The following is a 57,671-nucleotide window of genomic DNA, read 5'->3' on the forward strand; positions in this document are numbered from 1 at the left end:
CACAGCATTCAATGCCGGATTTGAAAATATGACCAACCGGTATGTGGGTTCGCTAAAATTCCTTGTGAAGAAAAAATGGATTGCAGCCCTTCTGATTATTGCTACCGTTGGGATTGCAGGATATCTGATGACGAGCACATCCAAAAGCTTCGTGCCGATGGAAGATGACAACTTCGTTGTTTATAGCTTAGAAATGCCTCCGGGAACAGGCTTGGACCGGACAACGAAAGCAGTCGAAAAAATAGAAAAGCTCCTGGCTGGCATCCCCTCTATTGAAAGCCATACGAGCATCACTGGATTCAATATGATTGGTAACAACTCCAGTGCCGCCTATGCGACAGGATTCATCCGCCTGAAGGATAAAAAGAAACGTGGCGACATGCATGATATCGACCAGATTCACCAGCTGATTTCACAGAAGCTGGCCACAGTCAAGGAAGGTACAGCAATGGCTTTCCGTTCTCCCCCAGTGGATGGTTACGGTATGATGAACGGTGCCGAACTTGTGCTGCAGGACCGTGCGGGAAAATCACCGGTGGAACTGAAGGCCATGTCCGACTCGGTGATCGCAAAGATCATGCAGCAGCCCGGTGTACAGTTTGCCTACACGATGTTTAGAGCTGATTATCCGCAAATGGAACTGGAAGTGGACGAAGACAAAGCTGCGCAATTGGGCGTTGATGTCAGTGAGATGCTGTCCTCAGTACAGACCTACTTTGCCGGGGACCAATCTCTCAATTTCAACCGCTTTGGTAAGTTCTATCGCATTGCTGTAAAAGCGGACGGAATTTATCGGACAGACAAAGAAGCGTTCAACGAGATTTTTGTCAAAAACAACCGCGGAGAAATGCTACCCGTAAATACGCTGGTCACACTACGCAAAGTTTATGGACCGGAGTCTGTAACGCGGTATAACTTGTATAATTCACTGACCATTAATGTGGTCAGTAATCCCGGTATCAGTAATGGGGCCATCATGGAAACCTTGGAAAAAAATGTGCTGAACAAATTACCGGGCGACTACAGCTACGAGTGGACTGGATTGAGTCTGGAAGAGAAATCGTCAGGCAATCAGACTATGCTCATTTTGACGCTGAGTCTGTTGTTTGTCTACTTTCTACTATCCGCGCAATACGAAAGTTATCTGCTGCCGTTGGCGGTACTGCTATCGATTCCGACTGGAATAATCGGTTCATTCCTGGGCACACGCGCCATTGGGCTCGATAACAATATCTATGTCCAAGTTGGATTGATCATGTTGATCGGTCTTCTGGCTAAAAACGCGATCCTGATCGTCGAGTTTGCCCTGCAGCGCAGGCGCGCAGGGTCATCGCTTATTGATTCGGCTCTGGAAGGTGCACGCGCGCGACTCCGCCCGATTTTGATGACCTCCCTGGCCTTTATCGCAGGCATGGTGCCGCTGATGTTTGCCACCGGTGGTACAGCTACTGGTAACCACTCCATCAGTACCGGAGCGGCAATGGGCATGCTAAGCGGAGTCGTCCTTGGGGTTATCATTATCCCCATATTGTATTTAGTATTTCAATATTTACAAGAAAAAGTCTCGCGCAAAAAAAACGCAGACCACACACATGAGTAAAATGAAAAGATTTCATCCTTATATTATTATAGCAAGTACCACCATCCTGCTGGCGTCCTGCAGTCTGGGCAAAAAATATGCACGTCAGGAGCTCGAATTGCCCAGTGAATTTCGAAACAACGAGGTACTCCTAACGGCTGATACATTGGCCCTATCGTGGCACTCGTTTGTGAAAGATCCAGATCTAACCGCCCTTATCGAGAGAGCGCTGCTCAAAAACGCTGATGTCAGTGTGGCGCTGCTTAACATGAAGCAGCTGGAGCTCGCCTACAAGCAATCAAAAAAAGGACTGCTGCCCACGCTTGACTTTAATTTGGGAGCCAACAGGACGTGGTTATCGACCAATTCACTAAATGGTTCCTTAAGTGACCAGTTTATCGGAACTTCTTACATGGACGATTACAGCGCTACACTCAGACTGTCATGGGAAGCGGACATCTGGGGTAAGGCCAGCATGCAGAAAGAGGAAGCCCTGGCAAATTTCTTTGGCCAGAAAGAAAACTTTTCTGCACTGAAGACCCGCATTATTGTCCAGGTCATACAATCCTACTACAATTTGATTGCACTGGACGAACAGCTAAAAATCGCTCAGAAAAATGTGCAGCTCAGCGATAGTACCCTAAGCATGATCCGGCTGCAGTACAATTCAGCACTTGTCAGTTCCCTGGCGGTGGAGCAGGCCGAAGCCCAGAAGAAAACGGCTGAATTACTAATTCCTCTGGCAGCACAGAATATTGCCATTGAGGAAAATGCCTTGAGCATATTATGCGGCGATTTTCCGGACAAGATCCAGCGATCAGCAGTCCTCGATGCGGCAGTTATCCACCAGACCTTTGCAGCAGGGGTACCAGCAGAGCTACTTAGCCGTCGCCCCGATGTGAAAGCCGCCGAATACGCAGTAGTGGCAGCAAACAGCAGAATAGGTCTGGCAAAAGCAGCAATGTATCCCTCAATCAGTCTGACACCGTCGATAGGTACCAACTCATTTCAATTCAAAAGCTGGTTTGATCTCCCCGGCTCTATCGTAAAGACCCTGGCCGGAAATATCACACAGCCTATCTTTCAGAAAGGCGCTTTGAAAACCAACTACGATGTTTCAGTCATAGAGCGGGATAAGTTGGCCACTCAGTTTAAGCAGACTGTCCTGCTCGCCGTGTCTGAAGTGTCGGATGCGCTGGCTAAAATAAAGCATACCGAAGAGCGGTTGCAGCTTCTTGAAGCAAAGTCTTCATCGTTGGCGAAGGCAACAGCGGATGCCGGTCTGCTTTACAAAAATGGAATGGCAAACTATCTGGAAGTCATCACAGCGCAAAATAATGCGCTACAGAATGACCTCGAACATATAACGGTGAAACGGGATAAAATCAATGCCCTGACTGAGCTATATCGTGCATTGGGGGGCGGCAACGATAGCGAATAACCTGTTCAGGTTTATATCCTATGGCGATTTGGCGGAAAGGGGACATCTTAATAGGTTGTCCCTTTTCTTCTGTCGTTCCTACTTCACGTCCGCCATCAGCCGTTGACACTCCCCTCATACCGCTGTCAGATTGCACTTTCAAAGCAATTTACTTGCACAATACACCGCGTTTTGTTATATTCGTGTAAGTATCGAATGTCATGAATAGAACAAGTTGTCTTCCTCCACCAAGAGCGTAATATCTACAGGTACGAATGAAGCATGGAGCCGGTAATATCGGCTATTTTCGCTTGCTTCAAACCATCAGTTACATCTTATTTTTTCATACAGCTGTCTTTAGAGACGCGCTGGAAGACAATTTTTTTATGAAACATTCATATTTCATCCTGCATATTGCTGTGCTATGTCTGGGCCTATCGGGTGTACTGGGCAAAGTTATTCAGCTCAATGAGGCAATGCTCACGTGGTTTCGCGTATTCTTCGCTGCAATAGCGCTTTTTTTAATTTTAAAATGGGCTAAAGTCCCCCATACGGTCAGCCGCTGTGAGAAATGGGCTATTGCCAAAAACGGGTTATACATCACCGCCTCCTGGTTGCTGTTTTATGCAAGCATCAAATATGCCAATATATCCATTGCTGTTGTCTGCTATTGCATGGCAAGCTTCTTTACCGCTATCTTTGCCCCCCTTATCAACAGGACAGCTTTCCGGAAATCGGAATTCTTACTGAGCACGCTGACACTATTGGGGATCGCGCTGATCTTCCATTTTGAGCATACGCGCCAGCTTGGAATTGCCTTTGGTGTCATCTCCCCTGCATTTGCCTCCTTATATGCCATTCACAACGAAAAACTGGTCCGGAAATACCATAGCGTTCTGATCAATTATTATCAAATGATCGGCGGCACCCTAGGCCTCGGGCTTGCACTCCCCTGCTTCCTTTATTTTTATCCAGCTTCCACCTTTGTACCGCGCATACAGGATATCTTTTACCTGATCGTGCTCGCTCTGGGCTGCACAGTAGCCGTATATCTTGCCTTTACAGAGATCCTAAAAAAAATCTCTGCTTTCACACTTAACCTGAGTTTAAACCTCGAACCAGTATACGCGATTGTTTTGGCATTTCTGTTTTTCGGTGAATCCAGACAGGTCAATCTTGCATTTTATGCGGGGCTGGCACTGGTTATACTTTCGGTTGTGCTGCAGCATATGCTCAATAAGAAAAGAGAATAAGCCTCCGAGCTGCTATCATACTTGGCAACAGCAACAAAAACGGGCTAAGTGAAGGATTATGCCCGTTTTTGTTGCTGTTCAGTGTTGCTGTTTTTCTTCTTCTTGTTATTACTAAAACGTCGCCGCTTTGATGTACCATTGCCCTTATGTACTCTCTTTTTCGGATTATATTCCGGGCCGGACTCGAATCCGTTGGGCAGTGCAACCTGCTCAATAGGATAGCCGATCAGGTTTTCGATCTGCGAAAAACGGTACTGATCCTTTTCATTGACAAAGGTAATCGCCGTTCCTGTCGTCGCTGCCCTGGCGGTACGCCCGATGCGATGAACATAGTCTTCTGGATCTGGTGGCACATCATAATTTACCACCAGGCTGATTCCAACGATATCGATGCCACGCGAGATGACGTCTGTCCCTACAAGTACACGTACCTGACGCGACCTAAATCTGCTCATGATATCTTCACGCTTGGACTGGTCGAGGTCAGAATGGAATCCTTCGGCATCAATACCCAGCTTCTGTAGTTCCTGCGCAAGCACTTTAACGGTACTTTTTTGTGAAGCAAAGATAATGACGGAAGCATAATCGGGATTCTGCAGAATGATTTTCAGTAGATTCATCTTCTGCTGATCATACACTAAATACACCTGCTGGTCGATTCCCTCCGATGGCTTCGAAATCGCTATATTGACTTCAACCGGCTGATTTAAGATCTTTCTCGCAAAGGTGCGGATTTTGATCGGCATTGTCGCCGAAAACAGAAGCATCTGCTTCTTCTTGGGCAGATAGCTGACGATACGCAGTATGTCATCCTGAAACCCCATGTCCAGCATGTTGTCCGCTTCATCGAGCACAAAATGCGTTAACTGCGTCAAGTCGACTTTCATGGAGCTGAGGTGGCTGATCAGCCGACCGGGTGTAGCTACGATAATATTGACACCTTCCCGAATCGCACGTTTCTGCTGTTCGTAGCCTATGCCATCGCCGCCACCATAGATGGCGATAGAAGTGGCTCCGGTGTAATAGGCCATTCCCATGATCTGTTGATCGATCTGTAGAGCCAGCTCACGGGTCGGCACCAGAATAATCGCACGGATGGCCTCTTTGGGGTCTTTCGCGACCGCGTCTAGGATTGGCAGCATATAAGCTGCTGTTTTGCCTGTGCCGGTCTGGGCACAGGCGATCATGTCTGCCCCCCCTTTGATAATGGGTATAGTCTGTTCTTGAATAGGCGTAGCCTCTTCAAACATCATACTTTCTAACCCCTCTTCCAATGTGGGAACAAAACCAAATTCAGTAAATTTCAAATTTTTAATGTTATTAAATATGTCCCAAGTTACGAAAACTTCTCTATATATAAAGACCGTAGCCCTTTATCCCAAACGATAGCGTCCACAGCTTGCGCCAGTATTATCGGATAATACCCGCATTCGCCGCATGGTCGCTCTCCGTTGAAAGCCTGAGCAGCGTGTACCCCAATATTCCGGCACAGAGCGAGGCCACAAGCACCGCAAACTTGGCTTCTTCAACCAAAAGCGCATCGTCAAAGGATAAAATCGATATAAAGATGGACATGGTAAACCCTATACCACCCAATAATCCCACACCAAAAAGCTGCTTCCAATTCGCTCCTTCAGGTAACTGCGCTATTTTCAGCTGTTTTGCAACAAAACAGATTAAAAATATGCCGATGGATTTTCCTGCGATCAGACCCACAATGATACCAATACCTAGTGTTGAGGTCAGACCACCCAGCATTTCCGCATGGATGGGAATCAGCGTATTAGCAAAAGCGAACAAAGGGATAATCAAAAAGTTCACCGGCTTGGTTAGCATGTGCTCAAGTTTCTCCAGTGGCGACTCCTGATCATCGGGGGTGGTCGGCAGTGTCATCGCTACCAGTACTCCGGCGATTGTCGCGTGAATACCCGAATGGTGTATAAAATACCAAATGAACAATCCCGGTACAAGATAAGCCCACAATGCTTTTACCCCTAGCTTATTCAGCAGAATCAAAAATATAAAGATACCCAACGCAATAAAGAGATATGTCGCATGCACGCCATTACTATAGAATAAGGCGATCACCAGTATGGCAAGCAGGTCATCCACGATGGCGAGCGCAGCAAGAAATATCTTTAGGCTTGCAGGCACCCTATTCCCTAGTAGCGTGATTACAGCCAACGCAAAAGCAATGTCCGTGGCCATCGGTATTCCCCAGCCATGCGCAGTAGCCTCCTGATCTTTATTCAACAGAAAATAGATCAGCGCAGGCAAAAGCGCTCCCCCTACCGCGGCTAAGATAGGCAAAATAGCTTTACTGGGTGAAGACAACTCTCCCTCCACAATCTCTCTTTTGATTTCAAGTCCCACCAACAGAAAAAATATGGCCATAAGACCGTCGTTGAGCCAAAGGAGCCATGAATACTTTAAGTGAATATGATCTGTTTCAACACCTACCTCCCGCATGAGAAAATCCATCACCGGCGTGTACAATGAGGTATTCGCTACAATTAACGCCAGAATCACGCAGGAAAAAAGAATGATTCCGCCCGCAAAGCTCGATTTTAAAAATTCTCTAAAGACAGTTAAATTAATAAGTTTTGACATGACAATACAATCTTAAATTGCTTAAAAGGTTCACAAGATACAATTTTCTTACCACTATTCCAGCTTAAATCGCAGGTTTTCCACGCCCCGAAGCAGACCGAAGACCACTGCTCAGAGAAACTATTGTCCGCAGGCAATTAAACATTGTCATTTTTAAGATTTAATTTGCCTTTGTTCAAAAAATTACTTAGCTTGCTACTATAGTTAATAAACCGTTTATTATGTGCAAGAAGTGGATTTTCATGGTGCTTCTTTTCGTAGCAAATTTTACATATGCGCAAACGACAGAGGATACAACCCAACAACAACAATCAGGTTCCCATTACATCATTTTAGCGATTATCGCTATTATTGTCATCGTCTATATATTATACAGGAGGCAAAAAAGGAAATTTAATGAATAAGGGAGATCAAATGATCTCCCTTTTCTTTTTAAGCACTTGTTTAATTCTAAAGCACCCCGTTAATTTTGGATAGGTTCATTTGTCTGCGCCAGACGCTGTGAACCCGTATTGGCCGGACAGGCAATATCGTCTGTTGCATCATAAATAAGCTTCTTATCCTTTAATTTGCTGATCAACTGTTCGGGTACATAAACTTGCACTTTTGTCACCGAATAACCGCTCGGAAAATAGCGTACATAGTAACCGTCGGGATGCAACGTCCATATACCGCTTGGAACATCGCTCCGCGGTTCGGCCATTCCCGCCAGAATAGCATATTTTTCAAATTCAGCATACGAATAATTGCCTGAGGAAACAAGCTGCCGGATATTATTTTCCGCTTCAAATATAGCCTGTACCGCCGGAGGCATCTGGTCCTTTGCCTTTTGTACCACATCAAACGGCAATATGCCAAGTGCCCCGCCCTCAAGCTGTAATAACTGTTCCGGTGTCAGTAACTTTAAGGCTGTTTCTTTTACAGGCCCCGCGTAGTCGATAAACTTTGTTCGCGCGATGATGGTCCAGAGGAGCATCTGTACAGAGGACTGCTCAACTTCAGGATGTTTCTCTGCACTTCTCAGTATCGCAATCACGACATCCCGCTTTTTGCCAAGGGTGGGCGCGTACATATAGCCATCACCTTTCGAAGGCGCATACGTACCCGCCTTTAGACAGTAGCTTTTATTAGTCATCTCAAAATGTCCGGCTTCCAGTAGGTAGCCATTGTCACCGTTCTTAGGGAGGTCCTGCAAAGGTTTATAGGTTGCAGCGTCTTCAAAATCAGGCATCTCCTCCCCTTTCCTGTTTACATCTTCGAAATTCGTACTGATAGCCTCCGGTTCCTTCATCAGCTTATCCAGGCCCAGCATTTTGCTTCCCTTCGAGGCCACAGCCTTGCTGGCTTTATCGAGCAGGCCGCCAAATTGTGCCGACGCTCCCTGAAGGTTCAACGTCATGAGCGCACACAGTACAATACCATAGGTCACTTGTCTTCTTTTCATAATAAAAATTGATTTCAGCTTTTCTAACAAAAAAGAAGCCAATGTGCCCGCAGCATGGTAGTTTTACAATTTATTAATATCACTTTTATGGAACACGTTTTCTATCCCTCTGCCCATCCTACCGGCCGCTATCCACCATATCAACTTGGACTTAAACGACACTCAAACAGGTGATTCTCTCTTGCCAACCTGTTACGTACAGTGCCATTGCCGCCTTGTGAATTAATTATACGCGGACGATCTTCGGAAATACTTAGAAATACAAGATTAAAACGTATCTTTGCAGCATGATTAATGTATCGAATCTATCCCTTCGCTATGGTAAACGTGTACTATTCGAAGATGTCAATCTAAAATTCACACCAGGCAACTGTTATGGTATTATCGGTGCCAATGGAGCGGGTAAATCCACTTTTTTAAAAATTATCTCCGGCGAAGTTGATCCGACCACAGGTTCTGTTTCATTCACACCAGGCGAACGTATGTCTGTATTGAGCCAGGACCACTATGCTTTCGACGAGTATTCGGTGCTGGAAACCGTCATGATGGGCAATCAGGAACTTTACAAGATCATGAAAGAAAAAGATGCCATCTACATGAAGGAAGATTTTTCGGATGCTGACGGTGAGCGCGCGGGAGAACTCGAGAGTCTCTTTGCTGAGATGGATGGCTGGAATGCTGAATCCAACGCGGCAACCTTGCTGAGCAATCTAGGCATCAAAGAAGACCTGCATTACAAGCTGGTTTCCGAAATTGACGGTAACCAAAAGGTTCGGGTGCTCTTGGCGCAAGCCTTATTCGGTAACCCTGATATTCTGATCCTCGATGAGCCGACCAACGACTTGGATATCAACACCATTGCTTGGTTAGAAGACTTTCTGGCGAGCTATGAGGCTATCGTACTGGTTGTATCCCATGACCGCCACTTCCTTGATGCTGTGTGTACACATACGGTGGATATTGATTTTGGCAAGATGACCATTTACACTGGTAACTACTCGTTCTGGTACGAATCTTCACAGCTGGCATTGAAGCAGCGCGCCGATCAGAACAAGAAGATGGAAGATAAAATCAAGGAGCTTCAGGAGTTTATCCGCCGGTTTTCCGCCAACGCTTCCAAATCCAAGCAGGCGACTTCCCGTAAAAAAGCACTGGATAAAATCAATATTGACGAGATCAAACCTTCCAACCGTAAGTATCCGGCGATCATGTTCAATACGATGAACCGCGAACCGGGAGATCAGACATTGCAGGTAGAAGGATTGAGCAAAACCGTGAATGGCGAAGTATATTTCAAAGACATCACATTCATGATCAATAAAGGCGATAAAATTGCTGTCCTAGGACCGAATTCACTGGTAACAACGGCCTTCTACGACATTATCACCGGTCGTGATACCGATTTTGGCGGCGAGTTTAAATGGGGGGTCACCATCACTCCTGCCGATATGCCAATCGATAACGCAGCCTTTTTCGAAGGAAAAAATGAGAATTTAGTTGACTGGCTGAGAGACTACACGACCAATCCAGAGGCAGACGAACAGTTCCTCCGTGGATTCCTCGGTAAAATGCTATTCTCCGGTGAAGAAGTCTTGAAAAAAGTCTCCGTGCTGTCCGGGGGGGAAAAAATGCGCTGCATGTTCTCCAGAATGATGCTTCAGGGAGCCAATTTCCTGATCTTCGACGAACCGACAAATCACCTGGATCTCGAATCCATCACAGCGTTGAATAATGGAATGTTGGATTTCAAAGGCTCCATGCTTTTTACTTCCCGTGACCACGAGCTTACTGAAACCGTAGCAAACAGGATCATCGAATTGACTCCGAAAGGTATTATCGACAAGTTAATGACCTACGATGAGTACATTAATAGCGATGTGGTAAAAGCTCAGCGCGAAGAAATGTACAAATAAGATCATTTATCCCAATTTTATAAAGGCTCCATAAATTTTTATGGGGCTTTTTTTTGCACAAAAAAGCACTGAAGGGGCTCAGTGCTAATCGCGATTGATATGAAAGAATTGAGAAAGTCTTAATTGCTGGTACCGGCCAGTATCCAGTCCAGTTGCAGGGACACCGCACAGTGGTCGGACAGATCCTGCCCCGCGCTATTTCGAAATAACTCCTTGTGTACTTTATAATCGTTGGCTTTAAAAATAACCTGGCTGCTGTTACGGTAGTAGATTTTATCGATGCCCTCACAGGTATCCGTCAGTTCCAAAGCTGCTTGGGCAACAAAATTGGCCTGATTCTCCGGTACTCTGCCTTGGTTTTTCAGCGCTACCCATGCATCGGTCAGACCGAGTTCCTGCCTAAACGATGTGACATTGTCCAGAGCAAAGGAATAATGTGCATTGAAATCGCCCATCAGCAACAGGGGCCTACCTGCCGAATGTTCACGGATATACGCCTTCAGCTGATCCAAGTTTTTCCGGCGAGCTACGGTGGCTTCAAAATCGTCCTGCGCCGTTGCATGTACATTATAAACATCGACAAACACGGACTTCGCCAGCTGAATACGGGCAAAGGTAAATCCCTTGGGCGTCAGACAGTCTGTTCCATGACAAGCGCTCCAGCTCACCCGTTCAAAGTCCACGATCGGATATTTGGAAAGGGTGCTCAGGCCGTCCCCAAATGGGACGCCTCCCATATTCTCGGTTCGGTACGCATGTGTATTTTTACTGTACAAAAACTTGTTGTAGTTGAAATCTTCCTGCACATTGACAATATCAAAAGGATTGATACGCTCGCCGATTACAGCAATGCTCGATGATCGTTCAGTGACGGCACTCGACAGCAGTTCTGGAAGCCCCGCGATATTATAAGTCAGCAGGCGCAGACTCCCCTGACTCTTCTCAGGCATTTCGGCGTCCACCATGTTCATCAGTTTCAGCTGTTTTCGGGGTTTGAGCTTAAAGCCCAGCGTCAGACCGCCAAATGCGCAGACCGCCAGAATCACGATCTTCCGGGCACCGCCGGACCTGAATCTCTTTTCGAACAATAGATCTAATAGCATGGAATTTAACATTTTGTCCATTTCAAAAATACCAGACCAACATGAGCCGATCCTGAACTAAAAATTAATTGTTTTTATATAAATCATTCATAAATCATTAAATGCTCATAATTAATACATATTGGCATGACAGAAAGATAACATCTAGGTAGCATGGGGGTTACAGTTTTAGAATATTTTTACGAAACCCCTAATAAGAATAACATGAGAAAGGTAGCCTTCTTTACAGAAATACTCGTTGAGGATTTCGACGGAGCATCGCGGACAATGTTTCAGCTGATCAATCGCATCGACCCCGCGCAATTCAATTATTTCTTTATTTATGGCGGCGGTCCGGCCCAGTTCAGAAATTTTCGTTCTTATAAAGTACCGAGCTTCAGCATTCCGGTCAATGACGATTACTGCCTGGCTATACCACAGCTTATCAAAAAGAAACTGGAACTGTCACTGGACGAGTTTGCTCCGGACGTCATTCATATTGCAACACCCTCCCTGCTCGGATTCTTTGCGCTCAATTATGCCAGACGCCGAAATATTCCTGTACTCACCATTTATCATACCCATTTCATATCCTATATCGCCTATTATTTCAAAAACATCCTGCCGTTGGTCAAGCCGACCGAACAGTGGATGAAAAGAGCAATGAATAATTTCTACAATAAATGTGACATTGTTTACGTACCCACCGGCTCGATCCTGGCCGAACTTCGGGAAATAGGTTTACGTCAACATGGACTGGCCTTATGGCAACGTGGCATAGACACGCAGCTTTTTAATCCCCAGAAAAAAGACCGCTCGTTTATGCGGAAAATCACTGGCAATGATAAACCGACCATCCTCTTTGTCAGCAGGTTGGTCTGGGAAAAGAATATCCGCACACTGATTGAGATCTATCAGGAAATCCTGCGCCAAGGGCTCGGATACAATTTCGTAGTTGTAGGCGAAGGTACGGCCAAAGGGACAGCAATGCAGGAAATGCCAGATGCAATATTTCTAGGAAAAAAGACACATCAGGAACTCGCCGTCCTCTATGCTTCTGCGGATGCTTTTGTCTTCCCTTCCGTATCGGAAACTTATGGGAATGTTGTTATCGAAGCCATGGCCTCCGGCCTGCCTGCCGTGATTGCCGACGGAGGCGGCTCAGCTTCACTGATCCAGCATGGCTCAAACGGCTTCAAGTGTCAGCCTGACAACGCCTCAGGCTACGTTTACTACCTCCACAAGATCCTTTCCGATAGCAGATTAAAACAGCACCTGATCACCGCAGGATTGGCTTATGCCGGACAGCTCGACTGGACCGGCCTCGCCCTACAGTACTTCAAAGATATTGACATGCTTGCCGAAAAGACACAAGATACAGCATTGGCATGGGCAAATTAGTGCAGTCACGGCAGCTGGTCAAAATTGTTTTTTCTCTTTTGATCTTCAGTTCCATAGCCGTTTTTCTGGTACAAAGTGATTTATCGGCGATCGGGAGCCAGCTCCGAAAGATTGGTTTTCGTTTTATATACGTTTTGCTTTCCACTGTGCTGGCCTATCTGTTTGGCACGCTCGCTTGGTGGATCTGTCTAGGGAAAATGAAACATAAAATCAGTATTCCTGCGCTTTTTGCGATACGGCAGATCGGCGAAACTGTCGGCCTTTTTAACCCCGCCAGCGTTATCGGCGGGGACTGGGTAAAGGCAGATCTGGTGAGCCGGTATGGCATACCGGGACAGAAAGCTGTCGACGCTGTGGCTATCGCCCGCATTACAGCGGTATTATCCCAGCTAACATTATTTCTGGCAGCTGTGTTCTGGCTAATGTTCTCGCCTTTAAAAAAGGAGGTGATGCGCTATACTGGCAATTCCATATATGGGGTCTGCATTGTTTTGTTCGTATTGGTCATCGTCATATTCTGCTGGCTGATTTCCACAAAGGCCCCGCCCAAACCTGCTGACATACCGCTGGATTTCTGGAACAGAACAAAAGTCAGTATAGAGACGCTGTTGTGGCGTATCCGGGAGTTCTACCAGCAGCAGAATCGTGTGTTCTGGTATGCATATCTCTTGTCTGCCATCCATTGGCTTGCCGGCAGTGTTGAATTCTACCTTTTACTGACGTTTATGGGTGTCGACGTCAGCCTCATGCATGGTCTGCTGCTCGACATGAGCGTTATTATCCTGAAAAGTACCGGAGCTTTTATTCCCGGGCAGCTTGGTATTGAAGAGCTATCCAACAAGCTGCTGCTGACGATGATCGGAGTCGGCGGCGGCAGCCTCTGGTTGAGCATATCGATCCTGCGACGTGCACGCCAGGTATTTTGGATAGCGCTAAGTGCTGTATTTTATCTGTGTATTAAACGAAAAAAACGATATGCAACCGTCTGAAATCGAAATTCTATTTGTCAGCCACAAATATCCACCAGCTGTAGGTGGAATGGAAAAACAGAGTTTTGAGCTGATCAATGGTGTTGCCCATTATCTCAAAGTCCACACACTGCTGTATACCGGCGGAGAAAACATATTGCGTTTCTTCTTCTTGTTGAACCGTCGCATTATGGAAAAAATTAAAGCACATCCACGCATCCGTGTCATCCATTTTAATGACGGCCTTATCGCCTCCATGGCTACCTTTCACACCGGATATGCTCATTTGAAGAAGGTAGTTACGATCCATGGGTTGGATATTGTTTTTCCTCTTCCTTATTTTAAACGGCACATTGTCCCGCGATTTAATACTTTTGACAGGGTTATTGCCGTTAGCGAAGCAACTGCCGACGCTGCCCGGTCGGCTGGTATCGATCCATCCAGGGTCAGCGTCATTCCCAACGGCGTGGACCCTGTAAGCCACCAAAACGAAAGGCCAACGACCAGCTTACCCGATGTTCCTTACTTTATTACGCTGGGCCGGCCCGTGAAGCGTAAAGGTTTCTCCTGGCTCATGAAAGAAGTTGTCCCTTTTGTAAAAGGCGATTTCAAACTGCTGATGCTGGGGCCATTTGACTCTAAGCCCCGCTGGAAAGAACGACTGCTCAGTTTCCTCCCCTCCAGCCTCTTTCAGCTGATAACACTATTTTTGGGATACCCCACCGACCAGCAGGCCATCCGGAAATTATTACAGGCTCATCCCGACAAAGTCCAGCACCTGGGCAAGGTGCCAACTGAGGAGCTGATGCGGCTTCTTGCACAGGCGGAGGCTTTTTTAATGCCCAATATTAAGGTAGCGGGTGACATGGAGGGTTTTGGTCTGGTTTGCCTGGAAGCGTCCACCGCAGGCGCACTGGTAGTGGCGGCCGAACTGGAAGGCATCACAAGCGCCATTTGCAAAGACAAAAATGGGATTCTGCTGCCTAGCCAGGATGCAGCAGCCTGGATCTGCCAGCTACAGGCAATTCTAGATTCTCCAGACAGGCATCGGCAGCTCGGCGCAGCATTTCGGGAGTACACCCTGAAGCATTATAGCTGGGATATCATGGCGCGATCCTATAGCCAGCAGTTCATTGATCTCTGCGCTGAGACGGACAGCCACCGCCCCCTCTCAGCTGCGCTGCAGGTGCAATAGGCTGGTATAACGGGACTGGAGTATCCGGTATGCGCAAAGCTGCAACAATCCTACGGCCAGGATGGCGCCCATGAACATCGCAGATGGAAAGCTGACAGCCACAAAGAGCAATAAAAGAAATAACCGCGTCATTTCGAGTGGAAACACCCAGCGTTCATGTTCCAGAAGACCACCAATACAGATCACGCTCGATAGAATAAATACACCGCCTACAGTGAGCTGACCGATGTGTAGGTAGTTGCCAAAGAGCAGAAAGAAGAAAAGGAGCAGCATGGTCAGAATAGACTGGAAAAGGATGTAGCGGCTGAGAACTTTGGGATGTACCTGCTGTTTGGTTCCCGAAAACAGCCTCTCCTCCAGCTCCGCTCTGATTTCAGGCTGGATATCGTCAGGCCGTCCAAAGATTGTCCGCATCTTATTCTTAAATCCCCGAGCGCGCTGAAACGACACGCCAATCTCAAACAGGTAATGAAAATGCTGCCATAAAAACGTATAGCGCTGAATCGGCTTGGTGAGCCCATACACACAGGGTTCCTCCTTTTTTTCTTCGATAAAGGTACCAAATAGTTTGTCCCAGATAATCAGGATGTCACCGTAGTTTTTGTCCAGATAGATCTCATTGCTGCTGTGATGCACCCGATGATGGGAGGGCGTTACCAGTATCTTTTCGAGAATTCCAAGATGGCCAATAGTCTGTGTATGGGAAAAAAATGGATACACACCGTGGACCAATAGAATAACAGTCATCATGAACGGCGGGAAGCCCAACAGCGGAATAAAGGCCCAGAACAGGGAACGGAATACCGCCTGGAAAATCGTTATTCGTGCAGCTACGGTGAAATTATAGTCTTCACTTTGATGATGCACGACATGCGCAGCCCAGAGTAAATTGACCTCGTGGCTATAACGATGGTACCAATACCACAAAAAATCGGTGAATAAAAACAGCAGGAGCCACGTCCAGATATTGGCTTCAATCTGAAACAGCGCAAAATTCTGGTAGATCCAGACAAAGAAAAAATAGAACAGGCTGACAGAAAACATATCGCACATCCGCTCGACAATGCCCACATTCAGATTGGAAATCGATTCATCAAATGTATAATATCGTTTTTGTTTTTTCAGGCTATACCCGTACTCCATTACCATCAACAACAAAAACAAAGGAATAATAAAAGCTAAAAAATTAAGTTTCTCTGTTTGCATGAAGTCCAAATTTGAAATCAAAAGGTGCTCAATTCATTTCGATCTGGGTGGTAAAGAGCATATACCCGCTACCTACAGTCCAATTCTTATTATTTAACAATCAATTTTAAATCGGGTTTTTCTTTTGGTCTTTCTATTCACAAATTATTCGCTGCTGGTACTTCCTGACAGAAATAGACAGCAGCTAGTTTGTGGATTACTGCATAGCCAAATTATGCCCCGAACGGCAGGCACGTTCGGGGCACGACAGAAAATAGCTGTGCGCTATTCAAAAACTCCTTAATGTACACTGGACATATCCACCTGCGATTTCCCCTGTTTGATCATCAATACAAAGGGTACACAGACGAGAAATGCGACACCCAGATACAAAAACACGTCCATATAAGACAATACCGTAGCTTGCTTCATCACACTCATATCCAGGATCTGATGTGCTTTGGCCAGCGCCTCGTTGGGCGCAAAACCTTTGGCCTGGAAATTCAGCTGTAGCTGCTGCAGCCGTTGCTGCACATCAAACTTGCTGGGGTCCAGATTGGCAACCAGATCCACACGGTGTTTTTGTGAATCACGCGCGATAAAGGTCGTGATCAACGCAATACCGAAAGAGCCGCCAAGCTGACGCATCATCCCTGTGAAAGCGGCACCCTCACCGATCGCCCTGCCATGCAAAGTCGACAAAGAGAGCGTCATCACCGGAACGAACAGCAATCCCAGTCCCACACCACGGATAATCAAAGGCCAGAACATGTGTTCAGAACCTGTATCGTTGGTCATCAGACTGTACATCCAAAAACAGAAACCAAAGAAAATACTGAGGCCCACTGCTACCATATACTTCTGGGGCACACCGTTCTGAATCATCCTGCCGATAAAGGGCATCATGATACCAGTCATGATCGAGCTGGGCAACAACAGCAGTCCCGCATCCGTTGCCGTCCAGCCCAAGATCGACTGGGTATAAATCGGAATGATAAACGTTGATCCAAATAGACCAAACCCCAAGATAAAGCTCATCACAACGCCCACCTGCAGATTTTTATCTTTAAGCACACGGAGGTTAACAATGGGTTTGTCGTAAACCAGTTCCCGCCAGATGAAAAACAGCAGTCCGAAGCCAGACACTATAGACAGAGCTAAGATCAAGGGATCGTCAAACCAGTCGTCCTGCTGTCCATGTTCCAGCACAAACTGCAGTGAACCGATAAATAAAATCAAGAACAGCATACCAAACCAGTCCACCTCCCGGGCTGACTGCTTCTGACTATATTTTGGACTACGTACAAAGGATAATGTGAGCAACGTCGCAATGATACCGAGAGGCACATTGATATAAAAAATGTACGGCCAGGAGAAGTTATCGATGATATACCCCCCTAACGGCGGGCCCAAAGTCGGCCCGATAATAACCCCCATTCCGTAGATGGCCTGGGCCATACTGCGTTTTTCTTTAGGATAGCTTTCCGTAATAATAGTCTGCGCCGTCACCAATAAGGCGCCCCCGCCCATGCCCTGCAGAAAGCGGAAGGCAACTAGCTCCCAGATATTGGTCGCGTTGCCACATAAAAATGAAGATACGGTGAATATGATAATGGACGCAGCGAAGTAATTGCGCCGTCCAAACTGCTGTGAAAGCCAGCTGGTCATCGGAATCACAATGACGTTGGCAATGGCATAGGCGGTAATAACCCAGGCCACATCAGTCAATGTCGCTCCCAACGAACCTTTCATGTCGTTGAGCGCGACATTCACAATCGTGGTATCTACGATTTCCAATAGTGCACAGAGCACGGCAGTAATCGTGATGACCACACGTCGAAAACCATATTCAACCAGACTATCCTGTTGATTTAAATTTTCCATAGTTATTGAACATGCACATCCACATCAGCATTCATGCCCGGTCTGAGCAGTGCCACATTTTCAGCCTTATTTTCTTGTGTCAACTTGATTTTTACCGGCAGACGTTGTACAGTTTTCACAAAGTTACCCGTCGCATTGTCCGGTGGCAATAAAGAGAACCGCGAACCCGTGGCTGGTGAGAAGGAATTTACCTCGCCCTCAAACGCGATATTGGGATATGCATCCACCTTAATTTCCACTTTTTGACCAGGTTTCATTTTTTGCAGCTGCGTCTCCTTAAAGTTGGCAACCACCCAAGTCTCCTTGTTGTCGACAATATAAAATAAAGACTGTCCGGGATTGACCATCTGGCCCGGCTGCACTTTGATGTTGGAGACCTGACCGTCCACAGAAGCCAGAACGGCCGTGTACGATAAATTCAATTTGGCTGCTTCCAACTGGGCTTTGGCACGTTTAATATTCGCTTCGGCCACAGAGGTTTGCTTGGATGCCACTGTCGTCTTGCTGACGATGGCGTTGCGCTGTGATGCACTCGCATTACGTTGCTGCTGCAAGATCTCCACCTGCTTGTCAGCCTCCAGCTTTGCAGTCAACGCCTGCTCATATTGCTGTTTAGTAATAGACTGATTATTATATAAATTCTGATAACGGATATAATCATTGTTGGCCTGTTTAGCACGGATCCGTGCCGCTTCAATACTGCCCAGATTGGACTGGATAGTCGCATCCGAAATCGCCACATTCGCAGAAGAAGCAGACACATCCGCCTTCGAGACAGCAAAACTGCTCTCCGCTGCCGCCAAAGCCGCCTCGGCCTCGTCCACACGAACCTGATAATCCTGGCTCTCAATCGTAAATAGCGTATCCCCTTTTCGGACAAGGTCGTTGTCCTTCACGTATACCTTGGCAATAAATCCGCCGACACGCGGAATAATCGGGCTCATATTTTTCTCCACCTGCGCATCGTCCGTAGTTTCATGGGACTGGCTATGGATGTACTTGTAGGCGCCATAAGCCCCGCCGAAGAGCACCAATGCTGCCAGGATAATTGTAAATCTCTTATTTGTACCTTTCTTTTCAGGTGCGTTTTCAACTGTATTTTCCATGTCTAGATTAATTGCTATTTAATGTTTAGAGACCCGTTAGCCAACAACAGGTCATAATATTTCTCAATCGTATTTGCTTTGCTTATTGCCAGGTTTATCTTGCTTTGCAGCTGCTGTACATCAGCGGTCAGCAAGTCATCCGTATCGGCAATACCATTATCGTACTTATCTTTTGTAATACGATAATTTTCAACAGCCTGCTCCACGGCCTGATGATAAACCACATCCTGCTTTTGGGCCAACATGTAGTTTTCATTCGCCTGCTGCACCTCCACTTTCACCTTATCGTTGAGCATCTCCAGATGTTCATCAATTTCTTTAATCCGGTTTTTGGCAATATTAACTTCCTTTTTGTTTTTATACAGCGCACCGATATCATAAGATAGTCCAACACCCACAGAAGCCGCATTGGTGACGGTAACTACTTTTTGCAGGCCAAAGGCATTATATCCCGCCGAAGCGAACACCGTCGGTAAATTCGCAGATTTGGTCACTTTCAACTGGTCTTCAGCAACTTTGCGCTGTGATTCCAGCGATTTAAGATCCGAACGTACCGCTTTAGCCGTCTCATAGGATCCCCTTAATCCAAGGTCTACCCCTACCGCCTCAGCCAGATCAATCTGATCCAGTTGCGTGTTCTCATCGATCTTCAGAAAACTGGCCAGCTGGTAATTTAAGACCTTGATATTTTTTTGCGCCTCCTGCAGCGACACCTGATAGTTGGAAAGCTGCAATTCCGCTTTCAGTAGATCATTACGAGCAATCAGCCCATTGTCGAGCATAGCTTTGAAATCCGATACACGCTGCTCTGCCTGTCTGATATTCTCAGCGATCAACAAGTTGGTCTGCTGCGCTTTATACAGATTCAAATAAAGTGCGATAGCACGTGCAGCGAGTTGCTGTTTGCTTGCAACTGCATTCCATTCCTCAGCCTGAAGTGCGTCTTTTGCAATCGCAATGCCCCCTTTGATCTTACCCCCAGTGTACAAAGGCATGCTCACCGACGCCTGTCCTAGCCAGAGCTGGTTTGCGGCGATATCCGGTGCTGAACCACCCTCACCCAGGGCAAGCTTCAAATTTACGTTTGGCGTGGTCATCGCCATATATTGCCCGCTCAGTTTGGCATCAGGGAGCTGCTTCGATTTGGCGCTCTCCACTTCGAGCTGTCTTCCCAGAATCTTCGTGTCGGCGGTTTTGGCTTCCACACTCTGGTTTGCAGCCATGTGAATTATTTCTTCCAAAGTCAGATGTTTGTTGTCTTGCGCCAACAGACCCAGCGGACTTAAAAGCAATAAAGCACTTAAATTGGCCAACTTATTTTTCATATGTCAATAAAGCTTTAATTGTTTTTTGTATAAATTCTGTTAAAGTTGTTTCAATATATCTGCCGTAGCCATCATCATCCGCGATACCCAATTGGTCCTGAAGAAAAACCTGATTCATCTGAAAGTTCATAAAGGTCCCCATCATCATCGAATGAATCAGCACCGGATCATGGCCGGATTTAAAAACCCCCTCGGCGATCCCCGTATTGATAATGGAGGCAATCACCTCCAAATTATGCATCTTCAGTCGCTTAAACGCATCGGAAATAAGCATGCGCTGCTTCAGCGTACTCTCAATGGCAATAACACGGTATAGCTTACGATGCGAATTCATCGATTTGACATAGCGATCTACCATGACGTCAATTTTGTTGACCGCACTGCCCACGAGATCAAGCTCGTCCACATTAATCATAAAATCAGGCACACGCCACTCAAAAAAGGTATCCAGCAGCTTGTCTTTCGAACCAAAGTAATAATTGATCATCGCCACATTGACATTTGCCTCATTGGCAATGTCACGCACGGAAGTTCCATCAAACCCTTTTGTTGCAAAAAGCCGCTCCGCCGCAAGAAGGATATCAATCTGTTTGTCGTTAAATTCCATTTAAAACCGCCACCTTTATTTGAATACAATGTGCATCTGGAACAGGGATTACCCGTTTCTGCCAAATGCGGGACAAATTTAAACAAACGTTTAATTTAAACAAGTGTTTAATTATTAAATTTATGTAAAAAAATAGGCGAGGCAGAAATTTAAAAGCAGCCGTTTGTTTTTCCTCCCTATTGATGTAACTTCGAATGATTTCGTTCTGGGCTCTCACTCGAGCAGGCGGAATGGATCGCACATATATACACAACAAGACAGTCAATTAATCATGAATAGTAATTCGTTGAAAATTTACATTCTTAGCCTGTTCATAAGCGTGTCCCTGCTTTCCCGGGCTCAGCCAGGGAAAATACGACTTACGCATGCAGTTTCAGCCGAAAATTTTGCGGAATATTTTAATACAGATACGGTACGCCTGATTGGGGTATGTAGCAGCAAGACCCCTACCGGCGTTTTTGTTACTTATGAAAAAGCTGACACCCTTAATTTTAAACATGAGTTTTACAGGAGCTTTGAAGCGGATAATTACACGAGTGTCGGATTAGCATTTTACAGCAGAAAAGGAAATGACTATCTATTGTCCTTCAAAAATAACGAGGCATTCTTCTGCAAATCATGCAATAATATGCGTGACTACAACCTGGCTGTCAGCAAAGACACGGTCAGCATCTCAATTTCTTGGGGTCCGAACGATTTTGGCCAAAATGAGCGTTATGATTTTATTTTTCGGCCAGCTCTAAAACGCTGGCAGCTGATGCAGACCTACAGTTCCGGCTCAGATGACCTCGGCCAACACCACAACGAATACACCACTTATCCGAAAAACACCGCGGTATACCTGGACGAGTACAACGCAGAGACCCTATCTTATGATTCTACAGTAATGAGCAGTCAGAGAATCATTCTCTACTATAGACCCGGCGATTATGCAGCTTTACTCCGCTCATTAAAAGAAATTCCCGAAAATACCCTGTTTTTGTTGCCCAGAATTTTTAATGAAGCCGATGCGCGCTATTTCATAGAGGCTGTGCCGGAAGGAAACCAAGCTGCGAATACAAATCCTATTCATGGTAAAAATGTCCTGACGGCCAATGAGATCGGTTATTTTCTGGAACAAAAGAATCAGCTGGAAGCAGCACAAGTTTTCTTAGACAAGGTCATTGCGCACTTTCCTGAACGTGAGGTTGCTTATTTAAACCGTGGTGATGTATTTTTCAAAAAAGGGCAACTTTTCTTTAAGAAAGCCGCCCGTGATTACCAAACCTACATTGAACTCATGAATAGGCGCGGCCTGCAGGCAAAAATTCCGAAAAGGATAGTCGTTTTCCTGCGCACACAATTCTAATTTAAGATCCTATAGACCATCTCTTTAAGAACTTCTTCACTGTTAAAATTGCTGGGCACATTCACCCCCTTTGACTTTAAATCGGTCTCCTTCAGCACATTCAGCACGTCAAAAGTCTTGCGGCGGTTGTAATTGCGCGCAGCCAGCTCATACTCTTTGAGAAAAAATGGATGCACTCCCAGTTCTTTTGCCGCAGCAGATTTGTCAACGAGGTAATGATATTTCAAAATCTTGGTAAAATAGGTCGCCACCTGCCCGATGACCAGGACCAAAGGATTGTTCTTGGGATTGGCGACAAAGTAGTCGACAATCTGGTAAGCTCTTAGCGCATTGCGTTTTGCAAGCGCAGTATTAAGCTCAAAAACATTAAAATCCTTAGAAATACCGATATTACGTTCGACATCATCTATACTGATCTCCTGACCTTTGGCGACATTGAGCATCAGCTTATCCAGTTCATTAGATACCTTAGCCAGATCATTGCCAAGATAATCGGCGATCAGCGCAGCCGCCTGCGGATGAATGCGCCAGCCGGCGTCTTTCAGGTAGCCGCCTATCCAGGGAGCCACCTTATCATCGTAAAGCTTGGCAGCGTCCACCACCAGTCCGGCTTTTTCAAACAGCTTATAAATCTTTTTGCGCTTGTCAAATTTGCCATGCTTGTAACAGAACACAAGAATCGTTGTAGGGGTCAGGTGCTCCAGATACTTGGTTAATATTTCTTCGGTATCCGTCTTCCACTTGAGTTCCTGCGCCTCCTTAACGATGATCAACTGATACTCGCTCATCATCGGATATCGTTTGGCGGCATTGACCACGGCGGACATCTCGATATCTTTTCCGTAGAAAATCGACTGGTCAAATCCCTTCTGTGCATCAGTGAGCACAGTGGATTCCAGCATATCTGCAATACTGTCTATAAAGTAGCTTTCCTCCCCCTGTAGCAGATAGACCGGTTGGAACGATCTGTTTCTAATGTCGGATAAGATCGGATTTATATTCATAATAAGCGAAATTACGATTTTAACTGCAAAAGCCCAGCGGCAAAGTGTACACAAAAAACCGAAAAATCCGCTTGGCATGAGCCATCAGCTAACGGCAGTAAGTGAGCACAGCTCAAAAAAACGCTGGTATAATTTTATAATTTTTGCTAAATTTGTATATGTTTTCACCGACTCCGCTCAATTTACCGCCGTTCAAAGCCAGAATATCCAAAAAGAATAATGCTATTTATATTTTTGATGAGCTACGAAAAAAGGAACTGGTATTGACGCCGGAGGAATGGGTCAGGCAACATTGGATAAATTATCTGTCCATGATCAAAAATTATCCGAAGGCCTTAATGAATATCGAAGGCGGCCTTAGATTGAACAGCTTACAACGCCGGAGCGACCTTTTGATTTACAATAGCAAGGGGCATAAAATTGTACTGGCCGAATTTAAGGCACCACATGTCAAGATCACGCAAAAAGTATTTGAGCAGATCGCTAACTACAATTCGGTGCATCGTATCCCCTATCTGCTGGTCAGCAACGGAATCAATCACTATTATTGCAAGGTGGACTTTGACCGGGAATCCTATGAATTTATCGAAGAAATCCCAGCCTATGAGGAAATAGGTTAAGTCATTCTACCTGAACCAATAAAAACAAAAGGTGGATAGAGGCTGTATAAAAAATACGGAGCGAGCCCCACCGAAAAAATGTAAAGTAGATGTAAAACATCTTTTCAATTTATTTGATTTTTAAAATATAGTTTTATATTAGTCCAACAGAATAGCAAAAAACAAAAAGATGAATATAGATAAAAACGAATTTAGAAAATATGCCGTAAAGCATCACCGCATTGGAAGCCAACATGTTGACAGCTTTATTGCCCGTACTGAGACCAGCATTCCGACTAACCTTACGCCCTACATCGTTGAAGAGCGTCAGCTGAACGTAGCGCAGATGGACGTATTCTCCCGCCTAATGATGGACCGCATCATTTTTCTGGGAAGTGCCATCGATGATCAGGTCGCCAATATTATTCAGGCACAATTGTTGTTTTTACAATCCACTGATGCGCAGCGCGACATTCAAATCTACATCAACTCGCCCGGTGGAAGTGTGTATGCAGGTTTGGGTATCTACGATACCATGCAGTACATTACTCCCGACGTAGCGACAATCTGTACCGGAATAGCTGCATCCATGGGCGCCGTATTGCTAGTTGCCGGAGCAAAAGGTAAACGTGCAGCTTTACGTCACTCCCGTGTGATGATTCACCAGCCATCCGGCGGTGCCCAAGGTGTGGCAGCAGATATGGAAATCAACCTGCGTGAAATGATGAAATTAAAAGAAGAGTTGTATACCATTATTTCGGAACACTCCGGACAAACTTATGAGTGGGTAGAAAAATCTTCAGATCGTGACTATTGGATGCGTGCCAGTGAGGCCAAAGAATTTGGTATGATCGACGAGATTTTACTTCCGAAGAAGGATATTATTAAATAAAGATGGCGAAGAATAACGATAGAGACATTCACTGTTCGTTTTGTGGGATAAGCAAAAATGAAGCCCAGATGCTTATCGCCGGCAATGGAGCACACATCTGTGACAGATGTATTCAGCAGGCGGGTGAGATTCTGGCAGAAGAATTAAAACAGCGGAAAAGCAAAACATTACAGACCGCATTGAAACTTATTCGTCCACAAGAGATTAAAACTCACCTGGATCAATATGTAATCGGTCAGGATGACGCGAAGAAAGTGATTTCGGTCGCGGTATACAATCACTATAAACGCTTGAATCAAAAAGTGGACAAAGACGAGATCGAGATTGAAAAATCCAACTTGATCATCGTCGGTGAGACAGGTACGGGTAAAACCTTGCTGGCCAAGACCGTTGCCAAGATATTGAACGTACCGTTCTGTATTGTGGATGCAACAGTGCTGACCGAAGCGGGATATGTCGGTGAAGATGTCGAAAGTATCTTGACCCGCCTGTTGCAGGCTGCTGATTATGATGTAGCTTCAGCCGAACGGGGGATCATATACATTGACGAAATCGATAAAATCGCACGTAAGAGCGACAACCCTTCCATTACACGGGACGTGTCCGGTGAAGGTGTACAGCAAGCGCTGCTGAAGATCCTGGAAGGTACTGTAGTCAACGTTCCACCACAGGGTGGCCGTAAGCATCCAGATCAGAAAATGATTGCCGTCAATACCAGCAATATCCTATTTATCTGTGGCGGGGCCTTTGATGGCATCCAAAAGAAGATTGCCAACAGACTACGGACGCAGACCGTGGGGTACAAGATGAAGGAAGAAGATGAGGAGATCGACTTAAACAATCTATATAAGTATATTACTCCGCAGGATCTTAAAAACTTCGGCCTGATACCAGAACTGATCGGACGTCTCCCGGTATTGACATACCTGAATCCATTGGATAAGGAAACCTTGCTGAGTATCCTGACAGAGCCGAAAAACGCACTGGTTAAACAATACAAAAAATTGTTTGAATACGAAGGTATCGAATTAAAGTTTGATCCTGAAGTCTATACATTCATTGTGGATAAAGCGGACGAGTTCAAGCTCGGTGCCAGAGGGCTGCGCAGCATCTGCGAAGCAATTATGCTGGATGCCATGTTTGAAATTCCATCAACAAAAGAACAGACGGGACAAAAAGCCTTGGAAATCACCTTGGACTATGCGAAGAAGAAATTCGAAAAGTCCGACTTGAAAAAGCTTAAAGTCGCTTAAAAAAATCCCGTTCGATGAACGGGATTTTTTTTTGACTCCAACAGCAGTTCATCCACCTGCTGCATGGAAAAAAGAATTAAAAAGCTTATATTACAATAATAACATAGCCATAACGGAATGTTGACAGACAGGATTAGAGATTTGAGCACTTAAATGAAATGACTATGACAAAGAAAACAACAAAAAGTACTGTAAATAGCCCTATAACACCCGGTTTAAAAACAAAAGAAGAAATCGTCAACAACTGGCTGCCGCGTTACACGGGGAGACCACTGGAGGAGTTTGGCCAATATATTCTATTGACCAATTTTTCAAAATATATCCACTTGTTTTCCGAAATGCATGACAATGCACCGATTTACGGAGAGGACAAACCCATGCAGTCGGTCACGGCCGGAGGCATTACCATCATCAATTTTGGCATGGGCAGCCCCATGGCTGCCACAATTATGGACCTACTTTCTGCCATTGCCCCCAAAGCAGTGCTCTTTTTGGGGAAAACCGGGGGCATAAAGAAGAAGATTCCCGTGGGTGAATTAATCCTGCCCATTGCAGCGATACGTGGTGAGGGGACTTCCAACGATTACTTTCCGCCCGAGGTACCTTCCCTTCCGGCCTTCGCCATGCAAAAGGCAATTTCGACCACCATCCGGGACCATCAACGGGATTACTGGACTGGCACCGTATATACCACCAACAGAAGGGTCTGGGAGCATGACAAGGGCTTCAAGAAATACCTGAAATCGATCCGGGCCATGTGCGTCGACATGGAAACCGCTACCATATTTAGTGTCGGCTTTGCCAACAAAATACCTACCGGCGCCTTATTGCTGGTATCGGATCAGCCTATGGTGCCCGAAGGGGTCAAAACATCCGTCAGCGACGTCACCGTCACCGCCAAGTATGTCGAAGCGCATATCAGTATCGGTATTGACGCGCTCAAGCAGTTGATCAATAATGGGCTTACCGTAAAACACCTTAAATTTTAATCCAGTCTTCATGGAGTTATTTCCAGGATAGCCGCACCTACATTAGCCAGCGGCCCGGTTAACTGACCGGGCCGCTGTTTTGTATCCCCCGTCACCTCCCACCGTCGGACCGCTTCATCCTGCATTACCCCTGATCTCATCAACTTTCCTTCTTAGGCCTATCCACAGCCTTATGCCGTCCAAAAAAAAACTGACTATCAATGTATTAAAACAACGTGCGGGCTTTCGCACTTTCCCACCGGAGAGATATTAACTATAAATTGGAAACGTTAACAAATGTTAATTTGCACAATAATTAAACTATTTGGCGTTATACATTGTAATAGTAATATTACACAGCACATATATCATAAATTTAAGTAAGCATCGTGAAGAAAAAAACATTATCTATTTTCTATGTATCCCTATTGATTTGTTCAGCCTCAGCCATACAGGTAAGTTGTTCTTCCAGTTCATCTAAAGAAAATAACAAAGAAAAGCCCGTTGCATTGCCTATTTACACGGTTAAAAAATCAGATGCAACAACGATCAAAGACTATTTGGGCACCATTGAAGGAAAAGTCAATGTGGAAGTACGGCCACAGGTTGAAGGCCTGCTTCAGGAAATTTATGTTGATGAAGGCTCCTTTGTACAAAAGGGACAGAAGCTATTTAAGGTGGACCCGTCCACCTATCAGGAAAATCTCAACAATATGATTGCGACCGAGCAGGTGGCCCGCGCCAAACTGAAGAATGCCCAGCTGGAGGTGGACAGATTAAAGCCTCTGGTGGAGAACGACGTCATCTCCGACGTCAAATTAGCTTCTGCAAAGTCAGATTATCAGGTTGCCAAGGCCACGCTTGATCAGGCTATTGCCGCTGTACGCTCCGCTCAGATCAGCAAAGATTTTACCATCATCACAGCGCCGGTAAGTGGCTATATCGGCCGCATTCCCAAACGGATCGGCAACCTGGTATCCAAAGGTGACAAGGAGCCGCTTACTTATCTTTCAGATATTCAGGAGGTCTATGTTTATTTCTCCATGAATGAGTCAGACTTTCTGTACTTCTCCAAAGCGCAGGCAAAGAAAGACAGTCTCGAAGGCAAAAAATACAATCAGAACCATAAACTGGTATTTCCCGAGGTCACACTCGTGCTCGCCGACGGCGAAGAATATCCAAAAAAAGGAGTGGTGGATGCTGTCAACGGGCAGATCAACCGTACCACAGGCGCTATTTCCTTAAGGGCGACCTTCCCCAACCAGGACAACATCCTGCGTTCGGGCAGTAGTGGGACCTTAAAAATTGCAGAGGTAAAAAAAGATGTGCTGCAGGTACCGCAGATCGCGATCAACGAACTGCAGGATAAAACCTATGTCTATGTACTGGACCAGAACAATAAAGCGCAGCGCCGCAACGTGCAGCTATCTGGCAAGAGCAAGGGCAATTACATCGTATACGCGGGTCTGGAAGAGAACGACCGTGTCATTACCAGCGGATTTGATAAACTGACCGATGGCTCGCCTGTAACACCTATATCTCAAAACTAATTATCTCATCCTGTTGCCTGCTTTGAAGGAGCCCGGACGTGCTCTTCGGGGCGGGCCTAGAATTTTATTATATGCTAAAAACATTTATAAACAGGCCAGTTTTAGCCACTGTTATTTCAATTATTCTGGTGATATTGGGCTTGGTGGGATTAAAGCTGCTTCCCGTATCACGTTTTCCCGAAATTGCCCCACCGAGTGTTCTGGTCTCGCTCAGCTACCCCGGAGCAAATGCCGAAACCGTAGCCAAGAGCGTCCTGCTCCCCATCGAAGAAGCCATTAACGGCGTCGAAGATATGACCTACATCAAATCTTCGGCCTCCAATTCAGGTTCGGGTAGTGTGTCGGTCTATTTTAAGACAGGGACAAATCCTGATATTGCTTCCGTCAATGTGCAGACACGGATATCGAAAGCCATCAGCTCCATTCCTGCCGAAGTGAATGAAGCTGGGATAACAGTGATGCCGCGGCAGACGGGTGTGATTATGACCATAAATCTTTATTCCGACCATCCCGACAGCGCCTATGACGAAACTTTCCTGCAGGCCTATGCGCAGATCAACCTGATGCGGCCTTTGCTGCGTGTCGACGGTGTGGCCCAAGTATCGCGGCTCGGCGCCAGGGATTACGCTATGCGCCTATGGCTCAACCCCGAAAAGCTTGCGCTGTATAACCTCGTCCCACAGGATGTGATGAATGCAATCAAGGATCAGAACTTTGAAATTGCACCCGGCAAATTTGGCGAGACTTCAGACGAAGCCTTCGAAACCGTCATCCGTCATAAAGGGCGTTTTACCACGCCCGAAGAATTTCAGAGTATAGTGATCAAAACCAATAACGACGGCTCTGTACTTTACCTCAAAGATATAGCCCGTGTCGAATTCGGTGCCACCAACCTGAGCAGTGACAATAAGGTCAATGGCCATCCCGGTCTCACGCTCAATCTGACACAAACCAGTGGTTCCAATGCCCATGACATCGATGTTGCTGTCCGCAAGGTACTGCAGGAGCAGGCCAAGTCTTTCCCCAAAGGACTGCATTACGAGGTGACCTATTCGGTACGGGATCAAATTGATGAATCAATCAGCCAGGTTGAACACACGCTCTTCGAAGCGTTTATCCTGGTCTTCGTGATCGTGTTTATCTTCCTCCAAGATTTTCGGTCGACCCTGATTCCAGCAATTGCCATCCCGGTTTCTTTGGTGGGAACCTTCTTTTTCTTGCAGCTTTTCGGCTTTTCACTCAATGTATTGACCATGTTCGCCCTCGTGCTGGCGATTGGTATCGTCGTCGATGATGCCATTGTCGTGGTCGAAGCCATCCATGAGAAGATGCACAGTACAGGCTTAAAACCCAAAGCTGCAACCCTGTCGACCATGTCAGAAATTACGGGTGCCATTCTTTCCATCACAATGGTCATGGCTGCCGTCTTTCTGCCTGTCGGATTTATGGAAGGACCGGCAGGGATATTCTACCGGCAGTTTGCCTATACCCTGGCCACGGCAATTTTAATTTCGGCACTCAATGCACTGACCCTGAGTCCGGCCCTTTGCGCCTTATTGCTCAAAGCGCCAAAACATGGTGGTGAAGACCCGCACAAGTCCAAAGCAGGACAATTCAAGGATCGCTTCTTTAAAGCGTTTAATACGTCCTTCGACCGGCTGACAGCGCGTTATGTATCGGTTGTGCAGCTACTGATCAACCATAAGCGTATTGCTTGGGCAGGGCTCGTTTTGATCACCGCCATTGGTGTGATCTTGATGATCAATACCCCAAAAAGCTTTATCCCGACCGAAGATGATGGGTTTATTACCTACAATATTGCCTTACCTCCTGGAGCATCGCTCAGCCGGACAACCGAAGTGCTGCACCGGGCAGACAGCATATTGAAGAAAAGGCAGGATATTGAAGGCATGACCACCGTATCGGGTTTCAATGCATTGGATGGCAGCTCGAGTCCTGCTTTCGCCGCAGGTTATATTACACTTAAGCCCCACGCCAAGCGTAAGCATATCAAAAATATCAACGCTTTTATGGACACGGTGCGAAATGACTTGTCACAGATCAATGAAGCGACGTTCACAGTATTCCCCAGACCCACCGTCCAGGGTTTTGGCGATTTCGCCGGAATAGAAATGGTCCTGCAGGACCGTATGGGAGGCGATGTCAGAGATTTCAACATCATCGCTGACACCTTCATCAGTCAGCTCAACAATCTACCCGAGATCCGTAGCGCCTATACCAGCTTTAAATCCAATTTCCCACAGTATGAGGTCAATATCGATGCTGTTAAGGCTAAATCCCTAGGCGTCGAGATCAAAGATCTCATGTCAACCATACGCGCTTATTTCGCGCGGGTACAGGCTAGTGACTTCAATAGATTCGGCCGGCAATACCGCATCTATGTACAATCTGACTTTGACTTCCGTAAGGATCCCGAATCTTTTAACTCGATATTCGTGCGCAACAATAAAGGTGAAATGGTACCGATCAATACGATCCTGACATTGGAGAAAACAGTCGGACCGGAAACAATAACTCGCTACAACCTGTACAACGCGATTTCGGTCAATGTGACACCTGCCGAGGGATTCAGCACGGATGACGCCATGCAGGCCATCCAGAAACTGGCCGACGATAAGCTGCCCGGCAATTACGGCTTTGAGTGGACAGGGATGAGTTATGAGGAAAGCCAGTCGGGATCGCAGACCATTCTGATCTTTATACTAAGTATCTTGTTTGTATATTTTCTACTCTCAGCACAATACGAAAGCTATGTGCTGCCCTGGGCCGTCCTGTTGTCCATTCCCGTTGGCCTGATCGGCGTCTTTTCGGTCATCAATCTGGTAGGCCTTCAAAACAATATCTACGTGCAGGTGGGGCTAATTATGCTGATCGGCCTGCTGGCCAAAAATGCGATCCTGATTGTGGAGTTCGCTGTACAGGAGCGCAATAGCGGCAAAAGCATTGTAGATGCTGCCATCAGCGGGGCCAAACTCAGGCTTCGCCCGATCCTGATGACAAGCCTTGCCTTTGTCGCGGGACTCGTGCCATTGATGTGGACCGTCGGCCCCTCCGCCATTGGCAATCATTCCATCAGCTTCAGCGCCGCAGGAGGCATGCTGTTGGGCGTCGCCTTTGGTATTTTTATCATTCCGGTTCTCTTCGTAGTCTTTAAAGAACTGGACGAAAAATTACACGATAAGCTAGCTAAAGAAGAAGAATAATGCAGAATATAAAAAAATACATTTCCGGATTATGTGTAGCAGCGGGTCTGTTACTGTCGACAAATGCCTGTAAGGTCGGAAAAGATTATGTTCAGCCCAAGATAAAGCTTCCGGAGTCTTTCCGGGGCGACACGCTGGACTATTTTGGCGATACGTCCAGCATGGGTCTGATCCACTGGCAATCCTTTTTCCATGATCCGACACTCAAACTATTGATTGACTCCGCCCTCGCCAACAATTTTGAAATGAAGACCGCTTTGCTCAATCTCCAGATTTCCCATCGCGTACTGGCACAGAATAAGGCAAATTACCTGCCGGGCGTCAGTGCCAACATCGCCAATGCCAGCCGCACATGGCGGTCAAAAGATTTTGGGAGCGGCCCATTGACGAAATATTACGATCGGAAAGGCGAAAAAGCGCCCGAAAATATGTTTGTCTACCAGTCGCAGTTCTCTTCTGACATCAGTTTTAGCTGGGAAATTGATATCTGGAAGAAAATTGGCAGCAAGCAGGAACAGCTTCTGGCCGAATATCTCGATACCCAAGAAGCGAAAAATGCGATCCAGACCAATATCATCACCTCGGTAGCAAAAGGGTACTTCAACCTATTGATGCTAGATGCCAAAATAGAAGTCGCCAAACGCAACGTGCAATTGAACGACAGCACCCTGCGCATGATCAAGCTGCAGTACAACGCCGGTGAAATTACCGCCTTGGCTATACAGCAAACCGAGTCGCAACGGCTGCTGGCCGCCTCTCTTGTACCCGAACTGGAGAAGCAGATTGTCATCCAGGAAAACGCCCTGCAGACACTGACAGGCAAACTTCCCGACAGTATCCGGCGCGGTACATCTTACGAGCACCTGTTTGCGGAGAGCAAGGATATCTCCCTGGGCTCACCGATTGAGATCATACGCAACCGGCCCGATATACGCTCGTCCGAATTGCAGCTTATGGCAGCCAATGCCAATGCCAACATTCAGCAAGCCATGCGGTATCCTGCCCTTAATATCGGTGGCGTTCTGGGCGTCAATGCAATGCTGCCCAAAAATTGGTTTAACATCCCCGGTGCACTGTTGGGTGGGATCAGCGCTGGACTGACGGCGCCGATCTTCAAAAACAAAACCTTGAAGACACAGTATGAAGTGGCGAGGCTCGAGCGGGATAAAGCCGAAATCCAGCTGCAGCAGAAAGTGGTTGAAGCGGTGGCTGAAGTATCTAACGCTGTGGTCACGGTGGATAAACAAAGGGAGCAACTCGAACTGGCAAAAAAACGGGTCGAAAATGCACACCTCGCAGTAAAGAATGCAAACTTGCTATTCAAAAGTGGTTATGCCACTTATCTGGAAGTCATCACCGCACAGAGCAATGCCCTGGATAGCGATCTGGATCTGGTTGAACTCCGCCAACAGCATCTTGACGCTTTCGTCGACCTGTACCGTTCTTTGGGCGGGGGTTGGAGATAAAGATTTAAAAGTTTATTTTTGCTGTATGACGCCAGAAGAATTAAAACAGTACTTTGAATCCATTGATTTACCACAAACATTGGAAATTCAGCAGGATATGCAGATAATCGATGTGCAGCGATTTATCAGCACCAGTTTTATCCACGTTGGATTATGGAAAAAAGACCTGAACAAATGTCCTTCCTGGATCAGGCTCCTGAAATTCAAAGCAGCATTGGAAAATAAAGAAAAAGCCTAACGGGATGTTAGGCTTTTTTTATACTTGGGACGCGAGTTTTTGCATTAACTCCGCCATTTCTTCCTTGGAAAAAATCTGCTCCGCTCCTGCTTGCAGCATCTGAACTCTTTCACTTTCATCGCTGCTCGAGGTCAGCCCAAATATACGAACGGAAGGAAACCTTTCACGAACGATCTTTGCGGTCTCAATACCATTTAGTTTGGGCATATGCAGATCCAATATGCAAACCCCCGGAAGATCCTGCTTCTGCTCCGACAGATAGTCGATCAGTTCCATACCGTTGGCAGCGCAATAAACTAATTCCAATGAATGAGATTGAGCCATCGCCCTCATCATCACGTGATGAATCATCGCATCGTCTGCGTAGACAATCTTACATTTAATTTGGGTATTCATTCGAAAAAGAGTTCATTCAACTAATTAATACAATAAAATTATATAACTATGCAATAAAAGTAAAAATATCGAAAGAAGTTCGCAATAATTATGTTAATATGCAAATTAAATTTCAAAAAGAACAAACGTAAAGGGCTCATTAAGTTTTATGGAGATCACAAAATAAGAACATCATTAGGTAGCAATAAAAAAGATTTGGTTAGTAAAATCCACCATCAGGGCACAGCAAAAAGAAACAATACCGCCGCAATAAAAATTAGAAATCATCTTCAATGATTTCAGCCACACGTCCTATTTGTCCATCCGTCAGGCGTACTTTTATTCCCCGAGAGTGGTAGGGCGCTGATGTCAGCAAGTCCTTTACAATACCTTCCGTGAGGCGTCCCGTCCGCTGATCTTTCTTCAGGATAATATTCACAAGCATCCCGGGCTTTACATCCGCTCTATTTCTTCCATCCATAACCAAACTTAGATAAATTGTTTTTTATATGCAAGAAAAATACACTTCCGATATGAAAACCATGTATAAAGTTATGACGAAGAGACCCAAAAATAAAAAGGAGTCCTCATTTCGAAAACTCCTTTTTCATCCGGCACCCCGAAGGTCAGCGGATCCAGCTTCAATTCATTTAAACCAAACTGATGCCGGACTATTTATTTAAATAACTTAAAAATATCATTACCAAATATGAACACCATCAGTGCCAGCAAGATAAAGAAACCGACCATCTGTGCTTTCTCAAGGAATTTCTCGCTCAATGGTTTTCCTTGTATCATTTCGATCAGCAAAAACAGAACATGGCCGCCGTCCAGCGCCGGAATCGGCAGCAAGTTCATAAATGCCAAAGCCATGGAAAGCATACCGACCAATGACCAGAACCGGATCCAATCCACTTCGGTACCAAATAATGTCGCTATACCGATCGGGCCCGATAAGGCTTTGTCGGCACGCACCTCGCCTTTGAATATCTTGCCAAATCCTTTAGCATTATCGGTGATAACGGTAAAAGCTTTTTTGGCACCTATGGGAAAAGCCTCCATCAAACTATAGTTTGTTGTAAAAGGCTTGATGGAATAATCGTGATTGATTCCTATGCCCAACATGGCATCAGCAGGCACATTTCCCGTTAAGGATACTTCCGCACCGGCACGGATCACTTTAATTGCAACCGCCTTGTTGATATTCGCTTTGATCACTGCTCTAAACTGGTCAAAGAACGGTACCTGTACATCGTTAACAGCAACAATGCTATCCCCTTCTGCAAACCCCATCTTGCTTGCTACCGACCCCGGAGCGACCTGAACAACGTGAGTTGTCTTGACCCGCGGTTCGATAAATTTTTCTCCTTTTTTATCCGAAAGAGTATTCAGCAGGTCTGCAGGCACCTTGATTTCCTGTGTCGCACCGTTACGTTCTATGGTAAGCGTAACACCACCCATCAGTACTTTGGAACTGATCAGCTCCGAATAATTCTCCACGCGATGTCCGTCAATGGCAAGGACCTTATCCCCTGCTTTGAGACCGATGGATTCACCGATTGTGCCCGGAACGATACCATTGACCAGCTGGTCCATCTTGATATCCGTATTGCCCATTTTAAAGGTCAGCATCCAGAACACCAGGATACCGACGATAATATTGACAATGATACCGCCAAGCATGACGATCAGACGCTGCCAGGCTGGCTTCGAGCGGAATTCCCAAGGCTGGGGTTCGCCTTTCAGCTGTTCGGTATCCATCGATTCATCGATCATACCCGCGATCTTCACATATCCGCCAAGAGGCAGCCAACCTATACCATATTCACAACCTTTATAATTGAATTTAAACAACTTCACTCCCCAGGCATCAAAGAACAAATAGAATTTTTCCACTTTAATTCCAAATGCGCGCGCTGCTAAAAAATGCCCTAACTCATGTAGAACAATTAAAATTGACAGACCTAAAATGACCTGCCCGATCATAATTAAAACACCCATGTATCTTTCTAATATTAGTCTTTGATTATTTCTTTTGTTAGTAAACGTGTCAGCCGGTCTGTTTCCAGATAATCTTCCAGCGTTGGACTGGCTATAAAATCCACTTTGCTCAATGTCTCCTCGATGATGTCGCTCATCTGAAGAAATCCGATTTTCTCTTTCAGGAATGCTTCTACCACTACCTCATTGGCAGCGTTCAAAATACAGGATTTATTTCCGCCTGCACGTAAGCTGTCGTAGGCCAGCGCGAGATTGCGAAACGTATCCATATCCGCCTGTTCAAAATGTAATGCCGGATAATCCATAAAATTAAAACGTTGGAAATTATTTTCAAATCTGGCCGGATAGGTCAGGGCATATTGAATAGGAAGCTTCATATCCGGGAGTCCCATCTGTGCTTTCATCGATCCATCCCTAAATTGAACCAAGGAATGGACGATGGACTCTGGATGTACGACTACATCCACCTGGTCTATATTGAGGTCAAAGAGCCATTTCGCTTCGATCACCTCTAAGCCCTTGTTCATCAAAGAAGCCGAATCGATGGTAATCTTAGCTCCCATTGACCAATTGGGATGCTTGAGCGCCTGGGCTTTAGTCACCACAAGCAGCTCCTCGCGCTTCTTTCCCCGAAAAGGACCACCTGAGGCCGTTACATAAATTTTTTCAATCGGGTTATCGCTTTCACCGACCAAGCACTGAAAGATTGCCGAGTGCTCCGAATCAACCGGAAGCATATTCACTCCATATGCTCTGACCAGTGCCATGATCAACTCACCGGCTACGACCAGCGTTTCCTTGTTGGCCAGGGCAATATCTTTACCTCCCTTTATGGCAGTCACCGTAGGTCTCAAGCCTGCCGAACCGACTATTGCATTCAAAACGATGCTGATCTCCGGATATTGTACCGCTTCGATCAATCCCTCTTCACCCAGCAGGACCGAGATGTCCTGATATTGTAAGGCCTCTCTGACCTTGTTATATTGACCCGGATCGGTTACAACCACCGACTTGGGTTTAAACTCTAAGGCTTGTTTGATCAGCAGATCGCCATTGCTGCCACAGGTCAGAACGACCGCCTCAAACACATCTGGAAAGGCTCTAATTACATCCAAGGCCTGTGTGCCTACACTGCCCGTTGCCCCTAAAATGGCAATTCCTTTTTTACTCAAAACCTTCGCTATTTGTTAAAATATATTATTCAAAATCTTTGGATCTTCCCCGCCGTGGTAATCAGACATCATCGCGCGATAGGCTACCGAAACCACAATGCATGCCAAAGGCACCACCAGAAAAGAACTCACAAGGTTCAAAATAATAAAAATTATGTAATATTCTAAAAAATTAAAATATGCCTGCAATATCTGAAAAAATGCAAACACTGCTAAAATCAACAACAGCTTAAACACGTTACCCTTTGTCAATGCAAAACTAAAACGCAGCGATTTAAGCGCTCCTGCATGTTTATCAATAATGAAAAAGGGGTAAAATGCCACGCGGATAATCAGGAAAAAAGTTAATATCGCGGCCAGGAAAACAACAAAAAAAGTAAAGTTGCTCATCAGCTCAGCCCGGTTTTCTCCGTTTTCAAATAAATAAAGAAAAGGGAAAGAAACGACTCCGAGAATCATCAGCAGGGCCACAGAAAGGACCATGATGCTGAGCATCGCCCCGAAAAAATAAGCGAGTTCCTTACTGCTCGGAACACAGTGGATCAATTTTTTATCATGATTGCCATCAATCAGGCAGAGTATATATTTGAACAAGGTCAAATTCAGTCCAAAATACAGCACCATGAAGAAAAAAGCCATAAAGCCGCTCAGCACAACATTGAAATCACTGATTGTTGTGGCCAGATAATTGGATAAACCGGATGTTACAAATAATAAAAAGCACAGCCCGGCAACAGAAAAATAATGCTTCTTGAGCAGCTCCCACGATCTATTAAAAACATCATTTACGGCAAAAGTACTTTCCTTTAGGAATTGAATCATTTTTTTATGAATAAACTTCTACAAAGATGCCATTATTTTTAATCTTCAACAATTTACACCTACATAAAAATGACATTTTTTTATACGGCATCCGGAAACTTCAGTAAGCTACGCTCCGCCCCCTTATCTCCTACCATTTTCTATCCGCAGGTCTGTCATATCCGTCAGCGGGATCAGCTGATTCACTGCGCAAACCAGCCGGAAAGCTGAATATTTCATAAAAAAAGCTGTTCCCTTTACAGTCGGAAACAGCTTTTTCGTCCACACCATAAATGTTTTATTTAAACTCTTTTGGAAGTGGTTTTTCCAATAGGTATTGATAATAGAAACGGGCACGTTCATTAAAGTCGTACTTGCTTTTGGAACGGTCAAAACCATGACGGCTCCCCGGATAGATCATCAGCTCAAATGGTACACTGCGGTCGGTCAGTCTGTCCACCAGCTGAATGGTATTCTGTAGGTGGACGTTATCATCCATATCGCCATGCATGATACGTAAGACACCTTTATAATTGTTGACATAACTCAATACAGATCCGGCTTTGTAGCCTTCCGGATTATCCTGAGGCGTATCCATCCAGCGCTCGGTGTAATGACTGTCGTACAGATCCCATGAGGTCACCGGAGCTCCGGCAATTCCAAAATCAAATACGTCTGCCGCCTTGGTCATCGCCAGACAGGTCATATAACCGCCATAGCTATGTCCCGTGATCAGCACTTTGTTTTTTGCCACCCATGGCTGCGATTTCAACCATCTTACAATGGTCGAATAATCGATAATCTCCCAATGCCCCAAATTGCGGTGCATGTAAGCAACCCCCTGCTTACCGAAATGACCCGATGCCCGATGATCCGCCGAAACCTGAATAATTCCGGCATTGGCCCAATACTGATTGCTGGTACCTTTCCAGGTATCCTTCACCGTCCCCGCATCAGGACCTCCGTAGATACTGAATACGACCGGATAAACCTTGGACTGATCAAAATCAGCCGGATAGGTGATGGTCAGCGGCAGATCAAACCGTCCGTCGTCCGATTTGATGTGCGTATATTCAGTTTTCCCATAAGCATAATCGTTGAAATCTGCCGCTTTGCTGTCGGCAAGCTGACGCAGCACTTTCCCCTGATTATCCACAAGAGCAACGCGGTCTGGTGTGCTTACGTTGGAATAACGTGTGATAAAATACTTTCCGTCAGGCGATACCGTAACGTCATGCGAATACTCACCAAAGGTGAGGCGCTTGAGGTTTTTGCCCGAATAATCGACACGATATAGATCCATACGTGCTGAGTTCTCCTTTCGTGCCGTAAAATAAAGCACTTTGTTTTTCTCATCGATGCGTTTGATTTCATTCACCTGCCATTCCCCTGAGGTCATCGGATTGACCAAAGTGCCGTCCAGTTTATACAGATAATAATGCGCCCAGCCCGTTTTGTCTGATTTTAAGATATAATACTTGTTATCCCCCAGATAGGTAATGCGCTCATCATGATCCAGATTGATCCAGGATGCCTGACGCTCGTCGTAGATTTCTTTTTTAGCGCCTGAGTTGGGATCAACCTGATAAAATTTTAAATTGTTCTGGTCACGGTTCATCCATTGAACCATGACATTCTGGCTATCGAAAGCCCAATATGGCTGCCCAAAATACTGATCGTCTTTTTCGTTAAAATCTGCCCAGATTACTTTGCCACCCTCAAGATGTGCAATACCAACCTTTACCTCGGGGTTGGGGTCGCCCGCTTTCGGATATCGGGTCTCCTCAAGGTAACCATGCTGTCCTTTTGACGAATAAATCGGAAACATAGGCACTTTGGTGTCATCAAAGCGCATAAAGGCTATCTTCTTGCTGTCCGGAGACCACCAGAAGGCTTTATATTTGGTCGGGCGTCCCAGAATCTCCTCGTAATACACCCACGAAGACCAGCCGTTGTATATGACATCGGTCCCGTCCGTTGTGTACTGCGCTTCCTGACCGGTATGCACGTCTACACTATATAAATTACTTTTCCGGGTAAAAGCAACATATTTCCCGTCAGGAGATAAGGTGGGATTCTGTTCGGCAATGTCAGGAGAGTGAGTCAGTTTCTTTGCCGTACCATTTCCGTTTTTGATAAAAATATCATTATCTTCCACATAGACGACGGTTCCCTCCTTTGGCGGAACGGTATAAATGCTTCGCTTCCCCGATTTAACATTGACCTGATACAGATGGCCATCATTAACGTCATTTTCGAGATAAGCACCTGCATCTGCCCAGCCCGGATACTGGTTTATGCGTACCGTCAGCGACTGCTTCTGTCCCCACGACTGCGCGAAATCCAATTTCTTCTGTGCGATAGTGAGATCATGCACAAAAAACACCATAGATGCACTTAAGAGCACTCTTGATACTGTATTCATTAATTCTGGATATGTTTATTAATTATTTCCGGCTAAGATAAAGAATTGCGGTAAATAACGATAATTTTAGCTGTAACAAGCTTATGCAGCTGTTCGACGCGCCTCTAAAAATGATTGTCGAACAATCTGAGCTGCACACCCGTTTTCGGAAACTCGTTGTCATCCACGAAATTGGAAACGGAAATCCCCAGCAGACGCACTTTGTTGGACAAGGTTAGCTTAGTGAGCAGGCTATGCGCCGTCGCATAAATTTTGTCCTCTGCGTCGAAGCTGCTATCCAAGGTGATGCTACGCGTCAGCTGCACAAAATCAGCATATTTTAGCTTAAGGGTGAGGGTTCTGCCGGTAATCTCTTTTTTATCCATCCGTGTCCAGAGCTGCCGGCTCAGCCTTTGTAGGACTACAGTTAGTTGTTCGATACTCCCAATATCCGACTCAAAAGTATCCTCTATGCCTACCGATTTACTCAGGCGGTTGGGAGTTACCGGCCGCTCGTCAATTCCCCGAACGATACGGTAAAAGAAATGCCCTGACTTACCGAACCAACGCACCAGATCATCCTCCCGCTGCTTCTTAAGATCCAAGCCCGTAAACAGGCCGAGTTCGTGCATCTTTTTGGCCGTTACCTTGCCCACTCCGAAGAATTTATTCACAGGCAGCCCCTCCATAAACTTCATAATTTTTGAGGGACCAATAAAAGTCAACCCATTGGGTTTGTCCATATCGGAGGCAACCTTCGCGACAAACTTATTGACCGAGATCCCCGCTGAGACAGTCAGATCAAGTTCCGTCCTGATCGCACTCTTAATTGCCCTTGCGATCTCAATGGCAGAACCTATCCCCTGCTTATCTACCGTCACGTCGAGAAACGCTTCGTCCAGCGACAAAGGTTCAATCAGATCCGTATAACGGTGGAAGATCTCCCTGATCTGGAAGGACACTTGCCGATACACGTCAAAACGTGGTCGGACAAACAATAGATCTGGACATAGCTGCAGCGCCTTGCGCGAACTCATCGCCGAACGAACGCCAAATTTACGGGCTTCATAACTCGCCGTGGCCACCACGCCACGGCCATCCGGCGAGCCGCCCACAGCGATGGCTCTGCCGCGGTACTCCGGAAAATCCCGCTGTTCAACAGATGCATAAAATGCATCCATATCCAGATGGATAATTTTACGGTGGGCCTGTGACGAATCCATAGGCCAAATTTACAAAAATTAACAAGATTCTTTTTTCCTTATGCCCACACTGTTAGCTGTCAATTTTTTATCTTTAGCTGAAATTAAGGAGTCCGTAGGGTTAAAACTAAATGGGGCGCATATTGTTTATAGCATGACGCGCCGAAGGATTAAACTACAGGTCAGCAGTTAATAAACGTTTATTGTAAAAGAAAACAGTACAAAAAGTTATGGAAAATTTACCGGAACAAAAAAGACAGAAATCAGGGTTTAAGAAATTTCTGTTCCTATTATTGCTATTTTTGATCGTGGGATTCGGATCGTATGTTTACTGGAAATACTACTATGTCTTTGGTGAAGGTGTAAAATCCGGATACTTAAATTACGCTGTCAAAAAAGGAAATGTATTTAAAACCTATGAGGGAAAGCTTATCCAAGAAGGATTTGGCCGTGCGAAAACCGGTGGCATTGCCAGCAACCAATTTGAATTTTCGATCGAAGATGACTCTGTCTTCCATCAGCTTGAATTAAATAGTGGTAAGTATTTTGATCTTCGGTATAAGGAATATCACGGCGTACTGCCTTGGCGCGGCAATACAGTTTACATTGTTGATCAAATTATCAATATGAAATGACAAAGGAGGGGGCACTTCCTCCTTATTCCGTCAGCACATCGCGCACGACAAGCGTCCGGTCAAAATAGCTTTTTAATACAGTGCCATCGCCATGCAATGTCCATACTTCCCTGGGAGCGACGAGCTGAATATACCGCAGAATGTCGTTCCAGTCTACATGATCAGAAATATAGAGTTCAATATCGTTCTGTGCCTGCAGCCGCTTCCAGCCTGAGGCAAACGCCCGTAATACCTTAGTCGCCCGAAAATAACTGTTGAAGGTCATGGGTGGCACCAGATACACTTTATTTTGGTCACCCTGCCTCATTTCACGTCGGTTGTAGGGTTCGTATTTCAATTTTTTAAAGCCGTGTTGGTCGTAAAGACGATGGTAAGGCAAGATACCGTTGTGGACCAGCACTTTTTTGTCGGGACAATAGCTGTTGATCAGATCAGTAATCCGCTGCGCTTTACCCAGCACATAGGTGCCCAGCAGAATATTACTGGCATGCCCCTCCAGTTTCCGGATCTCCTGCACTGGATCGGGATGTATAATATCGGGGTTGGCAAATGTGCTCTCCGTGATCAGCACATCAGCCTGCTGCACTTCAATAGCTTCACAGGTTTCATCTGACTGCAGCTTATAGTCGCCGGTATAGAGATAACGGACTCCTCTATATACCATCAGGATCTGTGCCGAGCCCAGTATATGCCCCGCGGGCAACAGGGTGATCTCTACCGATCCGATAGTAAAAGCCGTACGAAACAATTTGACCTGATAAGAATCTTTACGTCTCTGCTTATATCGATAGTCCATAAATAGCGCCGTACCATGCGTACAATAAACGTAATCATGTCCCGAGCTGGCATGGTCGCCATGGGCATGAGAAACAATATTGTGAAGTACGGGACTACTGGCATCGATAAAGAAATCGCCATAACGGCAGTAAAAGCCTTCAGGTTTTCTGACCAAGAAGTCAGCCAATATCATAGACATATGCTTATTTAAGAAATTTCTGATGTAGTGTCCACACCTGAGGTAGTAGTGGTGTGATACCGTCGTTAACGATGACAAAGTCGGTCAACTGCAATTTTTCTTCATCAGACAGTTGTTTGCTGATGCGTTCGCGCACCTGCTGCTCGGTCATCCCGTCCCGGTGCATCACCCGCTGAACACGGAGATCCAGGGGAGCGGTAACCAATATCGTGTAATCGAGCTCTTTGTACGACCCACTTTCAAACAAAAGCGCCGCTTCCTTTAATGAGTAACGGGTCTTTTGGCGTGCTGCCCAGTCTTTAGCTTCCTGAATAACGATAGGATGCACAATGCTATTGAGGATCTGCAGCTTTTGCGCGTCAGAAAACACTACACGAGCTAAGAATGCTCGGTCCAGCTGTCCATCCTTATACACGGCCTGGCCAAATTGGGCCACCAGCTTTTCTCTGATACGGCTGTCGGTGTTCATGAGCTTTTTGGCCTCCTCGTCTGCATTGTACACGGGGACGCCGAGCATCTGAAAAAGCCTGCAGATGAAGGTCTTGCCCGAACCGATTCCTCCGGTTATTCCTATTTTTAATCCCATCAATATTCGTTATTTACGTACAAAGAAATCCACATTCTGTGGCACTATACTGATAATCTTACAATAATCAGGCACCTTGGTCAGAAGGACCGGAAGATACTGCACCTCGTTCTTCTCCCAGTCTGCCAGGTCGACGACGGCTTCAAAATCACGTGAGGTATACTTGTTATAATCCTTGACCGACATAAGTACAGTGATGACCACCTTACTGGGATTGGGCCGCACGGAGCTATAGCGCTGACCGTTTTCCACCTTGATCGGCAGCTCAATAATTTTCTCTGTCAGCTCCCCTACCGGCATCAGCACCTCCACGGAGGTGGGATAAACATTAATATTCGCTTTTTGGTTGCGGGCCAGGTTGGCCACCGTGCGTACATCACGCTCCACATCCTTTCCACGTACTGTATCCGTTTCCCAATACTCGATCGTGGACACATCCTCGTACGGTCCTGTGATCGTCACATAAGCAGGAGTCACCTTTGTATCCGCGATAATGCCATATCCTCGCTTAAAGAAAATACTGGAGAGTGGTTTGACCGGAACTTTTCGCTGTGTCTGCTTTGAAAAATCGAAAAAAAGCGTATCCGGACTAACAGATATCACGCGCTGCTCGTGCGGAAACTGCCGGTTGATAAACCCCAGCTGGTTGGAAAATACAATCCAGTCCTTGGTTTTCAGGGAACTGAGGTCCACCTGAACCTTTGGTGTTTCGAGTGCAGCTTTGGAAAACAGAAATTGCCAGCCGGTCATCTCCAGCTTGACCTTCACGGTATCCGATTGCTGTGGGTGAAAAGCCCGCTTTTCGGGCAGGTTGACATATTCGATCGCCGCTTTGACCGTCACAGTATACTGGTTTGAAATCGAAAACAACAACCAGGCTAACAACGAAATTCCAACACAGCGCACAAAGATATTGATCTTGCGCCGCTGGGTCTTGTTAAGTCGAACTGCATGTGCCATGTTACAAACTTAATCAATTTGCGTAAAATATGATCGATGGAACTTGTAAAACTTGGATCACACTTCCTATAGACCTCCCTTTGCCCTCATTTGGCGCGCCATTACCATCCGGAAACAGACCAGGGTGCAACACGGCTAACCGGCCGATTGAATGACGGTTAGCCCTTCCATCGCCTGACGCTCTTTGGCAGATAAGGTCTTAAGCACTTCAGAAGCAGCTTCTATATCGCTCCTTTTGGCGTTAGCACTTACTTCAAGAAAAAGTTCAGACACCGCGGTCCACAAGGAAGCTATTTCAACAAATGCCTGATAAGCCGTATATAGCTGTTCGATCTGCAGCAGTTGACAACTTTCTTTTAAAAAATCACGATATAGGTTCCGAAACAATGCACCGCCCGTACCTGCTCTTTCCATAAAGGTAGCGGCCATCTCAAATTCGCGAGCTTTGGAGGTACTGCCGTCAAACCAGCGCATGACCTCGCGGCTCGCCTTCAGAATTCCTTTATACGCGACATTGCTAATTGGTGGTGACAGGTATTCACGCGCGTTGTTGATCAGTGCTGTACGCAGAGCCATTTCGATATCAATGTCCTGAGGAGTCCGCTCTATTTGATAGTACAAATTCTTCGAAGCCATGGGACCTTTGGCCGCCCTGGCTCTGCCCAGACTGTCCAATGAGGTTTGGACCCTCCCCCCCTGCTGGCATGTATCCACCAGGAAAGCAGCCTTGCTATCATAGCCATAAATCGCAGCATAATGACCCGCAAAATGAAAAGGGTGGGTAAAATACTCGAGATGATAGGCATCCAGCTTAAGGCCGACGACGTGTCCGTTATCCAGGAGCTGCTTAACTTCTTTCCAGGCTTTCGCCTTTGAAGAAGTTTCCTTGACCATAAGTTCCAGATGTAAATTTTTACAGATATTGCGGGTAAGCAGATCTGTTTTGATCCGCCCGCCCAGGAAAGGAAATTCCATGCCTTTCATTTTCCAATAAAGGAAGCTCAGCCCCTCACCAAATCCAAAAAGCATAGGTTCTGAGAGTGTTATTCCTAGATGCTTCAATAATGTTCCTGTTGCCGTTGTTTCACAGTGTTGTCCGTCGAATACCTCTATAGTATTTATCATATCGTGTTTTTATTCAAAGTTAGTTTAGAGTAATGACAGCTACATGTCAACTACACGAGACGGACGTGCCATCGAAAAGTATATAGCGCAGGAATACGTATACAGCAAATGTGTTAAGGCATTGTCTGAACCTCGTCTTACAAATAGCAGCGAAAGAAGGTGTGGCGGCTTCGACGGTATTGAGCGACACATAAGGGGACATCACGGGACTAAATTGACACCAAATTCGGTAGTAATAGGGTAATTACAAGGATATAACAGGGGGTTAACAGGGGTATAACAGGGGTAAATCCCTGTTATACCCCTGTTATCTGAGTGTAAAAGTAGTGTTACTTCCTCTTTATATGAGAATTTGGTATTAACTTGGTACTAACTTGGTTATAAGTTGATGATAGCAATTATAAACTAATAAAGAAACGACTATGGCAATTTTACAGAACGGCCCGAACGGACCTATTACCGGAAAATTTGGCTCTGTCAGTGCTTATCTCCTGAATGGACAGAATATTGTACGTGGGCCAAAAAGAAAACGTACCTCTCCACCTAGCGAATCAGAGCTCCTAAACAGGAAAAAGCAAAAAATTGCTGGTAGATTTGCCGGAGACAATAAGGCGATATTTGATTTTGGCTACCAGTTTATGACGGAAAAGGGCAGTCGCATAGGTGCATTCCAATTGGCTCAACGTCACATTTTCAAGGATGCCCTGGAGCTGGATACGGAGAACAATCCTTTTGTAAACCCCGAGAAGCTGATCGTGTTTGCAGGACAGTTGACACCATTGCCCAGTTGTGAAGTTAGCATTCATGGTGATACGATTGATCTCAAATGGACCTCCAATGGTCAGTATGACGACAATATCTATAAACTCAACCTTGCATTGTTGGGTTTATATGGTGAGTCTCATTTGCAAACCTCAATTGCAGAAGTGAAACAAGGAGCGTGCACAATACAGTTTGATGGGATAAGTCGGAAAAATTGCGATTACCATGTCTATGTATGTATTTGGGATACATATAAAGGCGCCTTTTCAAACTCTACCTACTGCGGCGTAATATAGCAACAAACAAAGCACGTGCTGAGGCATGAAAACAGCCGGGACAGCCGACATAATCGTACATGGGTTGAAAGAGAGAAGAGGAGCAAAAAAGCCAGTCCCTTTTGGAGACTGGCCTTTTATTTCGTTGAAAAATTACGTTTAAGCACTTTTTTCAGTTGCGTTTGCAGCTTTTGAAGCATCCAAAGCAACCGCTGATTTATCAAATCGGATTCTTACACCGGAACCTACATCAACCAGAAATGTTGTGTCTGACACTTCCACAATGCGGCCGTGGATACCTGCTGTTGTAACGATCTTCGAGTTTACACCCAATTCTTCAATATATTTCTTATGTTCCTTTTGCTTCTTCATCTGCGGTCTGATCATGAAGAAATAAAATACCACAATGATTAAAACCATGGGTAAAAAGCTCATCATATTCCCGCCCGCTGCTTGTAATAATACTGTATTCATCTTTTATTTATTCGTTTAATAATTTGTTATTTCGCTAATACTTCACCTTTTAGCTGCACCGTAGTCATGCCATTGGATGCGTTCGATTGGACGGTAATGATCTTTTGTTGCTTACCGACCTGTCCTTCGCTGTTAAAAGTCACATGGATTTCGGATGTTGCCCCCGGTAGAATCGGACTCTTCGAAAACTCAGGCTGAGTGCAGCCGCATGAAGCGGTTACTTTGGAAAGAATAACTGGGGCATCCCCAGTGTTTTTCAGAATAAAGGTATGTTTCACCTGTGCACCTTCCTTTACCTGCCCAAAATCAAACGCCGGCTCCTCAAACTCCACTTTCCCCATTTGGGCAGCTGCCTTGGAAAGACTGTCCGACGCGACCACTTCGCTGCTGACCTTTGCTTCTTCTTTCCCCTTCTGTGCATTGCCGCAGGAAACGAAAAATACCGCTGTCAGCGCTAAAACCGAATATTTACTCAAGTTCTTCATCGTTGATGTTTAGTTAATCCCTCAAACCACGACCTGCTTTCTGAATCCTACCCTGCTGATTCAGGTCGTTCAATATTTTGTCCAATATACCATTAATAAATGTATTGCTCTTTAAAGTACTGAATACCTTAGAGATTTCAATATACTCATTAATTGTCACTTTTACCGGAATCGACGGAAAATTTATTAGCTCGCAGATGGCCATACGCATCAACAGCGTATCCATCAACGCAATACGATCGGATTCCCAGTTTTTTGTTTTCTCCGAAATAAGCTTCTGATATTCATTGGTATTGCGGATCGTTTTGCCCAGCAATGCCAAAATATAGTCACTGTCATCATTCCAGTTTTGCGTGATCTCAGCCAGCTTGTTCTTACGCGGATCTTCCGAACTAAAGTTCTTAAAAGTCTTCGCAATCAAGGCCTGCAACACTTCTTTATCGACAGGCCAGTTGATGAATTTCTCTTCAAATACCTGCTCAATGACCGGAGATTTCAGAATGATTTTCTTGAAGATATGCTTGATGATATCTTTTTCCGTACCGATCGAACGGTCCTCCTGCTGCAGATATTCCAGATACGCTTCCGAATCTTTCAACTGCAAAAATACTGTCCGGACGATCTCTGGATCAAAGCTCCATGAAATCTTATATTTTTTGACGCCTTCTGCATATTGCGGATTTTGCCGCAACGACTCAATAAAGGTATTGGTACTCAATTTGGTCGTCAACGACAGATCTTTTTCAGTTGGCAAGAACTTGTTGGCTCTGCCTTCTGCATCGATCAGTACATAATCGGCTACTTCATCCAATAGATTCAGTGTCCAGATGTACATCTCATAGACTTCATCCACATTTTTTAATAGTGCTTTTTCAAATGTCTTGATGTCTTTGTCTTCTGAAAGACTGTACGCATAAAGCGTTTGCACTACTTTAACCCGCAGGTGTCTCCTGTTTAACATAGTAATTTTAAAGAACGATTTTTTATAAAATAATAATAAAGAACGATTTTTGGATTGAAGACTATCTCTTGATTTTTTTAATATCTTGGATACGTTTCTCCGCAATGCGATTGGCTGCGTCAAAGGTGGAGATGTTCTCCTCTTTTGATTTTTTCAACACCTCTCTGGTTGCATTATATATATTCTTGATCACAAATTCAGTGTGATCAACACCATAATTCTGAATTTCCGAATAACAGCTAATGAGTGCTCCTGCATTGATCAGGTAATCCGGCGCGTATAAGATACCCCGTTGGTGAAGGATTGTGCTCGTGGCAATTTCATCTTTCAACTGGTTGTTTGCCGAGCCTGCGATGATGCGACATTGCATCTTTTGGGCTGACTCTGGATTTACGGTCCCGCCGAGGGCACATGGCGAATACACATCAAAGTCGTGATCGAACACTTCGTTATATGGAATAGGCTCAGCCTTATATTTGGCAGCCACTTTAAGCATTTTCTCTTCGGTAATGTCACTGACATAAACACGTGCATTTTCTTCGCGCAGCATAGCGATCAGACGCTCACCCACGCTGCCCACGCCATGGACGATCACCTTTTTGCCCGCAACACTTTCCGAACCGTAAAGTTCTTTGAGACAGGCTTTGATACCAAAATACACGCCCTGAGCTGCAAATATCGATGTGTCACCGACACCACTGCCACGTATGGCTTTCGGCAAACCAGCCACATGTTTGGTTTCGGTGTAAATATACTCTAAATCCCGTTGGGTCGTACCTACATCCAGAGAAGCGATAAAATTACCGTTCAGTCCTTCAATGAATTGGCCCAAACGACGCAACAAAACTTCCGATTTATCCAAACGGCTATTACCGATGATAACCGCACTTCCACCGCCCAAGTTCAATCCCGTAATAGCTGATTTATACGTAATGGCTTTGGATAAACGTAAAGCATCCTCAATAGCTTCTTCTGTCGTTTCGTATGGCAGCATACGAACGCCACCAATCGCAGGTCCCAGTGTCGTGTCATGGATCGCGACGATCGCTTTTAGGCCCACCAATTCATCATTACAGAAAAATAAGTTCTGATGGCCGGACTGGCTCATCAATTCAAAAATAGAATTTTGAGATGTTGACATAAAATGTACTACTCTAATTTGTTTTAATTTTTTAAGGTACTTGATGCAAAAGTAGGAAATTTATTCGTTGCGCATAGTATCTTTTTTTATCCAACACTTAACATTTGATTTCCGAATGACAGTAAATTCGTCGAATTATAAAGCATTTTGCGGAATTAGTTCTACTTTTGTAAAGTAATATGAAGGATCTCGCCTACTTAAATAAGTACTTTTACAAATACCGCTGGAAGCTGGTTCCGGGCGTTATTTTCGTTATTATATCCAATTATTTCGGTGTCCTGCCGGCCAAAGTAATCCGCGAGGCCTTTGACCTCGTACAGGAAAACATTTACCTGTATAGGCTGTTTGACGGATTTGACCGACAGGAACTTATTTATCAGGTATTTGGCACGAGCTTGCTGTTCTTCGGGTTCGTCGTGCTGCTGCTTTCGCTGCTCCGCGGTATCTTTCTGTTTTTTATGCGGCAGACCATTATACTTACCTCACGTTATATCGAGTACGACCTCAAAAACGAGATATATAACCACTATCAGGAGCTTAATTTCGGCTTTTTTCGCAAAAACAATACCGGTGACCTGATGAGTCGCGCTACGGAAGATGTCAATCAGGTGCGCAACTACCTCGGTCCGGCCATTATGTATGCGATCAATACGATTGTCCTGTCCATCATGGTGATCTATGCCATGTATAGCGTCAATGCACGGTTAGCAACTTATGCTCTTGCGCCGATTCCAGTACTTTCGGTTATCATTCTCTTCGTCAATAAGATTATCAACAAACGCAGTTTAAAGATTCAAAGACAGCTTGCCAAGCTGTCTTCCTTTGTACAGGAAACATTTGCCGGCATCCGTGTGATAAAGACGTATACCCGTGAACAGCATAAAATGCAGGATTTTGAAAAGGAAAGTACCGTCTACCGCAATACGGCCCTGGACCTGGTCAAAGTGCAGGCAATATTCTTCCCACTCATCTTGTTGCTGATCGGTCTCAGTACTGTGATTACCATTTATATCGGCGGGATCGAAGTGGCCAAGGGCACCGTCACTGCGGGTAATATTGCCGAATTCATTATCTATGTCAATCAATTGACCTTTCCGGCCATGTCGCTGGCTTGGGTGACATCCCTCGTACAACGTGCTGCAGCATCACAGAAACGTATCAACGAATTTTTAGAAACCGCATCTCCCATTGTCAATGGCAGTACCGAGAAGGAAATTGCTGGTAAAATTCAGGTGCAGAACATTTCTTTCACTTATCCCGAGACAGGAATACAGGCGATCAGAAACGTATCCTTTGAAGTACCTACCGGCAAAACGCTCGCGATAATCGGAAAAACAGGGTCGGGCAAATCCACGCTGGCCAATCTGCTGTTGCGTATGTATGATATCGACGGGGGCAGCATACAGTTTGACGGTATCGATGTAAAAGACTTCAACTTTAAAAACCTGAGGCAGCAGATCGGTTTTGTGCCCCAGGATGTTTTCCTGTTCTCGGATACGATCGCCAATAATATCGGCTTTGGCCTGGATTCCTTCAGCCAGGAGCAGGTGGAACAGGCAGCAAAGGATGCTGCCGTGTATGATAACATCATCGCCTTTGAAGAAGGATTTGAAACTGCCGTCGGTGAACGTGGCATCACGCTCTCAGGCGGACAAAAACAAAGGGTGTCCATCGCCCGTGCGTTGATCAAAGAACCGAAAGTACTCATATTTGACGACTGCCTATCCGCTGTCGACACCAAAACCGAAGAGACTATCCTGCGTTCGTTAAACCGTATCATGAAAGGCCGCACCTGTATCTTCATTGCACACCGGATTTCGACCATCAAAAATGCAGACCATATTCTCGTCATGGATCAAGGAGAGATCATCGAACAAGGAACGCATGCCGAATTGATGGAAAAACAAGGTGAGTATTTTGAACTGCATGAAAAGCAATTGTTGGAAAGCGTAGAAGGTTAACTGCTGAACATGGCCTCTAAAATTTAAATATCCCTGAATTCCGCTAAAGAAAAGCAGCAGGATCTCTCCTACATTTGTCTTACACATTTAAGTTAAACATTTTATTTGGATAAGATCATGGAGAGAAAGCATGTAGAGCACTCATCATCAGACAATGGCAAAACGGTTGCCATCATTTCGTACCTAACGTTAATCGGACTCATTGTGGCTATTGTCATGAACAATAAGGACAAAACTTCGCTGGGTCAGTTCCATATCAGGCAAAGTATCGGCATTACCGTAACGGGAATTGCTCTCGGGCTGTTGCGTTTTATTCCGGGGATCGGCGGTATCGTTTTAAGTGTGGTCGGCCTTCTTCTTCTTGTCGCGCTGATCTTGGGTCTGCTAGCGGCGTTCGCTGGAGAGGAAAAAGCACTTCCTTTTGTCGGCGAAAAATATCAGCAATGGTTTAACATGATTTAAGCTGTTCGCAGTCTACTGCTGTGCTAGCAGGCTGACAGCAACCGTACAGTGACGCCTTTTTGGATCATGTACGGACAGCAATTATCAGTCCTCTATACAGACATAAAAAAGGTCAAAATTCGTTTCTGCCGAGTTTTGACCTTTTTTTTTGATCTAGCCACATAAGCGAGGGTCAGTCCGAAGCCGGCCGCCCGCTCTTCACCTCTTTAAAAAAAAGAGCAAACAAAAATAAGCAGAACAATGAAATTCCTGCCGGAATAAACCAGAGATACTCCCAAAACTGCTGGGAATAGGTCTTTTTCAGGTAATCCGAAACCCCACCGGCCACCCAGAAGCCGATCAGCATCCCTACGCCATACATGGCGATGGTAATCAGTCCCTGAGCCGATGCCTTGTATTTCTCCCCCGCAATACGGTCAGTGTAAATCTGTCCGACCACAAACATAAAATCGTAACATATGCCGTGTAGGACTATACCGATGATCAATAAAAAGGCTTTCTCCTGTCCATCGCCGAAAGCAAAGAAAAGATACCGCAGAGCCCAGGCAGCAATGCCAAGCAAAATCATTTTCTTATATCCCAGCTGCCGGAAGAAAAAAGGAATCAACAGCAGACAGATCGCTTCGGAAAACTGTCCCAAGGCCATTTTCGCTGTCGGATTAGGCATGCCTACATTGACCAGAAAGGGATTGGCATTCTGATAATAAAAGGATATCGGAATACAGATGACGATCGCCGTGACAAAGAAGATCAGGAAGCTTTTCTGTTTCAATAAGCTCAGGGCATCCAGACCAATGGCTTTACCAAAATTAAACTGTTCACCTTTAAGCTGTATTTTAGGTGGAGTTTTGGGGAGAAACAGGCTAAATAGAGCCAGCAGAAGCGAACAAACTGCCCCCATAATAAAAGTATTATGCAGAGCTCCCTGCGCGATCGCTTCAGGAGCATCCCAGCGGAAAAGATAACTGATCACCAGCCCGGAACAGATCCAGCCTATTGTGCCCCAGACCCGTATGGCGGGAAAATACCGTTTGGCTTCTTCAATATGTCGGAACGCGATGCCGTTGGACAGGGACAGTGAAGACATATAGGCCATAAAATACACAAATACATAGGGATAGAAATGGCTAGCGTCCGGCGCCTGTGACATGGCATACAACAAGACCGCACCAATAAGGTGCAGGACTGCCAGCACACGCTCCGCATTAAAATAACGGTCTGCAACAAAACCCACAAAAAAAGGTGCAAATACGGCGCCCAGCGACTGGGTCGAAAAAATATTGGCAACTTCCAGGCCCGAAGCATGTAGCGACTGGGTCAGATAGGTCCCTAGAGTGACAAACCAGGCCCCTTTAATAAAATATTCCAGAAACATCATCAGGGACAGTTGAAAACGTAATATTGAAGTCATGGTGGTTTAGAATTGTTATTTATCGTTAAAAAAAACAATATCGCGCAAGTTTACTTCCTACGGCATCGCCCGCTTCTAGGGCAGCACATGCAGCATAAAACGAAGCCAGTTCTTACAGGCGATCTTTTCAAGGTCGCCCGTCGTGTACCCGCGGCGCTGCAACAGGCCAAAAACCTTTTGAATGTCGGCTATTGTCTCCAGATCATAGGGGCATTGCTCTCGGCCGAAGGCGCCATCCAGATCACTGCCCACGCCTACATGGTCCACATTACCGGCCAATTGACAGATGTGATCAATATTGTTGGCCATGATTTCCAACGAACAGTTGGCGGATCTGGGGTCTGATTGGCCCCGTATCCAATTCGGAACCATCATCCAGGCATCCAGCGCCACACCAATGACAGCTCCCTTCTCAATCAGGGCTGTGATCATTTCGTCGCTGAACTGCCGATTGTGGTTGACAAACCTGCGGCAGTTGTTGTGGCTTGCCCAAATAGGACCGTCATAACGTTCAACGGCATCCCAGAACGCGTCGTCATTGAGGTGTGTGGCGTCCAATATCATATGGCGCCGTTCCATCTCCCGCAATAGCTGTACCCCCTGTTGGTTAAGTCTGCCCGAAGCATCGGTACCATTGGCATACCGTCCGGGGCCGTAGTGGGCCGGACCAATAGCCCGTAGCCCGTACCGATAAGCAGTATCAAGATAACTGAGGTCCACCAGAGAATCCGCCCCCTCCAGACTGAGTAGATATCCAATGGGCTTGCGGGCATTGGGGGTACCATCAGTCCATAATGCATGGTGTTCCCGAAGTGCTGCTTTTGTACAGATCATCCGCAGCTCGCCCGCAGCTTCCATGGCTTTATACCATGCGAGCTGCCCCTGTGTCTGCGCCCAGGCCTGTTCTGCTGAGTACCAGCCCGGCAAGGTGCTGTCGGGGCGGACAAACCGGGCGATCTGCGTGGCCACGACAAGGCCGATATTACCTTTGCGCAACTCTCCGAACGTGACGGTTGCCTTTCCCCTATCGGGTTTGTCCTTCATCCCCGCTTCGCGCCGGTTGAGCTCATCGATTGGCAGACGGAGGTCCCGGTTCCATTCCATAGCATTCATGCTCAAATCGAGATGAGCGTCAATGACAAATGGCATTTCTACTTCATGCATATCAATAATTTATTTTTCTATTGCGCGCAAATACAGGCCAGACCTCATCTGCCTCAGCCTGATGGACTGCATGCAAATCACTATAGCAGGCCACAGTAGGACAGATATGTCTGGGCACACAGTAGAACTCCGCGCCTATTTTAAAATCGGTACTGTTATCCACCTCCACCACTAGATGTTCTTCGCTCTGCATTTTAATGCCCCGGATCCGGTTGTCAAAAAACCGGACACGTGGCTGAGGCGATTCGCTGGCCACGGATTTGTAGCCCAGGTCGAGACAGAGATGATGTTGATCTGGAATGGAGATCACGCGGCAAAGTAAAACAGCCGCAAGCAGAAAGTTCTGCTCCGCATACTGCTGATAGCCGAAATCCCAGAACACAAAAGTCCCCGGACTACATTCCACGTCGGTCCGTCGCGCATGGAAAGGAAAACTTGGCGAACCACCGATGATTTTGGTGAGTGGCACCGAAGTGGATACCTGCGCAATGAGGTAGGCTGTCTCCAGCAGATCATAGGCCCGCTGGCTTTGCTGTCCGCGCAGGGCATAATCCACATCGTGGATGTGTCCATCATAACCATGCACACCAAGCAGCTGAATCCCCTCCAGCAGCTGTATATCCATCACGAGGCGCTCCAGCTTCTCAAGAGACAGCCCAGTACGTCCCATCCCGACATCGACATCAATGTATACCCCCAGACGAAGCTCCGCTTGTACGCTTTGTTTGGAAAGCTGCTCTGCCACGGCCACATTGTCGACCAGGCAGGCATATTTTGTGTCCGGAAAGGCCTTTGCAAGCTTAAGCAGGCGCTCAGCTTTGGGTCCGACGGGTTGATATGCGAGGAGCACATCTGCAGCTCCTATTCGACCCAGCAGTTCGGCTTCGGCAATAGTGGCACATTTAAACTTGGTTATTCCCCGCTGCAGCAGCAGCTGGCAGACCTCCTTGCATTTGTTGGTTTTGATGTGAGGCCGTAACCTGGACACATCACCCCCCACCCATTCGATGGCTCGGTCAATATTTTGCACAATGCGGTCGGGATATACCAGCAGGGCTGGAGAATCAAGCTGCTCTGCATTGTTTATACGATACCAATTTTCCATCCCAAATATTAATACAATTCAAAAAGAGCTTCTATTTCCACCGGAATATTATCCGGCAACGACCCGAAACCGACCGCACTGCGGGTCCCGATACCGTTTTCCTCACCCCATACAGCCGCAAAGAGCTCGCTGCAACCGTTGATAACGCCGGGATGGTATAAGAAGTCTGTAGTACAATTGACCATTCCCAATACTTTGATGACACGTTTTACGCTATTTAATGAGCCTAGATTTGTTTTGATGGTTGACAGCATCGTCAGGCCAACCTGCCTGGCTGCCAGCTTGCCATCCTCAGGGCTCATATCGCTGCCTATACGTCCGATGATCAGGGACGCATCGTCCTGTACCGGCCCATGTCCAGAGAGATAAAGATACTTTCCGTCGATAACATAGGGTTTATAAACCCCTTTAGGAGCAGGCGCAGGCGGTAATGTCAAACCTAATTTTTCGAATTGTTCATCTGCATTATACATCATTTATGATCTTTAAGTGTTAAAAATAAATCTAATATAAAACTAATTGTAAAAGTAAAACCGCCAGTAGCCCGACCACAGAAACAATTGTTTCCATGACTGACCAGGACAATATGGTATCTTTGACGCTCAGTCCAAAGTATTCTTTAAATAGCCAGAATCCGGCGTCATTAACATGCGAAAACATCAGGCTACCCGCCCCAATGGCCAGTACCATCAGGTTGGGGTCAACCTGTCCACGGTCCACCATAGGCAACAGCACTCCTGCTGCCGTCAGGGCGGCCACGGTAGCCGAGCCCACGCAGCCACGGATTACCGCCGTAATCAGCCAAGCGAGCAGCAATGGCGATACGGGCAGCTGCTGTAGGGTATTGGCCAGCAGCAAGCTCACACCACTGTCTTCCATGACCTGCTTAAAAATACCTGATCCAGCGATGATCAGCAGGATCATGGCAATATCCCTGACTGCCGATTCGTAGATCGCCATCACTTTGGTCATGGACCGTCCGGTTTTCAGGCCGAGAAAATAAGTGGCCACCACAATGGCCAGTACCATGACCACTGTCGGGCTTCCGACAAACTTCAACAGCTGCAGCACAGTCACATGATCAGTCACAAGCACATAAGGAAGCAAGGTAAATAGGATAATCAGCAAGACGGGTAGCATAGCTACCAACAGGCTTATACGGACCGAAGGCTGTTTATATTCCTGCGAAGCAGCCTCCTCCTTCGGCTGAAAGATGGATGCATGGCTGGACCGCATATTTTTAAGGTATCGGCCAAATAGCGGACCACCAAGAACAATAGCGGGAACAGCGATGAGCAGACCATAAATCAGGGTCAGCCCCATGTCTGCATGAAACAGCGCGACCAATGCCACCGGCGAGGGATGCGGCGGAATAAAACCATGGGTGACAGATAATGCCGCCAGCATGGGCAGACCAATATATACCGCCGGTAGCTTATACCGGTAGGCAATCGAGAAGATCAAAGGCACCAGCAAGACAAAACCTATTCCATAGAACAAGGGGATTCCGACAACAAAACCCGTCAGCATCAGCCCCCATTGAAGGTACTTTTCCCCCATGAGACGCACCATCTGCACAGCAATGATTTCGGCAGCCCCACTTTCAGCGACAATCTTACCAAGCATCGCACCAAGCACAATAATCAGGGTCAGACTCCCCATGACGCCGGCGATCCCTTTCTCCACGGTGATGATCAGCTGGTCAGGAGCAATGCCCAG

At 46.0% G+C, this 57,671-nt stretch carries 52 protein-coding genes (2 of these 52 cut by a window edge); 20 read left to right on the plus strand and 32 right to left on the minus strand.

The window, feature by feature from the left end; genetic code table 11:
• The 3 genes from K7A41_RS10015 to K7A41_RS10025 all read left to right on the plus strand — a co-directional run.
• On the plus strand, positions 1–1,600 hold the 3' portion of the coding sequence (locus K7A41_RS10015) for an efflux RND transporter permease subunit (protein WP_265713623.1). It extends 1,550 nt beyond the left edge of the window; the window shows 1,600 of its 3,150 coding nt (coding positions 1,551–3,150); its start codon lies beyond the left edge, outside the window; the stop codon is at positions 1,598–1,600.
• Between the two features lies 1 nt (position 1,601).
• Complete coding sequence (locus K7A41_RS10020; protein WP_265713624.1) at positions 1,602–3,020, plus strand: efflux transporter outer membrane subunit; 1,419 nt, start codon at positions 1,602–1,604, stop codon at positions 3,018–3,020.
• Between the two features lie 365 nt (positions 3,021–3,385).
• Positions 3,386–4,252: a DMT family transporter gene (locus K7A41_RS10025; protein ID WP_265713627.1), complete on the plus strand. Its 867-nt coding sequence runs from the start codon at positions 3,386–3,388 to the stop codon at positions 4,250–4,252.
• Between the two features lie 56 nt (positions 4,253–4,308).
• On the opposite strand, the gene K7A41_RS10030 is transcribed toward K7A41_RS10025, so the two are convergent.
• From K7A41_RS10030 to K7A41_RS10040, 3 genes are all read right to left on the minus strand, one after another.
• Entirely contained in the window at positions 4,309–5,559 is a 1,251-nt protein-coding gene (locus K7A41_RS10030) for a DEAD/DEAH box helicase (RefSeq protein ID WP_265713628.1), read from the minus strand.
• A gap of 103 nt (positions 5,560–5,662) precedes the next feature.
• Positions 5,663–6,862, minus strand: coding sequence for a Na+/H+ antiporter NhaA (gene nhaA / locus K7A41_RS10035; RefSeq protein ID WP_265713629.1), 1,200 nt, complete (start codon positions 6,860–6,862; stop codon positions 5,663–5,665).
• Between the two features lie 463 nt (positions 6,863–7,325).
• The gene (locus K7A41_RS10040) at positions 7,326–8,306 is read right to left on the minus strand and encodes a hypothetical protein (RefSeq protein WP_138097057.1); all 981 of its coding nucleotides are present in this window, start codon (positions 8,304–8,306) and stop codon (positions 7,326–7,328) included.
• 287 nt (positions 8,307–8,593) lie between these two features.
• Here K7A41_RS10040 and K7A41_RS10045 point away from each other — a divergent pair, with 287 nt between their 5' ends.
• Positions 8,594–10,219 (plus strand): ABC-F family ATP-binding cassette domain-containing protein, encoded by a 1,626-nt coding sequence (locus tag K7A41_RS10045; protein ID WP_028068396.1) that lies wholly within the window; start codon positions 8,594–8,596, stop codon positions 10,217–10,219.
• Between the two features lie 119 nt (positions 10,220–10,338).
• On the opposite strand, the gene K7A41_RS10050 is transcribed toward K7A41_RS10045, so the two are convergent.
• A complete protein-coding gene (locus K7A41_RS10050) occupies positions 10,339–11,322 on the minus strand; it encodes an endonuclease/exonuclease/phosphatase family protein (RefSeq protein ID WP_265713630.1) in 984 nt (327 codons plus the stop codon).
• 204 nt (positions 11,323–11,526) lie between these two features.
• On the opposite strand from K7A41_RS10050, the gene K7A41_RS10055 reads away from it, so the two are divergent.
• Genes K7A41_RS10055 through K7A41_RS10065 form a run of 3 tightly spaced genes read left to right on the plus strand, consistent with a single transcriptional unit; the run spans position 11,527 to position 14,865 of the window.
• Complete coding sequence (locus K7A41_RS10055; protein ID WP_265713632.1) at positions 11,527–12,702, plus strand: glycosyltransferase family 4 protein; 1,176 nt, start codon at positions 11,527–11,529, stop codon at positions 12,700–12,702.
• On the plus strand, positions 12,690–13,691 hold the full coding sequence (locus K7A41_RS10060) for a lysylphosphatidylglycerol synthase transmembrane domain-containing protein (RefSeq protein WP_265713633.1): 1,002 nt from the start codon (positions 12,690–12,692) through the stop codon (positions 13,689–13,691). The genes K7A41_RS10055 and K7A41_RS10060 overlap by 13 nt, the downstream gene beginning before the upstream one ends.
• A complete protein-coding gene (locus K7A41_RS10065) occupies positions 13,678–14,865 on the plus strand; it encodes a glycosyltransferase family 4 protein (RefSeq protein WP_265713634.1) in 1,188 nt (395 codons plus the stop codon). The genes K7A41_RS10060 and K7A41_RS10065 overlap by 14 nt, the downstream gene beginning before the upstream one ends.
• Here K7A41_RS10065 and K7A41_RS10070 read toward each other — a convergent pair.
• The 5 genes from K7A41_RS10070 to K7A41_RS10090 all read right to left on the minus strand — a co-directional run bounded on the left by K7A41_RS10070 (position 14,842) and on the right by K7A41_RS10090 (position 20,972).
• Complete coding sequence (locus K7A41_RS10070; RefSeq protein WP_265713635.1) at positions 14,842–16,071, minus strand: sterol desaturase family protein; 1,230 nt, start codon at positions 16,069–16,071, stop codon at positions 14,842–14,844. The genes K7A41_RS10065 and K7A41_RS10070 overlap by 24 nt on opposite strands.
• A gap of 279 nt (positions 16,072–16,350) precedes the next feature.
• On the minus strand, positions 16,351–17,934 hold the full coding sequence (locus K7A41_RS10075; protein WP_028068400.1) for an MDR family MFS transporter: 1,584 nt from the start codon (positions 17,932–17,934) through the stop codon (positions 16,351–16,353).
• A 2-nt stretch (positions 17,935–17,936) separates the two neighbouring features.
• On the minus strand, positions 17,937–19,040 hold the full coding sequence (locus tag K7A41_RS10080; protein ID WP_028068401.1) for an HlyD family secretion protein: 1,104 nt from the start codon (positions 19,038–19,040) through the stop codon (positions 17,937–17,939).
• Positions 19,041–19,054: 14 nt separating this feature from the next.
• The gene (locus tag K7A41_RS10085; protein ID WP_028068402.1) at positions 19,055–20,365 is read right to left on the minus strand and encodes a TolC family protein; all 1,311 of its coding nucleotides are present in this window, start codon (positions 20,363–20,365) and stop codon (positions 19,055–19,057) included.
• A complete protein-coding gene (locus tag K7A41_RS10090) occupies positions 20,355–20,972 on the minus strand; it encodes a TetR/AcrR family transcriptional regulator (RefSeq protein WP_028068403.1) in 618 nt (205 codons plus the stop codon). Before K7A41_RS10090 ends, K7A41_RS10085 begins: the two co-directional genes overlap by 11 nt.
• Before the next feature lie 271 nt (positions 20,973–21,243).
• Between K7A41_RS10090 and K7A41_RS10095 the strand changes: the two genes are divergently transcribed.
• The gene (locus K7A41_RS10095; protein WP_265713636.1) at positions 21,244–22,320 is read left to right on the plus strand and encodes a tetratricopeptide repeat protein; all 1,077 of its coding nucleotides are present in this window, start codon (positions 21,244–21,246) and stop codon (positions 22,318–22,320) included.
• Here the strand turns inward: K7A41_RS10095 and holA are convergent.
• Positions 22,317–23,324 carry a DNA polymerase III subunit delta gene (holA, locus tag K7A41_RS10100; RefSeq protein ID WP_265713637.1) on the minus strand — a complete coding sequence of 336 codons (1,008 nt, stop codon included), beginning with the start codon at positions 23,322–23,324 and terminating at the stop codon, positions 22,317–22,319. The two genes, K7A41_RS10095 and holA, sit on opposite strands and share 4 nt — an antisense overlap.
• A gap of 158 nt (positions 23,325–23,482) precedes the next feature.
• Here holA and K7A41_RS10105 point away from each other — a divergent pair, with 158 nt between their 5' ends.
• From K7A41_RS10105 to K7A41_RS10120, 4 genes are all read left to right on the plus strand, one after another.
• Complete coding sequence (locus K7A41_RS10105; protein WP_028068406.1) at positions 23,483–23,944, plus strand: type I restriction enzyme HsdR N-terminal domain-containing protein; 462 nt, start codon at positions 23,483–23,485, stop codon at positions 23,942–23,944.
• Positions 23,945–24,113: 169 nt separating this feature from the next.
• Complete coding sequence (gene clpP / locus K7A41_RS10110; RefSeq protein WP_028068407.1) at positions 24,114–24,815, plus strand: ATP-dependent Clp endopeptidase proteolytic subunit ClpP; 702 nt, start codon at positions 24,114–24,116, stop codon at positions 24,813–24,815.
• Between the two features lie 2 nt (positions 24,816–24,817).
• Positions 24,818–26,068, plus strand: coding sequence for an ATP-dependent Clp protease ATP-binding subunit ClpX (gene clpX, locus K7A41_RS10115; RefSeq protein ID WP_028068408.1), 1,251 nt, complete (start codon positions 24,818–24,820; stop codon positions 26,066–26,068).
• A gap of 164 nt (positions 26,069–26,232) precedes the next feature.
• Positions 26,233–27,057 carry an AMP nucleosidase gene (locus tag K7A41_RS10120; RefSeq protein WP_037532113.1) on the plus strand — a complete coding sequence of 275 codons (825 nt, stop codon included), beginning with the start codon at positions 26,233–26,235 and terminating at the stop codon, positions 27,055–27,057.
• 8 nt (positions 27,058–27,065) lie between these two features.
• Here K7A41_RS10120 and K7A41_RS10125 read toward each other — a convergent pair whose 3' ends face one another.
• The gene (locus K7A41_RS10125; protein ID WP_265713638.1) at positions 27,066–27,197 is read right to left on the minus strand and encodes a hypothetical protein; all 132 of its coding nucleotides are present in this window, start codon (positions 27,195–27,197) and stop codon (positions 27,066–27,068) included.
• Between the two features lie 228 nt (positions 27,198–27,425).
• Here K7A41_RS10125 and K7A41_RS10130 point away from each other — a divergent pair, with 228 nt between their 5' ends.
• The 4 genes from K7A41_RS10130 to K7A41_RS10145 all read left to right on the plus strand — a co-directional run bounded on the left by K7A41_RS10130 (position 27,426) and on the right by K7A41_RS10145 (position 33,514).
• Positions 27,426–28,586: an efflux RND transporter periplasmic adaptor subunit gene (locus K7A41_RS10130; protein WP_028068410.1), complete on the plus strand. Its 1,161-nt coding sequence runs from the start codon at positions 27,426–27,428 to the stop codon at positions 28,584–28,586.
• A gap of 71 nt (positions 28,587–28,657) precedes the next feature.
• Complete coding sequence (locus K7A41_RS10135; protein ID WP_265713639.1) at positions 28,658–31,810, plus strand: efflux RND transporter permease subunit; 3,153 nt, start codon at positions 28,658–28,660, stop codon at positions 31,808–31,810.
• A complete protein-coding gene (locus K7A41_RS10140; RefSeq protein ID WP_265713640.1) occupies positions 31,810–33,276 on the plus strand; it encodes an efflux transporter outer membrane subunit in 1,467 nt (488 codons plus the stop codon). The genes K7A41_RS10135 and K7A41_RS10140 overlap by 1 nt, the downstream gene beginning before the upstream one ends.
• 25 nt (positions 33,277–33,301) lie before the next feature.
• On the plus strand, positions 33,302–33,514 hold the full coding sequence (locus K7A41_RS10145) for a DUF6965 family protein (RefSeq protein ID WP_028068413.1): 213 nt from the start codon (positions 33,302–33,304) through the stop codon (positions 33,512–33,514).
• A gap of 18 nt (positions 33,515–33,532) precedes the next feature.
• On the opposite strand, the gene K7A41_RS10150 is transcribed toward K7A41_RS10145, so the two are convergent.
• The 8 genes from K7A41_RS10150 to dinB form a co-directional block, all read right to left on the minus strand.
• Positions 33,533–33,910 carry a response regulator gene (locus K7A41_RS10150; protein WP_265713641.1) on the minus strand — a complete coding sequence of 126 codons (378 nt, stop codon included), beginning with the start codon at positions 33,908–33,910 and terminating at the stop codon, positions 33,533–33,535.
• A 256-nt stretch (positions 33,911–34,166) separates the two neighbouring features.
• Positions 34,167–34,370, minus strand: coding sequence for a YwbE family protein (locus K7A41_RS10155; RefSeq protein WP_265713642.1), 204 nt, complete (start codon positions 34,368–34,370; stop codon positions 34,167–34,169).
• 194 nt (positions 34,371–34,564) lie between these two features.
• Positions 34,565–35,890 (minus strand): RIP metalloprotease RseP, encoded by a 1,326-nt coding sequence (rseP, locus tag K7A41_RS10160; RefSeq protein WP_265713643.1) that lies wholly within the window; start codon positions 35,888–35,890, stop codon positions 34,565–34,567.
• 14 nt (positions 35,891–35,904) lie between these two features.
• Positions 35,905–37,062 (minus strand): 1-deoxy-D-xylulose-5-phosphate reductoisomerase, encoded by a 1,158-nt coding sequence (locus K7A41_RS10165; protein ID WP_037532119.1) that lies wholly within the window; start codon positions 37,060–37,062, stop codon positions 35,905–35,907.
• A gap of 15 nt (positions 37,063–37,077) precedes the next feature.
• A complete protein-coding gene (locus tag K7A41_RS10170) occupies positions 37,078–37,884 on the minus strand; it encodes a hypothetical protein (RefSeq protein ID WP_028068417.1) in 807 nt (268 codons plus the stop codon).
• Between the two features lie 123 nt (positions 37,885–38,007).
• On the minus strand, positions 38,008–38,154 hold the full coding sequence (locus K7A41_RS10175) for a hypothetical protein (protein ID WP_160169454.1): 147 nt from the start codon (positions 38,152–38,154) through the stop codon (positions 38,008–38,010).
• A gap of 7 nt (positions 38,155–38,161) precedes the next feature.
• A complete protein-coding gene (locus K7A41_RS10180; RefSeq protein ID WP_265713646.1) occupies positions 38,162–40,288 on the minus strand; it encodes a S9 family peptidase in 2,127 nt (708 codons plus the stop codon).
• A 104-nt stretch (positions 40,289–40,392) separates the two neighbouring features.
• Complete coding sequence (gene dinB / locus K7A41_RS10185) at positions 40,393–41,490, minus strand: DNA polymerase IV (RefSeq protein WP_265713647.1); 1,098 nt, start codon at positions 41,488–41,490, stop codon at positions 40,393–40,395.
• A gap of 209 nt (positions 41,491–41,699) precedes the next feature.
• On the opposite strand from dinB, the gene K7A41_RS10190 reads away from it, so the two are divergent.
• Positions 41,700–42,104, plus strand: a complete 405-nt coding sequence (locus K7A41_RS10190) for a hypothetical protein (RefSeq protein WP_265713648.1) — start codon at positions 41,700–41,702, stop codon at positions 42,102–42,104.
• Between the two features lie 22 nt (positions 42,105–42,126).
• On the opposite strand, the gene K7A41_RS10195 is transcribed toward K7A41_RS10190, so the two are convergent.
• From K7A41_RS10195 to K7A41_RS10210, 4 genes are all read right to left on the minus strand, one after another.
• Positions 42,127–43,080 (minus strand): exonuclease, encoded by a 954-nt coding sequence (locus K7A41_RS10195; RefSeq protein WP_317132252.1) that lies wholly within the window; start codon positions 43,078–43,080, stop codon positions 42,127–42,129.
• A 4-nt stretch (positions 43,081–43,084) separates the two neighbouring features.
• The gene (gene coaE, locus K7A41_RS10200; RefSeq protein WP_028068422.1) at positions 43,085–43,666 is read right to left on the minus strand and encodes a dephospho-CoA kinase; all 582 of its coding nucleotides are present in this window, start codon (positions 43,664–43,666) and stop codon (positions 43,085–43,087) included.
• 9 nt (positions 43,667–43,675) lie between these two features.
• Entirely contained in the window at positions 43,676–44,626 is a 951-nt protein-coding gene (locus K7A41_RS10205; protein ID WP_028068423.1) for a YbbR-like domain-containing protein, read from the minus strand.
• A gap of 135 nt (positions 44,627–44,761) precedes the next feature.
• A complete protein-coding gene (locus K7A41_RS10210; RefSeq protein ID WP_265713650.1) occupies positions 44,762–45,751 on the minus strand; it encodes a BtrH N-terminal domain-containing protein in 990 nt (329 codons plus the stop codon).
• 422 nt (positions 45,752–46,173) lie between these two features.
• Between K7A41_RS10210 and K7A41_RS10215 the strand changes: the two genes are divergently transcribed.
• Positions 46,174–46,809, plus strand: coding sequence for a hypothetical protein (locus tag K7A41_RS10215; RefSeq protein ID WP_265713651.1), 636 nt, complete (start codon positions 46,174–46,176; stop codon positions 46,807–46,809).
• A 138-nt stretch (positions 46,810–46,947) separates the two neighbouring features.
• Here the strand turns inward: K7A41_RS10215 and yajC are convergent, their stop codons facing one another.
• From yajC to K7A41_RS10235, 4 genes are all read right to left on the minus strand, one after another.
• Complete coding sequence (yajC, locus tag K7A41_RS10220; RefSeq protein WP_028068426.1) at positions 46,948–47,262, minus strand: preprotein translocase subunit YajC; 315 nt, start codon at positions 47,260–47,262, stop codon at positions 46,948–46,950.
• A gap of 26 nt (positions 47,263–47,288) precedes the next feature.
• Positions 47,289–47,747 (minus strand): DUF1573 domain-containing protein, encoded by a 459-nt coding sequence (locus K7A41_RS10225; RefSeq protein WP_028068427.1) that lies wholly within the window; start codon positions 47,745–47,747, stop codon positions 47,289–47,291.
• Between the two features lie 13 nt (positions 47,748–47,760).
• Positions 47,761–48,708, minus strand: a complete 948-nt coding sequence (nusB, locus tag K7A41_RS10230) for a transcription antitermination factor NusB (RefSeq protein ID WP_028068428.1) — start codon at positions 48,706–48,708, stop codon at positions 47,761–47,763.
• 61 nt (positions 48,709–48,769) lie between these two features.
• Positions 48,770–49,849 carry a Glu/Leu/Phe/Val family dehydrogenase gene (locus tag K7A41_RS10235; RefSeq protein ID WP_265713653.1) on the minus strand — a complete coding sequence of 360 codons (1,080 nt, stop codon included), beginning with the start codon at positions 49,847–49,849 and terminating at the stop codon, positions 48,770–48,772.
• A gap of 179 nt (positions 49,850–50,028) precedes the next feature.
• On the opposite strand from K7A41_RS10235, the gene K7A41_RS10240 reads away from it, so the two are divergent.
• Together K7A41_RS10240 and K7A41_RS10245 are read left to right on the plus strand one after the other, a co-directional pair.
• Positions 50,029–51,810: an ABC transporter ATP-binding protein gene (locus K7A41_RS10240; RefSeq protein WP_028068430.1), complete on the plus strand. Its 1,782-nt coding sequence runs from the start codon at positions 50,029–50,031 to the stop codon at positions 51,808–51,810.
• A gap of 117 nt (positions 51,811–51,927) precedes the next feature.
• Positions 51,928–52,272: a hypothetical protein gene (locus K7A41_RS10245; RefSeq protein WP_265713654.1), complete on the plus strand. Its 345-nt coding sequence runs from the start codon at positions 51,928–51,930 to the stop codon at positions 52,270–52,272.
• Between the two features lie 172 nt (positions 52,273–52,444).
• On the opposite strand, the gene K7A41_RS10250 is transcribed toward K7A41_RS10245, so the two are convergent.
• From K7A41_RS10250 to K7A41_RS10270, 5 genes are all read right to left on the minus strand, one after another.
• Positions 52,445–53,683, minus strand: coding sequence for an MFS transporter (locus K7A41_RS10250; RefSeq protein WP_028068432.1), 1,239 nt, complete (start codon positions 53,681–53,683; stop codon positions 52,445–52,447).
• Between the two features lie 75 nt (positions 53,684–53,758).
• Positions 53,759–54,847, minus strand: coding sequence for a dipeptidase (locus tag K7A41_RS10255; protein WP_265713655.1), 1,089 nt, complete (start codon positions 54,845–54,847; stop codon positions 53,759–53,761).
• 1 nt (position 54,848) lies between these two features.
• Positions 54,849–55,952 carry a D-TA family PLP-dependent enzyme gene (locus K7A41_RS10260; protein ID WP_265713656.1) on the minus strand — a complete coding sequence of 368 codons (1,104 nt, stop codon included), beginning with the start codon at positions 55,950–55,952 and terminating at the stop codon, positions 54,849–54,851.
• Between the two features lie 8 nt (positions 55,953–55,960).
• On the minus strand, positions 55,961–56,428 hold the full coding sequence (locus K7A41_RS10265) for a RidA family protein (RefSeq protein ID WP_265713657.1): 468 nt from the start codon (positions 56,426–56,428) through the stop codon (positions 55,961–55,963).
• Positions 56,429–56,456: 28 nt separating this feature from the next.
• Positions 56,457–57,671, minus strand: partial view of a gluconate:H+ symporter gene (locus K7A41_RS10270; RefSeq protein WP_028068436.1) — the 3' portion only. The gene runs 114 nt beyond the window's last position; the window shows 1,215 of its 1,329 coding nt (coding positions 115–1,329); the start codon falls outside the window, past its right edge — the gene reads right to left on this strand; the stop codon is at positions 56,457–56,459.

This window comes from Sphingobacterium sp. InxBP1, assembly GCF_026191775.1.
GTDB classification, from domain to species: domain Bacteria; phylum Bacteroidota; class Bacteroidia; order Sphingobacteriales; family Sphingobacteriaceae; genus Sphingobacterium; species Sphingobacterium thalpophilum.

Coding starts and splice junctions, on each gene's coding strand:
- K7A41_RS10020 (WP_265713624.1), top strand. CDS start 1,602: ATGAAAAGATTTCATCCTTATATTATTATAGCAAGTACCACCATCCTG.
- K7A41_RS10025 (WP_265713627.1), top strand. CDS start 3,386: ATGAAACATTCATATTTCATCCTGCATATTGCTGTGCTATGTCTGGGC.
- nhaA (WP_265713629.1), bottom strand. CDS start 6,862: ATGTCAAAACTTATTAATTTAACTGTCTTTAGAGAATTTTTAAAATCG.
- K7A41_RS10040 (WP_138097057.1), bottom strand. CDS start 8,306: ATGAAAAGAAGACAAGTGACCTATGGTATTGTACTGTGTGCGCTCATG.
- K7A41_RS10045 (WP_028068396.1), top strand. CDS start 8,594: ATGATTAATGTATCGAATCTATCCCTTCGCTATGGTAAACGTGTACTA.
- K7A41_RS10050 (WP_265713630.1), bottom strand. CDS start 11,322: ATGCTATTAGATCTATTGTTCGAAAAGAGATTCAGGTCCGGCGGTGCC.
- K7A41_RS10055 (WP_265713632.1), top strand. CDS start 11,527: ATGAGAAAGGTAGCCTTCTTTACAGAAATACTCGTTGAGGATTTCGAC.
- K7A41_RS10060 (WP_265713633.1), top strand. CDS start 12,690: ATGGGCAAATTAGTGCAGTCACGGCAGCTGGTCAAAATTGTTTTTTCT.
- K7A41_RS10065 (WP_265713634.1), top strand. CDS start 13,678: ATGCAACCGTCTGAAATCGAAATTCTATTTGTCAGCCACAAATATCCA.
- K7A41_RS10070 (WP_265713635.1), bottom strand. CDS start 16,071: ATGCAAACAGAGAAACTTAATTTTTTAGCTTTTATTATTCCTTTGTTT.
- K7A41_RS10075 (WP_028068400.1), bottom strand. CDS start 17,934: ATGGAAAATTTAAATCAACAGGATAGTCTGGTTGAATATGGTTTTCGA.
- K7A41_RS10080 (WP_028068401.1), bottom strand. CDS start 19,040: ATGGAAAATACAGTTGAAAACGCACCTGAAAAGAAAGGTACAAATAAG.
- K7A41_RS10085 (WP_028068402.1), bottom strand. CDS start 20,365: ATGAAAAATAAGTTGGCCAATTTAAGTGCTTTATTGCTTTTAAGTCCG.
- K7A41_RS10090 (WP_028068403.1), bottom strand. CDS start 20,972: ATGGAATTTAACGACAAACAGATTGATATCCTTCTTGCGGCGGAGCGG.
- K7A41_RS10095 (WP_265713636.1), top strand. CDS start 21,244: ATGAATAGTAATTCGTTGAAAATTTACATTCTTAGCCTGTTCATAAGC.
- holA (WP_265713637.1), bottom strand. CDS start 23,324: ATGAATATAAATCCGATCTTATCCGACATTAGAAACAGATCGTTCCAA.
- K7A41_RS10105 (WP_028068406.1), top strand. CDS start 23,483: ATGTTTTCACCGACTCCGCTCAATTTACCGCCGTTCAAAGCCAGAATA.
- clpP (WP_028068407.1), top strand. CDS start 24,114: ATGAATATAGATAAAAACGAATTTAGAAAATATGCCGTAAAGCATCAC.
- clpX (WP_028068408.1), top strand. CDS start 24,818: ATGGCGAAGAATAACGATAGAGACATTCACTGTTCGTTTTGTGGGATA.
- K7A41_RS10120 (WP_037532113.1), top strand. CDS start 26,233: ATGACAAAGAAAACAACAAAAAGTACTGTAAATAGCCCTATAACACCC.
- K7A41_RS10125 (WP_265713638.1), bottom strand. CDS start 27,197: ATGAGATCAGGGGTAATGCAGGATGAAGCGGTCCGACGGTGGGAGGTG.
- K7A41_RS10135 (WP_265713639.1), top strand. CDS start 28,658: ATGCTAAAAACATTTATAAACAGGCCAGTTTTAGCCACTGTTATTTCA.
- K7A41_RS10140 (WP_265713640.1), top strand. CDS start 31,810: ATGCAGAATATAAAAAAATACATTTCCGGATTATGTGTAGCAGCGGGT.
- K7A41_RS10145 (WP_028068413.1), top strand. CDS start 33,302: ATGACGCCAGAAGAATTAAAACAGTACTTTGAATCCATTGATTTACCA.
- K7A41_RS10150 (WP_265713641.1), bottom strand. CDS start 33,910: ATGAATACCCAAATTAAATGTAAGATTGTCTACGCAGACGATGCGATG.
- K7A41_RS10155 (WP_265713642.1), bottom strand. CDS start 34,370: ATGGATGGAAGAAATAGAGCGGATGTAAAGCCCGGGATGCTTGTGAAT.
- rseP (WP_265713643.1), bottom strand. CDS start 35,890: ATGGGTGTTTTAATTATGATCGGGCAGGTCATTTTAGGTCTGTCAATT.
- K7A41_RS10170 (WP_028068417.1), bottom strand. CDS start 37,884: ATGATTCAATTCCTAAAGGAAAGTACTTTTGCCGTAAATGATGTTTTT.
- K7A41_RS10175 (WP_160169454.1), bottom strand. CDS start 38,154: ATGGTGTGGACGAAAAAGCTGTTTCCGACTGTAAAGGGAACAGCTTTT.
- K7A41_RS10180 (WP_265713646.1), bottom strand. CDS start 40,288: ATGAATACAGTATCAAGAGTGCTCTTAAGTGCATCTATGGTGTTTTTT.
- dinB (WP_265713647.1), bottom strand. CDS start 41,490: ATGGATTCGTCACAGGCCCACCGTAAAATTATCCATCTGGATATGGAT.
- K7A41_RS10190 (WP_265713648.1), top strand. CDS start 41,700: ATGGAAAATTTACCGGAACAAAAAAGACAGAAATCAGGGTTTAAGAAA.
- K7A41_RS10195 (WP_317132252.1), bottom strand. CDS start 43,080: ATGTCTATGATATTGGCTGACTTCTTGGTCAGAAAACCTGAAGGCTTT.
- coaE (WP_028068422.1), bottom strand. CDS start 43,666: ATGGGATTAAAAATAGGAATAACCGGAGGAATCGGTTCGGGCAAGACC.
- K7A41_RS10205 (WP_028068423.1), bottom strand. CDS start 44,626: ATGGCACATGCAGTTCGACTTAACAAGACCCAGCGGCGCAAGATCAAT.
- K7A41_RS10210 (WP_265713650.1), bottom strand. CDS start 45,751: ATGATAAATACTATAGAGGTATTCGACGGACAACACTGTGAAACAACG.
- K7A41_RS10215 (WP_265713651.1), top strand. CDS start 46,174: ATGGCAATTTTACAGAACGGCCCGAACGGACCTATTACCGGAAAATTT.
- yajC (WP_028068426.1), bottom strand. CDS start 47,262: ATGAATACAGTATTATTACAAGCAGCGGGCGGGAATATGATGAGCTTT.
- K7A41_RS10225 (WP_028068427.1), bottom strand. CDS start 47,747: ATGAAGAACTTGAGTAAATATTCGGTTTTAGCGCTGACAGCGGTATTT.
- nusB (WP_028068428.1), bottom strand. CDS start 48,708: ATGTTAAACAGGAGACACCTGCGGGTTAAAGTAGTGCAAACGCTTTAT.
- K7A41_RS10235 (WP_265713653.1), bottom strand. CDS start 49,849: ATGTCAACATCTCAAAATTCTATTTTTGAATTGATGAGCCAGTCCGGC.
- K7A41_RS10240 (WP_028068430.1), top strand. CDS start 50,029: ATGAAGGATCTCGCCTACTTAAATAAGTACTTTTACAAATACCGCTGG.
- K7A41_RS10245 (WP_265713654.1), top strand. CDS start 51,928: ATGGAGAGAAAGCATGTAGAGCACTCATCATCAGACAATGGCAAAACG.
- K7A41_RS10250 (WP_028068432.1), bottom strand. CDS start 53,683: ATGACTTCAATATTACGTTTTCAACTGTCCCTGATGATGTTTCTGGAA.
- K7A41_RS10255 (WP_265713655.1), bottom strand. CDS start 54,847: ATGCATGAAGTAGAAATGCCATTTGTCATTGACGCTCATCTCGATTTG.
- K7A41_RS10260 (WP_265713656.1), bottom strand. CDS start 55,952: ATGGAAAATTGGTATCGTATAAACAATGCAGAGCAGCTTGATTCTCCA.
- K7A41_RS10265 (WP_265713657.1), bottom strand. CDS start 56,428: ATGATGTATAATGCAGATGAACAATTCGAAAAATTAGGTTTGACATTA.